This window comes from Variovorax sp. GW821-FHT09A10 (assembly GCF_059418385.1).
The window spans coordinates 288,671-344,974 of the sequence record NZ_JBWKPT010000005.1 but is presented as its reverse complement, the minus strand read 5'-3'; the positions used below and the strand labels follow the sequence as shown (position 1 = coordinate 344,974).

Annotated in this window: 50 protein-coding genes and 1 pseudogene (1 of these 51 running past the window's edge); 30 read left to right on the top strand and 21 right to left on the bottom strand. The window is 67.3% G+C overall.

Annotated elements, in window-relative coordinates:
• The 3 genes from AC07Q9_RS21245 to AC07Q9_RS21235 form a co-directional block, all read left to right on the top strand.
• On the top strand, window positions 1-1,109 hold the 3' portion of the coding sequence (locus AC07Q9_RS21245) for an amidase family protein (protein ID WP_495311722.1). The gene continues 301 nt to the left of window position 1, outside the view; only the last 1,109 of its 1,410 coding nucleotides appear in the window; the start codon falls outside the window, past its left edge; it ends in the stop codon at window positions 1,107-1,109.
• A 49-nt stretch (window positions 1,110-1,158) separates the two neighbouring features.
• Window positions 1,159-2,163: a tripartite tricarboxylate transporter substrate-binding protein gene (locus tag AC07Q9_RS21240; RefSeq protein ID WP_307589362.1), complete on the top strand. Its 1,005-nt coding sequence runs from the start codon at window positions 1,159-1,161 to the stop codon at window positions 2,161-2,163.
• Between the two features lie 139 nt (window positions 2,164-2,302).
• Entirely contained in the window at window positions 2,303-2,776 is a 474-nt protein-coding gene (locus tag AC07Q9_RS21235; protein WP_062479555.1) for a DoxX family protein, read from the top strand.
• 1 nt (window position 2,777) lies between these two features.
• Here the strand turns inward: AC07Q9_RS21235 and AC07Q9_RS21230 are convergent, their stop codons facing one another.
• Window positions 2,778-3,503, bottom strand: coding sequence for a Crp/Fnr family transcriptional regulator (locus AC07Q9_RS21230; protein WP_083259261.1), 726 nt, complete (start codon window positions 3,501-3,503; stop codon window positions 2,778-2,780).
• Window positions 3,504-3,546: 43 nt separating this feature from the next.
• On the opposite strand from AC07Q9_RS21230, the gene AC07Q9_RS21225 reads away from it, so the two are divergent.
• Window positions 3,547-5,205: an adenylate/guanylate cyclase domain-containing protein gene (locus tag AC07Q9_RS21225; protein WP_495311721.1), complete on the top strand. Its 1,659-nt coding sequence runs from the start codon at window positions 3,547-3,549 to the stop codon at window positions 5,203-5,205.
• A gap of 117 nt (window positions 5,206-5,322) precedes the next feature.
• Window positions 5,323-5,682: an alpha/beta hydrolase gene (locus AC07Q9_RS21220; protein ID WP_495311720.1), complete on the top strand. Its 360-nt coding sequence runs from the start codon at window positions 5,323-5,325 to the stop codon at window positions 5,680-5,682.
• Here the strand turns inward: AC07Q9_RS21220 and rtcA are convergent, their stop codons facing one another.
• From rtcA to AC07Q9_RS21195, 5 genes are all read right to left on the bottom strand, one after another.
• Window positions 5,683-6,783, bottom strand: coding sequence for an RNA 3'-terminal phosphate cyclase (rtcA, locus tag AC07Q9_RS21215; RefSeq protein ID WP_495311719.1), 1,101 nt, complete (start codon window positions 6,781-6,783; stop codon window positions 5,683-5,685).
• A gap of 22 nt (window positions 6,784-6,805) precedes the next feature.
• Window positions 6,806-7,159 (bottom strand): zinc-ribbon domain-containing protein, encoded by a 354-nt coding sequence (locus AC07Q9_RS21210; protein WP_159272966.1) that lies wholly within the window; start codon window positions 7,157-7,159, stop codon window positions 6,806-6,808.
• A gap of 48 nt (window positions 7,160-7,207) precedes the next feature.
• On the bottom strand, window positions 7,208-8,437 hold the full coding sequence (locus tag AC07Q9_RS21205; RefSeq protein WP_495311718.1) for an RtcB family protein: 1,230 nt from the start codon (window positions 8,435-8,437) through the stop codon (window positions 7,208-7,210).
• A 20-nt stretch (window positions 8,438-8,457) separates the two neighbouring features.
• Window positions 8,458-9,294: a hypothetical protein gene (locus tag AC07Q9_RS21200; protein ID WP_495311717.1), complete on the bottom strand. Its 837-nt coding sequence runs from the start codon at window positions 9,292-9,294 to the stop codon at window positions 8,458-8,460.
• Between the two features lie 248 nt (window positions 9,295-9,542).
• On the bottom strand, window positions 9,543-10,694 hold the full coding sequence (locus tag AC07Q9_RS21195; RefSeq protein ID WP_062479867.1) for a slipin family protein: 1,152 nt from the start codon (window positions 10,692-10,694) through the stop codon (window positions 9,543-9,545).
• Between the two features lie 691 nt (window positions 10,695-11,385).
• Here AC07Q9_RS21195 and rtcR point away from each other — a divergent pair.
• The 5 genes from rtcR to lhpI are packed head-to-tail and all read left to right on the top strand — an operon-like array spanning window position 11,386 to window position 15,724.
• Entirely contained in the window at window positions 11,386-13,005 is a 1,620-nt protein-coding gene (gene rtcR / locus AC07Q9_RS21190; protein WP_495311716.1) for an RNA repair transcriptional activator RtcR, read from the top strand.
• A gap of 23 nt (window positions 13,006-13,028) precedes the next feature.
• Window positions 13,029-13,556, top strand: a complete 528-nt coding sequence (locus AC07Q9_RS21185; RefSeq protein WP_495311715.1) for a 2'-5' RNA ligase family protein — start codon at window positions 13,029-13,031, stop codon at window positions 13,554-13,556.
• 49 nt (window positions 13,557-13,605) lie between these two features.
• The gene (locus tag AC07Q9_RS21180; RefSeq protein WP_495311714.1) at window positions 13,606-13,914 is read left to right on the top strand and encodes a hypothetical protein; all 309 of its coding nucleotides are present in this window, start codon (window positions 13,606-13,608) and stop codon (window positions 13,912-13,914) included.
• On the top strand, window positions 13,911-14,777 hold the full coding sequence (locus tag AC07Q9_RS21175; protein WP_495311713.1) for an alpha/beta hydrolase: 867 nt from the start codon (window positions 13,911-13,913) through the stop codon (window positions 14,775-14,777). The genes AC07Q9_RS21180 and AC07Q9_RS21175 overlap by 4 nt, the downstream gene beginning before the upstream one ends.
• Window positions 14,774-15,724 carry a bifunctional Delta(1)-pyrroline-2-carboxylate/Delta(1)-piperideine-2-carboxylate reductase gene (lhpI, locus tag AC07Q9_RS21170; RefSeq protein WP_495311712.1) on the top strand — a complete coding sequence of 317 codons (951 nt, stop codon included), beginning with the start codon at window positions 14,774-14,776 and terminating at the stop codon, window positions 15,722-15,724. The genes AC07Q9_RS21175 and lhpI overlap by 4 nt, the downstream gene beginning before the upstream one ends.
• 33 nt (window positions 15,725-15,757) lie before the next feature.
• Here lhpI and AC07Q9_RS21165 read toward each other — a convergent pair whose 3' ends face one another.
• Window positions 15,758-17,971 carry a TonB-dependent receptor domain-containing protein gene (locus tag AC07Q9_RS21165; protein ID WP_495311711.1) on the bottom strand — a complete coding sequence of 738 codons (2,214 nt, stop codon included), beginning with the start codon at window positions 17,969-17,971 and terminating at the stop codon, window positions 15,758-15,760.
• A 308-nt stretch (window positions 17,972-18,279) separates the two neighbouring features.
• On the opposite strand from AC07Q9_RS21165, the gene AC07Q9_RS21160 reads away from it, so the two are divergent.
• The 3 genes from AC07Q9_RS21160 (at window position 18,280) to AC07Q9_RS21150 (ending at window position 19,814) form a co-directional block, all read left to right on the top strand.
• Complete coding sequence (locus tag AC07Q9_RS21160) at window positions 18,280-18,549, top strand: hypothetical protein (protein ID WP_492680238.1); 270 nt, start codon at window positions 18,280-18,282, stop codon at window positions 18,547-18,549.
• A gap of 189 nt (window positions 18,550-18,738) precedes the next feature.
• Complete coding sequence (locus tag AC07Q9_RS21155) at window positions 18,739-19,317, top strand: DJ-1/PfpI family protein (RefSeq protein ID WP_099792797.1); 579 nt, start codon at window positions 18,739-18,741, stop codon at window positions 19,315-19,317.
• A 74-nt stretch (window positions 19,318-19,391) separates the two neighbouring features.
• The gene (locus tag AC07Q9_RS21150) at window positions 19,392-19,814 is read left to right on the top strand and encodes a ribbon-helix-helix domain-containing protein (RefSeq protein ID WP_495311710.1); all 423 of its coding nucleotides are present in this window, start codon (window positions 19,392-19,394) and stop codon (window positions 19,812-19,814) included.
• Between the two features lie 20 nt (window positions 19,815-19,834).
• Here the strand turns inward: AC07Q9_RS21150 and AC07Q9_RS21145 are convergent, their stop codons facing one another.
• From AC07Q9_RS21145 to AC07Q9_RS21120, 6 genes are all read right to left on the bottom strand, one after another.
• Window positions 19,835-22,948, bottom strand: a complete 3,114-nt coding sequence (locus tag AC07Q9_RS21145) for an autotransporter domain-containing protein (protein ID WP_495311709.1) — start codon at window positions 22,946-22,948, stop codon at window positions 19,835-19,837.
• Between the two features lie 300 nt (window positions 22,949-23,248).
• Window positions 23,249-24,262, bottom strand: coding sequence for a Bug family tripartite tricarboxylate transporter substrate binding protein (locus AC07Q9_RS21140; protein WP_495302261.1), 1,014 nt, complete (start codon window positions 24,260-24,262; stop codon window positions 23,249-23,251).
• 56 nt (window positions 24,263-24,318) lie between these two features.
• On the bottom strand, window positions 24,319-25,296 hold the full coding sequence (locus AC07Q9_RS21135) for a Bug family tripartite tricarboxylate transporter substrate binding protein (protein WP_495311708.1): 978 nt from the start codon (window positions 25,294-25,296) through the stop codon (window positions 24,319-24,321).
• Entirely contained in the window at window positions 25,296-26,501 is a 1,206-nt protein-coding gene (gene pcaF / locus AC07Q9_RS21130; RefSeq protein ID WP_070062661.1) for a 3-oxoadipyl-CoA thiolase, read from the bottom strand. Before pcaF ends, AC07Q9_RS21135 begins: the two co-directional genes overlap by 1 nt.
• Window positions 26,502-26,531: 30 nt before the next feature.
• Window positions 26,532-27,179 carry a 3-oxoacid CoA-transferase subunit B gene (locus AC07Q9_RS21125; RefSeq protein WP_495311707.1) on the bottom strand — a complete coding sequence of 216 codons (648 nt, stop codon included), beginning with the start codon at window positions 27,177-27,179 and terminating at the stop codon, window positions 26,532-26,534.
• On the bottom strand, window positions 27,176-27,877 hold the full coding sequence (locus tag AC07Q9_RS21120; RefSeq protein WP_354357795.1) for a 3-oxoacid CoA-transferase subunit A: 702 nt from the start codon (window positions 27,875-27,877) through the stop codon (window positions 27,176-27,178). The genes AC07Q9_RS21125 and AC07Q9_RS21120 overlap by 4 nt, the downstream gene beginning before the upstream one ends.
• 137 nt (window positions 27,878-28,014) lie before the next feature.
• Here AC07Q9_RS21120 and AC07Q9_RS21115 point away from each other — a divergent pair, with 137 nt between their 5' ends.
• Window positions 28,015-28,812 carry an IclR family transcriptional regulator domain-containing protein gene (locus AC07Q9_RS21115; RefSeq protein ID WP_095948085.1) on the top strand — a complete coding sequence of 266 codons (798 nt, stop codon included), beginning with the start codon at window positions 28,015-28,017 and terminating at the stop codon, window positions 28,810-28,812.
• A 125-nt stretch (window positions 28,813-28,937) separates the two neighbouring features.
• On the opposite strand, the gene AC07Q9_RS21110 is transcribed toward AC07Q9_RS21115, so the two are convergent.
• Window positions 28,938-29,942, bottom strand: a complete 1,005-nt coding sequence (locus tag AC07Q9_RS21110; RefSeq protein WP_495311706.1) for a Bug family tripartite tricarboxylate transporter substrate binding protein — start codon at window positions 29,940-29,942, stop codon at window positions 28,938-28,940.
• A gap of 205 nt (window positions 29,943-30,147) precedes the next feature.
• On the opposite strand from AC07Q9_RS21110, the gene AC07Q9_RS21105 reads away from it, so the two are divergent.
• The 16 genes from AC07Q9_RS21105 to AC07Q9_RS21030 all read left to right on the top strand — a co-directional run bounded on the left by AC07Q9_RS21105 (window position 30,148) and on the right by AC07Q9_RS21030 (window position 46,770).
• Window positions 30,148-31,320 (top strand): nuclear transport factor 2 family protein, encoded by a 1,173-nt coding sequence (locus tag AC07Q9_RS21105; RefSeq protein WP_495311705.1) that lies wholly within the window; start codon window positions 30,148-30,150, stop codon window positions 31,318-31,320.
• Window positions 31,287-32,795, top strand: coding sequence for a L,D-transpeptidase family protein (locus AC07Q9_RS21100; RefSeq protein WP_495311704.1), 1,509 nt, complete (start codon window positions 31,287-31,289; stop codon window positions 32,793-32,795). Before AC07Q9_RS21105 ends, AC07Q9_RS21100 begins: the two co-directional genes overlap by 34 nt.
• Window positions 32,796-33,207: 412 nt before the next feature.
• The gene (locus AC07Q9_RS21095; protein WP_495311749.1) at window positions 33,208-33,405 is read left to right on the top strand and encodes a Flp family type IVb pilin; all 198 of its coding nucleotides are present in this window, start codon (window positions 33,208-33,210) and stop codon (window positions 33,403-33,405) included.
• Window positions 33,402-33,899 (top strand): A24 family peptidase, encoded by a 498-nt coding sequence (locus tag AC07Q9_RS21090; RefSeq protein WP_495311703.1) that lies wholly within the window; start codon window positions 33,402-33,404, stop codon window positions 33,897-33,899. The genes AC07Q9_RS21095 and AC07Q9_RS21090 overlap by 4 nt, the downstream gene beginning before the upstream one ends.
• A 77-nt stretch (window positions 33,900-33,976) precedes the next feature.
• A complete protein-coding gene (cpaB, locus tag AC07Q9_RS21085; RefSeq protein WP_495311702.1) occupies window positions 33,977-34,972 on the top strand; it encodes a Flp pilus assembly protein CpaB in 996 nt (331 codons plus the stop codon).
• 41 nt (window positions 34,973-35,013) lie between these two features.
• Complete coding sequence (locus tag AC07Q9_RS21080) at window positions 35,014-36,378, top strand: type II and III secretion system protein family protein (protein WP_495311701.1); 1,365 nt, start codon at window positions 35,014-35,016, stop codon at window positions 36,376-36,378.
• 35 nt (window positions 36,379-36,413) lie between these two features.
• Complete coding sequence (locus AC07Q9_RS21075; RefSeq protein ID WP_495311700.1) at window positions 36,414-37,709, top strand: CpaE/TadZ family protein; 1,296 nt, start codon at window positions 36,414-36,416, stop codon at window positions 37,707-37,709.
• A gap of 7 nt (window positions 37,710-37,716) precedes the next feature.
• Window positions 37,717-39,033, top strand: coding sequence for a TadA family conjugal transfer-associated ATPase (locus AC07Q9_RS21070; RefSeq protein ID WP_495311699.1), 1,317 nt, complete (start codon window positions 37,717-37,719; stop codon window positions 39,031-39,033).
• Window positions 39,026-40,039: a type II secretion system F family protein gene (locus tag AC07Q9_RS21065; RefSeq protein ID WP_495311698.1), complete on the top strand. Its 1,014-nt coding sequence runs from the start codon at window positions 39,026-39,028 to the stop codon at window positions 40,037-40,039. The genes AC07Q9_RS21070 and AC07Q9_RS21065 overlap by 8 nt, the downstream gene beginning before the upstream one ends.
• Entirely contained in the window at window positions 40,036-40,992 is a 957-nt protein-coding gene (locus AC07Q9_RS21060; protein WP_495311697.1) for a type II secretion system F family protein, read from the top strand. The genes AC07Q9_RS21065 and AC07Q9_RS21060 overlap by 4 nt, the downstream gene beginning before the upstream one ends.
• On the top strand, window positions 40,992-41,951 hold the full coding sequence (locus tag AC07Q9_RS21055; protein ID WP_495311696.1) for a tetratricopeptide repeat protein: 960 nt from the start codon (window positions 40,992-40,994) through the stop codon (window positions 41,949-41,951). The genes AC07Q9_RS21060 and AC07Q9_RS21055 overlap by 1 nt, the downstream gene beginning before the upstream one ends.
• The gene (locus AC07Q9_RS21050; RefSeq protein WP_495311695.1) at window positions 41,948-42,382 is read left to right on the top strand and encodes a DUF3613 domain-containing protein; all 435 of its coding nucleotides are present in this window, start codon (window positions 41,948-41,950) and stop codon (window positions 42,380-42,382) included. Before AC07Q9_RS21055 ends, AC07Q9_RS21050 begins: the two co-directional genes overlap by 4 nt.
• A 40-nt stretch (window positions 42,383-42,422) precedes the next feature.
• Entirely contained in the window at window positions 42,423-42,893 is a 471-nt protein-coding gene (locus AC07Q9_RS21045; RefSeq protein ID WP_495311694.1) for a TadE/TadG family type IV pilus assembly protein, read from the top strand.
• Window positions 42,894-42,898: 5 nt separating this feature from the next.
• The gene (locus tag AC07Q9_RS21040) at window positions 42,899-43,390 is read left to right on the top strand and encodes a TadE/TadG family type IV pilus assembly protein (protein ID WP_495311693.1); all 492 of its coding nucleotides are present in this window, start codon (window positions 42,899-42,901) and stop codon (window positions 43,388-43,390) included.
• Between the two features lie 13 nt (window positions 43,391-43,403).
• On the top strand, window positions 43,404-45,296 hold the full coding sequence (locus AC07Q9_RS21035) for a pilus assembly protein TadG-related protein (RefSeq protein ID WP_495311692.1): 1,893 nt from the start codon (window positions 43,404-43,406) through the stop codon (window positions 45,294-45,296).
• 58 nt (window positions 45,297-45,354) lie between these two features.
• Complete coding sequence (locus AC07Q9_RS21030; protein ID WP_495311691.1) at window positions 45,355-46,770, top strand: sigma 54-interacting transcriptional regulator; 1,416 nt, start codon at window positions 45,355-45,357, stop codon at window positions 46,768-46,770.
• Between the two features lie 129 nt (window positions 46,771-46,899).
• Here AC07Q9_RS21030 and AC07Q9_RS21025 read toward each other — a convergent pair whose 3' ends face one another.
• From AC07Q9_RS21025 to AC07Q9_RS20995, 7 genes and pseudogenes are all read right to left on the bottom strand, one after another.
• Window positions 46,900-48,477, bottom strand: coding sequence for a TolC family protein (locus AC07Q9_RS21025; protein WP_495311690.1), 1,578 nt, complete (start codon window positions 48,475-48,477; stop codon window positions 46,900-46,902).
• Window positions 48,474-49,769, bottom strand: coding sequence for an HlyD family type I secretion periplasmic adaptor subunit (locus tag AC07Q9_RS21020; protein ID WP_489061759.1), 1,296 nt, complete (start codon window positions 49,767-49,769; stop codon window positions 48,474-48,476). The genes AC07Q9_RS21025 and AC07Q9_RS21020 overlap by 4 nt, the downstream gene beginning before the upstream one ends.
• An 83-nt stretch (window positions 49,770-49,852) precedes the next feature.
• A complete protein-coding gene (locus AC07Q9_RS21015; RefSeq protein ID WP_489061612.1) occupies window positions 49,853-51,688 on the bottom strand; it encodes a peptidase domain-containing ABC transporter in 1,836 nt (611 codons plus the stop codon).
• Between the two features lie 91 nt (window positions 51,689-51,779).
• Window positions 51,780-52,073, bottom strand: a complete 294-nt coding sequence (locus AC07Q9_RS21010; RefSeq protein ID WP_489061614.1) for a hypothetical protein — start codon at window positions 52,071-52,073, stop codon at window positions 51,780-51,782.
• Complete coding sequence (locus tag AC07Q9_RS21005; RefSeq protein ID WP_495311689.1) at window positions 52,070-55,162, bottom strand: glutamate ligase domain-containing protein; 3,093 nt, start codon at window positions 55,160-55,162, stop codon at window positions 52,070-52,072. Before AC07Q9_RS21005 ends, AC07Q9_RS21010 begins: the two co-directional genes overlap by 4 nt.
• A 111-nt stretch (window positions 55,163-55,273) precedes the next feature.
• The gene (locus tag AC07Q9_RS21000; RefSeq protein WP_489061617.1) at window positions 55,274-55,771 is read right to left on the bottom strand and encodes an OmpA family protein; all 498 of its coding nucleotides are present in this window, start codon (window positions 55,769-55,771) and stop codon (window positions 55,274-55,276) included.
• A gap of 90 nt (window positions 55,772-55,861) precedes the next feature.
• Window positions 55,862-56,304: pseudogene (locus tag AC07Q9_RS20995) on the bottom strand (hypothetical protein); the annotation flags it as partial.

Below are 56,304 nucleotides of genomic sequence, written 5' to 3'. Positions count from 1 at the left end.
AGGACCACATCGCCCGCGAAGACGCACCGGTGGTGGCGCACTGGCGCAGCGCGGGCGCCGTCATCGTGGGGCGCAGCAACACCGCGACCTACTCGTCGCGCTGGTTCACCGACAACGGCGTGCACGGCCGCACGCTGAACCCGTGGGACGCGGCCATCACCCCCGGCGGCTCCAGCGGCGGCGCGGCCTCGGCGGTGGCCGCCGGCATGGGCGCGCTGGCGCACGGCAACGACATCGGCGGCTCGATCCGCTACCCCGCCTACGCCTGCGGCGTGGCCGGCCTGCGCCCCACCGCCGGCCGCGTGCCGGCCTTCAACCCGAGCGCGACGAGCGAGCGCGGCATCACGCCGCAGCTCATGTCGGTGCAGGGGCCGCTGGCGCGCAGCATCGCCGACCTGCGGCTGGGCTACGAGGCCATGGCGCGTCCCGACGCGCGCGACCCGAACTGGGTGCCGGTGCCGCACGAGCTGCCGCGCCCCGCCGGCCCGCTGCGCGTGGCGTTGTTCAAGCGCGCGCCGGGCATCCCGGTCGACCCGGCCGTCACACAGGCGCTGGACGACGCCGCGCACGGGCTGCAGCAGGCGGGCTACGCGGTCGACGAAGCCGAGCTGCCCTTCTTCGGCGAGGCCGCCGCCCTGTGGCGCACGCTGATCGTGGACGACACCCGCCGCAACATCATCGCGGGCGTCGAGCAGCACGGCGACGACCTCATGCGGCGCAGCCAGCGCTACCTGCTCGAAGGCATGGCCGAGACCGACCGCGACGGCTTTCTGGATGCGCTCGCGCGGCGCCAGGCGCTGCTGCGCAGCTGGTCGGTGTTCATGCAGACCCATCCGCTGGTGCTGATGCCCGTGTCGTGGCAGCGCCCCTGCCCGCAGGACGAAGACGTCGCCAGCCTGGAGCGCGCCCGCGCCCTCATCGACGCCCAGAGCCCGCTGCTCGCAACCGCCGCGCTGGGCATGCCCGGCCTCGCAGTGCCCACCGGCATGGCCGGCAGCGCGCCCATGGGCGTGCAACTGCTCGCCTGGCGCTTTCGCGAAGACCTGCTGCTGGAGGCCGGCCAGGCGATCGAAGACGCGGCCCGCTTCACGCCGCTGGTCGCGCATTGACCTTTCTCTTCATGTTCTTCCAACGATTCCAACCACCCGGAGACTTTCGATGACCCCCTTCACCTTCCCCACCGGCGCTGCGCTCTCGCGGCGCGGCCTCATCCGCGCAGCGGCGGCCACGGGCCTGGGCGGCCTGCTGCCGTACGGCGCGAACGCGCAGCCGGCGGTCAACCGCCTGATCGTGCCCTTCCCGGCCGGCGGCCCCGCCGACTTCATGGGCCGGCTGCTGTCTGAAAAGCTCAAGGACGAGCTCGGCCGCCCGGTGATGGTCGACAACCGCCCCGGCGCCGGCACGCGGCTGGCGGCCGAGGTGCTGAAGAACAGCCCCGCCGACGGCACCACCATGCTGCTGGCGCCGGTCGACCCGATGTTCATCGGCCCCGCGATCTACGCCAACATGCGCTTCAACCCGGCCACCGACTTCAAGCCCGTGACCGACGTGAGCGGCATCCAGTTCGGCCTGGCCGTGAGCGCCGCCTCGCCGGTGAAGACGCTGGCCCAGTTCGTCCAGGCCGCCAAGGCCCACCCCGACCAGGGCTCGATCGGCATCACCACCGTGGGCTCGCTGCTGCACTTCCTGGCGATGGACTTCGTGGCCCTGTCGCGCAGCGGCGCCACCCTGGTGCCCTACCGCGGCGGCGCGGCCATGGTCACCGAGCTGATCGGCGGCCAGGTGGCCTCGGGCATGGACGCCACCACCACCCTCACCGAGTACCACCGCGCGGGCAAGCTGCGCGTGCTGGCCGTGGCCGGCGACAAGCGCGCCGACGGCCTGCCCGACGTGCCGACCTTCGCCGAGTCGGGCTACCCGACGCTGGTGGCCTCGTCGCGCTACGTGCTGTACGCCCACGCCAACACCGCGCCCGCCACGCTGGCGCAGTGGAACCGGGCCGTGCGCAAGGTGCTGGCCCTGCCCGATGTGCGCGAAAAGCTGGGCCGCGTGGGCTACGACCTGCTGCCCGGCGCGTCGACCGAAGAGGTGGTGCGCTACACCGACGCGCTGGCCGCACGCTGGCTGCCGGTGATCAAGGCCTCGGGCTACAAGGGCGACTGACGCCCGGCGGCAGCCACCCAACCGCCGAAAAGTGTGCGTAAACGCACCGACCGGCGGCGGCGGGGCTCTCACACTGGCATGGCAACCGCCGCAGTCCGCGGCGGCCTTCTTCCTTTTTTCTTCCACTCAAGGATTCGCCATGAACACCCAGGCTGCCCCGATCGCCTCCGCCGCTTCGGCGTCTTCCTCCTCGTCGTTCCTTGCCACGCCCGCTGCCCGCGACGACGCCGGCAAGCTGGTGCTGCGCGTGTCGGTCGGCGTGCTGATGCTGTTGCACGGCATCTTCAAGCTCTCGGCCGGCGTCGGCTTCATCAGCGGCATGCTGGCCAAGGCCGGCCTGCCCGGCGGGCTGGCCTACCTCGTGTTCGTGGGCGAGATCGTCGCGCCGCTGTTGATGATCGCGGGCCTGTGGACGCGCGCCGCCGCCGCCGTGGTGGTGATCAACATGCTCTTCGCCTTCGGCCTCGTGCACATGGCCGACCTGTTCGCGCTGACCAAGCAGGGCGGCTGGGCGCTGGAGCTGCAGGGCCTGTACCTGTTCGGCGCACTGAGCGTGGCGCTGATGGGCGCGGGCCGCTACAGCGTCGCCGGGCCGAACGGCCGCTGGAACTGATCTAGTCCCCGCGCACCTGCGACACCATCAGCGCCAGGCGCTCGGCATCGGCCACCACCAGCGCCTTGCCGTCCTTGCGCAGCACGCCGCTGCGCACCAGCGTGTTGAGTTCGCGGGTCACCTGCTCGCGGTTGGTGCTGATCTGGCTGGCCAGCGCCGCGTGCTTGGGCGCGGGCTCCAGCCGGGCCTCGTTGCCGTCGATGCCCGCCTCGCGCGCCAGGCGCAGCAGCTCGGCATGCAGGCGGTTCTGCACGCCCAGCGTGCTCAGGTCGATCACCCGCTCCGACAGCTGCCGCACCAGCGCGGCCAGCCGCTGCATCACGCGCTCGGCCACCAATGGCTCCTCGCGCAGCAGTGCCAGGAAGGCCGCGCGGTCCAGGCTGGCGACCACGCAGGGCTCGAGCGTGACCACGTCGGCCGAACGCGGCCCGCCGTCCAAAGCGGCGATGTCCCCGAAATGCGCGCCGGCCTCCGAATCGCGGAACGTCACCTGCCGGCCGTTGGCCGCGTAGGTCGTCACCCGCACGCGGCCCGACACCAGCAGGAACACCTCGCCCTGCAGGTCGGCGCGCAGCATCAGCGGCTTGCCGGCCGCCACGCTGTGCCACAGGCACTGGCGCGCCAGATGGTCGAAGCGGTCGTCGGACAGGCCTTCGAGCAGCGCGATACGGCGCAGCGCGAGGCTGGAGCGGGGGGTGGGTTCGGGTAGGGCCATGCCGGTGGTCATCGAGGCGCGCGCATTATGCTCGGGTGCCGCTTCGAACCCGTTCATGGACAGACGTTCCCCTCCTTCCCCTTTTTTGCTGAGAACGCCGACACGGCGCAACCTCCGCTGGGCGAGCGGGCTGGTGCTGATGGCCTACATCACGGCGCACCTGCTGAACCATTCGCTGGGCCTCGTCTCCTTCGCCGCGGCCGAGACCGTGCTGCGCGGCGTGCAGAAGTTCTGGCACAGCCTGCCCGGCACGCTGCTGCTGTACGGCGCCGCCCTCACCCACCTCGTGCTGGCCGTGGCCGCCCTGTGGGAACGCCGCACCCTGCGCATGCCGCCGCTCGAAGCCCTGCGCGTGCTGCTGGGCTTTGCGCTGCCGCTGCTGCTGGCCACCCACCTCACCGCCATGCGCGGCGCCTGGCTGGCCTACGGCATCGAGGGCTCGTACGTGCGCGTGGTCTGGGGCCTGTGGGACCTGGCCGGCGCGGGCGCGCAGCTGGGCATGATGCTCGCCGCCTGGGCCCACGGCTGCCTCGGCCTGCATTTCGCGCTGCGCGTGCGCCCGCTCTACCGGCGCCTGTTCGCGCCGCTGCTCGCGCTGGCCGTGCTGCTGCCGGTGACCGCCGCGATGGGTTTCGTCTCGATGGGGCGCGAGTTCCAGTGGACCGGCGTGCCGCCCGTCGTGCTGCCGACGCCCGACCAGGGCCGCGCGCTCAACGCCGCCGAGACCAACATCAAGCTCTATTACGCCTTGGCGTTGCTGGCCCTGCTCGCGGCCTACGCGGCGCGCAGCCGCCTGGCCCGGCGCGCGCGCGGTGCCACCGTCGCGCTGCGCTACCCCGACCGCACCGTGCACGTGCCGCCCGGCTGGAGCGTGCTCGAAGCCAGCCGCTCGCACGGCATCGCGCACGTGTCGATCTGCGGCGGACGCGCGCGCTGCTCCACCTGCCGTGTGCGCGTGGGCGGCGCGCCTGAACACATCGGCACGCCCGGCCGCGACGAGCAGCGCACGCTCGAACGCGTGCGCGCCCCGCACGACGTGCGGCTGGCCTGCCAGCTGCGCCCGCGCGGCAGCATCGAGGTGACGCCGCTGTTCGCACCGCTGCCGCGCGAAGGCCGGCCCGCGCCGGTCGGCCGCTTCGGGCACGAGCGCGACGTGGCGATTTTGTTCGTCGACCTGCGGCGCTGGTCGGGCCTCTCGGAGCGGCAGTGGCCCTTCGACCTGGCCTACGTGCTCGACCGCTACTTCGCCATCGTGGGCGCCGCCGTGCGCGAGAGCGGCGGCGTGCCCAACCAGTTCATCGGCGACAGCGTGATGGCCATCTTCGGCCTCGAAAGCGACCTGCCCACCGCCTGCCGGCAGGCCCTGCATGCCACCCAACTCATTGGCGAGCGCATGGACGCATGGAACATCGACTTCCAGGCCCAGTTCGGCCAGCACCTGGACTTCGGCATGGGCCTGCACGCCGGGCGCGCGGCCGTCGGCGAGGTCGGCTACCTCGAGACCACCACCTTCACCGCCATCGGCGAAGTGGTCAACACCGCGAGCCGCCTGCAGGACCATTCCAAGACCGCCTCGGCGCGGCTCGTGGTCTCGCAGTTCGCAGCGCAACAGGCCGGCGCCGAAGCAACGCTGGGCGAGGTCGACACGCTGAACGTGCGCGGGCGCTCCGAGCCGCTGGCCGTGATGTATTCACGCGCCGGGAAAGCGGCCTGAGCATCACCTGCCGGATTCGGTGCGCAAACGCACAGCGCCTTCCGTGATGCGGTTTCACACTGCAGCTTGTGGCAACGACGACTGTCCGCCGCCCACAGACTCAAGGGAAATCTCATCATGAACAGCAAGCAACTCCTCGCCATTTCTGCCGCCGCCTTCGCCCTGCTGGGCACCGTGGGCGCGGCCCACGCCGAAACGTATGAAGGCGTGCACGCCATCACCTCGGCCGTCAGCCGTGCCGACGTGCGCACCGAAGCCGTCGCCGCCGCGCGCAACGGCAACGAATACTCCGACGCTGCCGCCGAAGGCACCGTCGCCGTGACCTCCACGCTCGACCGCCAGGCCGTGCGCGACCAGGCCGTGGCCGCTGCCCACAACCCGCTGCAAAGCCTGGACCGCCGCGCCTTCTACCGCGACGAAGTGCCCTCTGCCTACAAGAAGCCGGCCGTGAGCTTCACGCGCCAGGCCGGCCTGTAATCACGACGTCACCTGCACCCGCGCCGCGCGCGGGCCTGCAGCTTCGGTGATCGTGAAGCGCACCGGCAGGAAGCGCTCGATCACCGCGCAGTTCGTGCGCGTGTGCGGCGTCACTTCGCTGCAGGTGAACGCGCCCGACTGCCCCGGTTGCCGGAACACCGCCAGCGCCAGCAGCAGCGCCAGTTGGTCGGCCAGGTGCGGCCCCACGGCCGCGTCCTCGTGCTTCTGGAAGGCACGCACCTCCTTCACGAGGCCGTGCGCCACCTGCTCCGCGCTCAGCGTCTTCTCGCCGAAGGCCGTGAACACCTCGGTGAGGTGCGCGTAGGCCAGCGTCACCAGCAGCGCATTGCCCGGTCCTTCGTTCTGGCGCGTCGGCACCGTGCGCAGCTGCTCGGCCTGCGCCGACCAGCCCATCGCCGCCCCCACCGTCTCGAGTTCGCGCGCCGCCACATGGCGCGGCAGGCCGGGCGCCAGGCACTCGGCATGGCCCGCCAGCAGGTTGCCGCGTGACAGCAGGTCGAAGGCCTGCAGCCGCGCGCCTTCCACCGCCGGCACGATCGTCGCGTCCACCTCGCCACCACCGGCCGGGTAAAAGCCGCAGCGGCGCAGCACCAGCTGCAGGTCGCCGCCGAGGCGACGCACCAGCGGCGCGAACGCGCGCTCCAGGAAGTGGAACGGCGGCGCCATCGGGTTGTGCGTGCCACCGCTCAGCCGCAGCCGACTCACCTGGCCCGCGGGTTGCAGCAGCAGCGGCGGCAGCACCGTCTGCAGCACCAGCATGCAGCTGCCCGCGCCGGCGATCGCGAAACGGTAGTCGCCCGCGCGCACCGGCCCCGGCACGAAGCGCAGCGACTGCGAGCCCAGCTCGGCACCCTCGACCTGCGCGCCGCTGATCTGCGCCGCCGCATGCACGCACGCCAGGTGCTGGCGCATGAGACCCGGCTTGGCCCGGCCCGCGCGGATTTTCGCGATGGCCAGCGGCCGGCCCGTGACCATCGACAGCGCGAGGCCGGTGCGCAGGATCTGGCCACCGCCTTCGCCTTGGGAGCCGTCGAGTTCGACGGCGTCGCGTGCTCGTTGTTCTTCTTGTGCTTCCGTCATCGGGAAAGTCTTTCTTTCTTGTTCAGTCGTTTGTCGTTGTTCTTGTTCGCGCGGTTCCGAGCCGGCAAGCGCGGCAGCGCACCGCCGTGCTGTGGATGCTGCCGAGCGCCACCTCGTACCACCACTTCTGCTGCTTGGCCGTCCACACCTCTTGCGCACCACAGTCGCGGCAGGTGAACGCCTTGTCGACGTAGAAGGTGGGCAGCGGGCCGTAGGTGTTGTTGTGCGCGGCAAGCAGGGCTGTATCGGCAGCGACCATGCCTTCGGCGCGCAGCAGCCGTGCATCGGCCTGGCGCTGCTGCAGTGCCACGGCACGCGCGGCGCGTTCGAGGCGGTGCGCCTTGATTTCGGCGCGGCGTTGCTTGTTGCTTTTCATGGCCTGTTTCTCCAACGATCGGCCGGGGCACACGCCAACGGCCTTTGTCTAACCCTTCACGCAAACCACCTGCTTGAGCGTGTAAACCACCTCCACCAGGTCCTTCTGCGCCTCCATCACCGCGTCGATGTCCTTGTAGGCCATCGGGATCTCGTCGATCACGTCGGCGTCCTTGCGGCATTCGACGCCTTCGGTCGCGGCGATCTGGTCGGCGACGGTGAAGAGCTTCTTGGCCTTCGTCCGGCTCATCTTCCGGCCCGCGCCGTGGCTGCAGCTCATGAAGCTCTCGGGGTTGCCCTTGCCGCGCACGATGTAGCTCTTGGCGCCCATGCTGCCCGGGATGATCCCCAGCTCACCGAGCTTCGCGCTCACCGCGCCCTTGCGGGTCACGAGCACGTCCTGCCCGAAGTGCGTCTCGCGGCTCACGTAGTTGTGGTGGCAGTTCACCGCTTCCACGTGCGCCTCGAAAGGCTTGGCGATGACCTTGCGCGCGGCCGCGACCACGCGCTGCATCATCACTTCGCGGTTCGCCCGTGCGAACTTCTGGGCCCAGCCCACCGCACGCACGTAGTCGCCGAAGTACTGGGCGCCTTCCTCGAAGTAGGCCAGGTCCTGGTCGGGCAGGTTGCGCTGGTGCAGCTGCGCGTCCTTCTTCGCGAGTTCGATGAAGTGCGTGCCGATGGCATTGCCCACGCCGCGCGAACCCGAGTGCAGCATGAACCACACGGCGCCCGCTTCATCGAGGCACACCTCGATGAAGTGGTTGCCCGTTCCCAGCGTTCCCAGGTGCTTGTGGTTGTTCGTGTTCTTGATGCGCGGGTGGTCCTCGCAGATCAGCTCGAACTCGTCCACCAGCTTCACCCAGGCGGCGTCGGTTTCGTCGGGCGGGGTTTCCCACGAACCCTTGTCGCGGCCCATGCGCTTGGGGTTGCTTCCGTGCGGCACGGCCTTCTCGATCGCAGCACGCAGCGGGCCCAGGTTGTCGGGCAGGTCGCGCGCGTTGAGCGTGGTCTTGCAGGCCATCATTCCGCAGCCGATGTCCACGCCGACGGCGGCGGGGATGATGGCCTTGAAGGTCGGGATCACCGAGCCCACGGTCGCGCCGATGCCGTAGTGCACGTCGGGCATGGCCGCGATGTGCTTGAACACGATGGGCAGGCGCGCGGCGTTCTCGAGCTGCTTCTGCGCCTCGTCTTCCACGGGCACGCCATTGGTCCACATCTTCACGGGGACGCCGTTGGCGACTTCGTGCAGCTTGTAGTTCGTCTTCGTTTCCATAATTTCTTTCGTTTTCTTCTTCAATCGGCAATCAAATCAAACACCGAATCGAGTATTTCCTTGGGGCCCATTCCTGCCCCGCAACCGCAAGCGGAGTGCTGTTCGATCGTCGACATATCCAAGGCCAACATCTTCTTGGCAAAGAGATCGCGGTGATGTGCATCCAAGAGCCATGACTTCATGGTTTCGCGAAACACGGGCCGGTCGTCGGCAAAGGCATTCTCAATTTCCCGAGCCTTCCAAAAGTCCCAGTAGCCGGCATTGGCGTAGTGCAACGTGGCACCAGGACTCTCTGCTTCTAGCCAATGCGCCAGCAAGGGTTCCAATCCGATGCCACCCAGATGGAACATCAGCAGGATGTCAAAGGCATTGCCTCCCATGAAGTGGTTGGATGCCTGTTCTTGCCAATGGTGCCGCCGAAGTCCTTCGGAAAAGAACACCAATGCGAATGCATCGATGACCGCACGCTCCTGCACTGAAAATGTTCCCGCCTCGCAGCGCCCCAGACGGTCCAGATAAAGCTCCGTCGAGTGGTGCAACTCAGCGCCTTGACTCAACAAGTCGAACATTCGTGGCAAGAAGTACTTGATTTCGTTGCCGGGCTGCACTTCGCTTTTGGCAGAAGTGTTGTACTCATAAAAGTGTCTGGCTGTGAGTTGCAACAACGGCAGGCAACGCATCTCTTTCTCCAGCGCGTCGTCCATGCAACAGGAGATGCAGACGTCCAGCATGTGACTTGGCGCCCGGTACTTCTTGAACACGGCGTAGGCCTGCTCTACCGCTTGGCTCATCGCGAATGAAGGCTTCAACAGTTTTTCGTTCATTTTTTCCTGCTCCAACTTCAAGTTGGTGGACACGGCGGGATTCGAACCCGCATCAATACGGCGACCGTGGTGTTTGAATCCAGCGGCCCAGTCGACGATTGGAAACGCGCGCCAGTGACAGACCCGTCATCGGAGCCAGCACCTGCATCCTCAACCTTGCTCGTCGACCGACTTGCCCGCCGTACCTGGTCTTACCCAGGCTGCCGGCAATTTCAAACATTTTTGGCAGTGGCGCTCCCTTCTGTGCCTGCGTGCCCGTGTCTCTCTCTTTTCTCTACCGCTCAGGACCCGTTCGGCCGCAGCGTCACGAGTCCGTTGAGCACCTGGTCCAGGCCGCCGACCACCGAGATCTTGTCGATGCGCTCGGCCACGCGTTCCAGCGTCTCGAGTTCCTTCATGCGCAAGGCGACGGGGTTGCCCTCCATCACCTTCGCGGTGTTCAGCAGCGAGCGCGTGGCCGCGGTTTCCTCGCGGCGGCGGATCACGTTGGCCTGGGCCGACTTCTCGGCCTCCACCACCTGCGCGAGGATGGTCTTCATCTCGCCCGGCAGGATGATGTCCTTCACGCCCACGCTCTCCAGCACCAGGCCCGAACCCTCCAGCCGCTCACGCACCTGCGCCAGCACCGTCTGGTCGATGGCGGACTTGTTCTCCAGCAGCGCGTCGAGCGTCTGCTCACCCACCGCCGCGCGCAGGCCGAACTGCAGCTCGCGGTACACATGCTCGGCCGGCTTGGGCATCTGCGCCAGGGCCTGGCGCACATCGGCGAAACGCCACACCGCCGACAGGTTCAGCCGCAGCCCCACCTTGTCACGGGTCAGGATTTCCTGGCCGCTCACTTCGGCGATCTGCGAGCGCAGGTCCACGCTGGTCACGGCCACCTGCCGGTTGAAGCGCCAGAAGCCGTGGTTGCCCGGCGGCAGCAGGGCCTGCATCTGGCCTTCGAGGGTCAGCACGCCGGCGTGGAACTCGGGCACCTGCACCAGCAGCACGCCTTCGAGCCCCTGCACCGCACGCGGACGCAGCGCCACGCTCTGCAGCTTGGCCAGCAGCTCGGCCGGCAGGCGTGCATCGGCGGCCACGTCGATCACGTCGACGCGCTGCTCGCGCAGGCCGCGCCAGTAGAGCTTGCGGGTGGCGGGCGGCAGCACCTGCACCAGCACGCCGTCTTCATGGCGCAGGCCGACCTCGGTCTCGCCCAGCGACACCTGCACGAACTCGCGCTGCACCAGCTGCGGCTCGCGCGCCAGGAAGTAGTCGGCCAGTTCGTGGTCGAAGGCCGGCTCGGCCAGCGAGAAGCGCTCGAGCTGCACGGTGTCGAAGCCCGTGAACACGCGGTGCTTGCCGGCGGCGTACAGGCCCTCGAAATCGCCGTTGCGCAGCAGCAGCACGCGTTCGTTCTTCTTCACGGTGAATTGGGTGAATCCCAGCATTTTTTCTTCCTCTCTCTTCTTCTTCGTTGCGGTTGTCGTTCGTCTACGTTTCGTGTCGGGGCCCACGAAGGGCAGGCGGCGGGCACCGTGGTTTGCGAGGTCAGCAACGCAGCGGTCGACGGGTCGGTGCGGTGGCGCGGCCACTCGGGCTACGCCATCGCCTCCTTCTGCGTCGATGGCTGCATGCGGTTCCTGGCAGAACGCGCGATGCGCAAGCCGCCTGCACTGGCACGGTGTCGCTCGGCCGGGCCCTGCCCTGCGCCTCGCTCCGGTGTGCCGGGGCGGTGGGGCTTTCGCCCCCATCAAAGCGGCGGTGCGAACACCGCCGAAGGTTGTTTGCGGGAATCGAACCCGCCACGCCGCGTGGTTAGCACGGTGCTCGACCATGAGCAGACTGGATCAAGTCCAGTGACCAGTGCAGTTCAACAGCGGCATACCGCGGACCCAAGAACAGGTCTGGCCTGCGGCACCGGGCCGCTTTCATGCGGCACCTGGGAGCGGATGAACTGCATCCGGACCCTTTCCCTATTGCAGCGAGCGTGCCAACTTGCGCGCACGGCGCCTGAAAACAGGGCGATGGCGATGCAAGTCATTGACCTGCAAGGAAAATTTCTTCTTCGCCCGGTGTGACACGCGCCCATCCCTTGCTAGCATTCGGATAATTTCTAGAATTTCAGCTAGTCTTTTATCCATGAAGCCCATCGTCGTCATCGGTTTCCTCGGCACCCAGCTCGATGCCGGCCAGGGCGCGGGCCGCTGGCACAAGTGGCGCCCCACGGTCTCGCTCGCGCAGCACGACGACATGGTGGTCGCGCGCATCGAGCTGCTGCACACGCGCAAGCACACGGCGCTGGCCGAGCTGGTGAAGGCCGACATCGCCGCCGTGTCGCCCGAGACACTCGTCCACCTCGTGCCCTTCGACCTCGAAGACCCGTGGGACTTCGGCGAGGTCTACACGCGCCTGTACGACTGGGCGCGCGCCTACCCCTTCCAGCCCGAGCGCGAGCAGTACTGGACGCACATCACCACCGGCACGCACGTGGCGCAGATCTGCATGTTCCTGCTGTCGGAATCGCGCGTGGTGCCGGGCGTGCTGGCCCAGACCTCGCCGCCGCGCAAGCAGCGCCAGGGCGACGCCGGCAAGGTCGCGCTCATCGACCTCGACCTGTCGCGCTACGACCCGATCGCGCGCCGCTTCGATGCCGACCAGCGCGACGCGGTCGCCTTTTTGAAGAGCGGCATCGCCACGCGCAACGCGCGTTTCAACGCGCTCATCGACGAGATCGAGCGCGTGGCCGTGCGCTCGCGCGCGCCCATCCTGCTGGTGGGGCCGACGGGCGCGGGCAAGTCGTTCCTGGCGCGCCGCATGTTCGAGCTGAAGCAGGCGCGCCACCAGGTGACGGGGCCGTTCGTCGAGGTGAACTGCGCCACGCTGCGCGGCGACGGCGCGGCCTCCACGCTGTTCGGGCACAAGAAGGGCTCGTTCACCGGCGCGGCGAGCGACCGCGCGGGGTTGCTGCGCACCGCGCACCAGGGCGCGCTGTTCCTCGACGAGATCGGCGAGCTGGGCCTGGACGAACAGGCGATGTTGCTCAAGGCCATCGAGGAAAAACGCTTCTTCCCCGTGGGCGCCGACAAGGAAGTGGAGAGCGACTTCCAGCTCATCGCCGGCACCCACCGCGACCTGCGCCGCGACGTGGCGCAGGGGCGCTTTCGCGAAGACCTGTTCGCGCGCATCAACCTCTGGACCTACGACCTGCCTGGCCTCGCGCAGCGGCCCGAGGACATCGAGCCCAACCTCGACCACCTGCTGGCCCTGCACGCGGCCGAGAACCACCGCGTGGTGCGCTTCAACGCCGAGGCGCGCGCGGCCTACCTGCGCTTTGCGCAGAGCAGCGAGGCGATCTGGCGCGGCAACTTCCGCGACCTGTCGGCCAGCGTGACGCGGCTTGCGACGCTGGCCGATGGCGGGCGCATCGCCGTCGCGCTCGTCGAGGCGGAGATCGCGCGGCTGCGCTGGCTGTGGAAGCACGAAGGCGCGGGCACATCAGTGGCAGCGGGCGACGACGTCGATCTGGAAGCCCTGCTCGGCGAAGAGAAGTTCGCGGCGCTCGACCTGTTCGACCGCCTGCAGCTCGAAGCGGTGGTGCGCGTGTGCCGGCCGGCGCGCAGCTTGTCGGAGGCGGGACGCCAACTGTTCCAGGCCTCGCGGACGCAGCGCAGCGTGGTGAACGATGCGGACCGGCTGCGCAAGTACCTGGCCAAGATGGGGCTGGACTGGGCGCGCGTTTCAGCCGATGCGCGACCCTGAGGGCGTGGGCTATCCTCCGCCCGATGCCCATCTCCGCATTCGCCGTGAAGGTTCCCGCGGCTGAAACCATCGCCGCAGACCTTCGCCGCCGCTTCGACCCCACCGTGGCGCTCGGCGTGCCCGCGCACATCACGCTGCTCGTGCCCTTCATGGACCCCGCGTTGATCACCGACGAGGTGCTCGCCCGCGCGCGGCGCGTGCTGCAACACACGGCGCCGTTCTCGTTCGTGCTCGGCAAGGTCGGGCGCTTTCCCGAGACGGCCTACCTGGCACCGGAGCCCGCTGCGCCGTTCATCGAGATGACGCGTGCGCTGGTGAAAGAGTTTCCCGACTTCCCGCCGTATGACGGCGCGCATGACGACATCGTTGCGCATCTGTCGGTGGCGCATGGCAACGCGCTGCATGCGGAAGAAGCGGCCATCGAACTGCAGGCGCGGCTGCTTGCGTCGGGGCCGGTGCAAGCGCGCTGCACGGAGGTCGTGCTCATCGAGAACGCATCGGGGCAGTGGTTGGACATGCATGTCTTTCAGTTGCCGAGCGCCGCGACCTGATCCAGGCCGGCAGCAGCCAGGACTCGATTCACCCGAACAAGGAACCTGCATGGGCCCCGAAGCACTGATCATTCCGGGCCTCTGGCTCGGTGCCGCCCTTACCGCGTACTACCTCTATCTTTGCTGTCGCTCGACCTCTCGTCCGTTCGCCCTTTCCACACTGATCACCGCGTTGTTTTTTGCTTCGCTGATTGCTGGTTCCGGCGGCAGGCCCGACTTTTTTTGGCGCGATTTCTTCATGATCTATGTGCCTGGCTTGCTTGCGTTCGGCCTGCACGCGCTTTGCATCAACCTCTTGCTGAAGTTCTCCAACCGACAGACTCCCCCACCGGAAACGCCGACATCGCGCCGCATATGACCAGAACCACCGCACCCGCTCGCCGCTGGTGGATGTCGCTCGCCGCGCTGCCGCTCTTGCTGCTCGGCGGCTGCGTGCAGTCGATGTTCTACTACCCCGACCGCGTGCGCTACGAAACGCCCGACGCGCTGGGCCTGCGCTACGAGAACGTGCGCTTCACCAGCGCCGACGGCACGCGCCTGAGCGGCTGGTTCATTCCCGCCGCGGGCCGGACGGACCCGAAGGCGGCCAAGGGCACCGTGGTGCACTTCCACGGCAACGCGCAGAACATGAGCAGCCACTGGCGCTTCGTGGCGTGGCTGCCCGCGCAGGACTACAACGTCTTCGTGTTCGACTACCGCGGCTATGGCGAATCGGACGGCGAACCCGAGCCCCGCGGCGTGTTCGAGGATTCGAATGCCGCGCTCGACCATGTGCGCACCCGCGCGGATGTCGATGCGTCGCGGCTGTTCGTCTTCGGGCAGAGCCTGGGCGGCACGAACGCGATCGCGGCCGTGGGCTCGGGCAACCGGGCCGGCGTGAAGGCGGTGGCGATCGAGTCGACCTTCTATTCGTACCGCTCGATCGCCAACGACAAGCTGCCGGGTGCCGGCCTGCTGGTGCGCGACGACTACGCGGCCTCGAAGTTCGTCGCGGCCATCGCGCCGATTCCGCTGCTGCTGATCCACGGCACGGCCGATGCGGTGATTCCGCACCACCACTCGCAGCGCCTGCTGGCCGACGCGAAAGAACCCAAGCAGCTGATCGAGGTGCCGGGCGCCGGCCACCTCGAGCCGATGGCGGCGCCGCGCTTTGGCACCACCTACCGGCAAGCCCTCACCACCTTCTTCGACAGCGCCCCGGCGCTGCCTGCCCGCCCATGAAACACTTCGACGAAGCGGCCACCGCCGCACCCCTGGGCTTCGAGCAGCTGGTGCCCGCGCTGCGCGCCGCCTTCGCGGCCGAGGCGCAGGTGCCGCCGCGCCACGTGCACAGCATCGAGACCGGCGGCGACGCGGCCACGCGCGGCACGGTGCTGATCATGCCGGCGTGGAGCGACGCGGGCTTCCTGGGCATCAAGACGATCAACATCTTTCCGGGCAACGGCGCACGCGGCCTGCCCGGGCTGCACGCGACCTACGTGCTGTACGACGCGCGCACCGGCGTGCCGCTGGCGATGATGGACGGCAACGAGATCACGGCGCGGCGCACGGCGGCCGCCTCGGCGCTGGGTGCTTCGTTCCTGGCCCGCACCGACGCGCGCAAGCTGCTGGTGCTGGGCACCGGCCGCATCGCGCGCATGCTGCCCGCCGCGCACGCGAGCGTGCGACCTATCGACGAGGTGTGGGTCTGGAACCACCGGCCCGAGGGCGCCGAGGCGCTGGCCGAGCAATGGCGCAGTGAGGGATGGAACGCGCAGGCGGCCGGCACCGACCTCGAAGCGGCCGTGCGCCATGCCGACATCGTGAGCTGCGCCACGCTGGCGACCACGCCGCTGGTGCGCGGCGAATGGCTCGCGCCGGGCGCGCACCTCGACCTGATCGGCAGCTTCACGCCCGCGATGCGCGAGGCCGATGTGCAGTGTTTCGACGGCACGCGCACCTTCATCGACACGCCCGAAGCCTTGCAGAAGGCCGGCGACCTGCTCGACGCGATCGCGGCCGGCACCTTGCGTGCCGACGCGGTGCAGGGCACGCTCGCCGAGCTGTGCCGTGGCGCGCGGCCCGGGCGCACGGGCGATGCCGAGCGCACGGTGTTCAAGGCCGTGGGCAGTGCGCTCGAAGACCTGAGCGCGGCCACGCTGGTGTGGCAGGCGCGCACGGACCCCTGAGGTCCGCGCGGCCCGCCGTGGCCATCGCCGGCGTCAGAACGTCACGTTCGCCGACAGCCAGATCGTGCGTCCCGCCGGCGTGGTGCCCGCCACCGACGCGCCGCCCTGGAAGTATTCGTTGACCCAGGCCGAGGTGCCCGCCAGATTGACCTGCTGGAACTTGCGGAAGTCCTTGTTGAACAGGTTGTTGATGTTGGCGTTCAGGCGCACGTTCTTCGACACCTGGTAGGAGCCGCCCAGGTGGAACAGGTGGTAGGCCTTGATGTCGCCCACCGCGCGGTAGATCGCCAGGTTGTTGCCCGTGAGCCGCGCCGGGTCGCCGGTGAAGCGCGGGCTCTTGCCGCGGTACTCGCCGCGCAGCCAGAAGCGCCACTTGGCGTCGGGGTTCCAGTCGAGCTGCGCATGCAGCAGGTGGCGCGCGGTGTCTGCCAGCTTGCCGTTCTTCACGCCGCCTTCGATCACTTCGCTGTCGGTCCAGGTGTAGCCCGCCTTCAGGCCCCAGGCCTTGGTGAGCTGCACACGGCTGCTCAGCTCCATGCCCCAGGTCTTGGCCTGGTCGACGTTGACCGAGTAGTTGGCGGTCGGGTCGACCACGCAGCTGGAGATGCGCGCCACGCTGCAGTCGCCGCCGCTGGCGATCTTGTCCTTCACCTTGTTGTGGAACAGGGTCGCCGACGCGGTCAGGCCCTTCTGGTTGTTGAACAGCGCCGACAGCTCGGTGCTGGTGCTGGTCTCGGGCTTGAGGTTCGGGTTGCCGATGTTGAGCGTGGCGCCCTGGCCGCTCACACCGCTGATGCCGTCGATCAGCTGGTTCAGGCGCGGCGCGCGAAAGCCCTTGCTGACGCCGCCCTTGAAGGTCCACTGCGGTGTGGCGTCCCAAACCAGGTAGCCGCGCGGGCTCACGTGGCCGCCGAAGGCGCTGTGGTGGTCGTAGCGTCCGCCCAGCGTGGCGGTGAGGCCGGGCGCGAGGCGCCATTCGTCTTCGGCGAACAGCGCCCACATGGTCTGGCTCTGCGAGCGCGGCAGCAGGCCGTCGACCAGCTTGGCGTCCCACCACTGGCCGCCGACGGTCAGCACGTGGGCATCGCCCACCGGCGCGACGAGCTTGCTGTCGAGCACGAGGTTGGTGGTCTTGAGTTCGCGCGCGCGGCCGCGGTCGGCTTCGTTCAGCCAGTACACGGTGCGGCGGGCCGCGGCATTGCGCGGGATGGCGCCGCCGGGAATCGTGCGGCCCACGGTCTCGGTCGTCGTGTGCATCAGGCTGCTTTCCACCGTGCCGAAGCCCAGACGCCCGGTGTGGCCGATGGCGACCTGGTCGCGGTTGAAGCGCAGCGCGTCCAGGTAGCCGGGCGGGTTGTTGCCGGTGCGGTTGGGCGCGGCGGCGTCGCGCGTGCCGAGCCGGCCGTCTTCGTTGTCGTACCAGCTGCGGCCCGATTCCACGTCGAGCCAGATGTCGTGCTGGCGGTTGGGCGTGAGCATCAGGCGCCCGCCCACGCTGTGCTGGCGGCTCTCGGCGGGCGCCGGGTTGCGCGCCGTCGCGGGCTGCGCCTGGCCGGGGGCCAGCACCCAGTCGGCGGCTTCGCGGCGGTAGATGTTGCCGCGCAGGGTCAGGCCCAGCAGGTCGGTGGCGACGGGGCCGCTCAGGTAGACGCTGGAGCGCGTCTGCGAACCCCACTCGCTGTCCTGCGGGATGCCGGTTTCCATCGTGACCTGGCCGCCCCATTCGCGCGCCACCTTGCGCGTGATGATGTTGACCACGCCGCCCATGGCGTCGGAGCCGTACAGCGTGGACATCGGGCCGCGGATGACCTCGATGCGCTCGATGGCCGCCAGCGGCGGCATGAAGCTGGTGTGCGCGGCGCCGAAGCCGTTGGGCGTCACGTCGCCGGCCACGTTCTGGCGGCGGCCGTCGATGAGGATCAGCGTGTAGTCGCTGGGCATGCCGCGGATCGAGATGTCCAGGCCCCCGGTCTTGCCGGTGGCGCCGCCCACGTCGATGCCTTCGACGTTCTGCAGCGCCTCGGCCAGGTCGCGGAACTGGCGCGTTTCCAGCTCCTGGCGCGTGATCACCGAAATGGAAGCGGGCGCGTCCTTGAGTTCCTGCTCGAAGCCGGTCGCGCTGACGACGACCTCGCGCAGTTGTTGTTCAGCGGGCGTCTGGGCGAACAGGGCGGGAGAAAAAAGGGATGCGGCGGCCAGCGCCAGCACCGACGGACGCGGCCGAAGGCCGCAACGCGAGAACAACATGCAAAAACTCCACGGAAAACGGCAGAAAAAACAGGGCCGCTCTCGGATGCGTTGTTGTTGTTGCGTACCAACTGATCAGCATCAATTGTATTGAGAATGCAAACAAATATTATTTGCATCCAGAACCACCGAAGGGACATTGCGAGAGGCCGATGGCGCTTCGTGTAGGCCCTGCTTTCGGCCGCCCCGGGCAAACCCCATGTAGCTGAAAGTTCACCTTGAATTAGGGGGGCGGATACGTCATCTGGCGAATAGCGACCCGCGAAGGGCGCCGTTAATCTGGAACAAGAAAAAAGAGAGGTCCGTCCATGCTCACCATCCTTCAGAAAGCCGTGATCCTCGGGAAGGCCGGCGTCGAGGTACCGGCCCGTCCGGTGGACGACCTGTCGACGCCGATGGCCACCGGCTCGCCGGTCAAGGCGGAAGGCGTGTCGCAGAAGGCGCACGAATGGGCACGGGCCGTCGAGACCCTGTACGTCAGCTACGTCGCGGCGCGCGCCGCGAAGAGCCTGCGCGATGCCGAAGAGGCACGGCAGTCGGTGATGCTGCGAAAGCTGTCGGCGGCGGTGCAGGCCTGAGCTTCTGCGGGCACGCGCGACACACGCCACCCGCATCGCAGACGTCGAGCACCACAGCGCGCCCGAATCTGCAGCATCACAACCGGCTGCTACCCACTGCAGCCTCCCCCTTCGAATAATGCGGCGACGGCCGGCGCGCCCCCTGCGCCAGCCGGTTTCGCTACACCTCATCCGAAGGAGACAAACCCGATGGCTCGCAAGATCCTGATGCTCTGCGGCGACTACGCCGAAGACTACGAAACCATGGTGCCGTTCCAGACCCTGCTGGCCGTCGGCCACACCGTGCACGCGGTGGCGCCCGACAAGAAGGCCGGCGACTGGGTGCACACCGCCATCCACGACTTCGAAGGCGCGCAGACCTACAGCGAGAAGCCAGGCCACCGCTTCACGCTGAACGCGACCTTCGACGAGGTGCGCCCCGAGGCCTACGACGCGCTCGTGATCCCCGGCGGCCGCGCGCCCGAGTACCTGCGCATGCACCCCCGCGTGGTCGAGATCGCGCGCCACTTCCTGGCCACCGACAAGCCCGTGGCCGCCGTCTGCCACGGCGCGCAGTTGCTCGCGGCCACGGGCCTCATCAAGGGCCGCAAGGTCTCGGCCTACCCGGCCTGCCAGGTCGAGGTGGAGCTGGCCGGCGCCGAGTACATGGGCATCCCGGTCGATCAGGCGGTGACCGACCGCAACCTCGTCACCGCACCGGCCTGGCCGGCGCATCCGGCGTGGTTGTCGCAGTTCCTGGTGGTGCTGGGCACCCGCATCGAACACTGATCGGACGAAAGTGCGTGGGCGGCGCTACAGTGCCGCGTCGCCCCGATTCACCCTGCCTCTCGAGGAGATGGCCCATGTGCGAAGTCTTCATCAGCGCCGATCCGCAAAGCTACGACGCGCGCACGCGCTCGGTGCGGCTGCACGGCGTGGTCACCAGCATCCGGCTCGAGAACCTGTTCTGGCAGGTGCTCGAAGAGATCGCGCAGCGCGACGGCATGGCCGTGGTGCAGCTCATCGAGCGGCTGTACGACGAGCTGGTGGCGGCGCGCGGCGAGGTCGGCAACTTCGCGTCGTTCCTGCGGGTGTGCGCGCTGCGCTACGAGGCGATGGTGGCGCAGGGGCGGATTCCGGCCGACACGTCGGTCGCGATCCGCTCGCTCGATGCGAACGCCGTGCTGCATGAACTGCCGCAGGGGTGGGGACGGCCGTTGCCCGCGCAGCCGTCAAGCGAGACGCGCGTGCGCACGCTCCACGCTGTCGTGCGGCGGCATGCGTAGACGCCGCCCGGCGCACGAGATCACCAGCGCATCTTCACGCCGACGCTCGCATTGACCCCGCTCTTGATGCGCGAGTCGCCGCCGGAGCCGGCCCACAGCTTGCCCAGCTCCACATACACGCTCGTGTTCTCGGCCACCTGCAGCGTGGCCCCTGCCGCCAGCTCGGTGCTGCGGCCGCCGGTGCGCGTCGCGATGTCCGTGACACCGGCCGGGCCGACAAAGCGGGTGACGTCGGTGCCGCTGCTGCTGCGGTAGAAGTTGACCCGCACATAGGGCTGCAGCAGCCCGGCGCTGGTGACGAACTCGCCCTTCACGCGCAGACCGGCGCGTGCCTGCCAGCCGTTGTGGCTCTTCTGCTGCACGAGCGCGCCGGAGATGCCCGTGTCGCCCAGGCTCACGCGCTGGTGCACCAGCTGCACCTGCGGCTCGAGGGTCCAGTTCTGCGCAATGGGAATCGACTTCCCCACCTCGATGGACGCCAGCAGGCTGTTGCCCTTGCCGCCCCGGGACAGGCCCAGCGCGGGCAAGGCGCTGTAGCGGTGACGCCCGGCCTGCAGCACGCCGTCGACGTACACGCCGCTGGGGCTGTGCGTCCAGGTGGCATAGGCGCCCAGGAACTCGCTCTTCTGGTTGTTGCTGCCCACCCCGAGGTTCGCCAGGCCGCTGGCAAAGCCGTTCACGCGCATGTCGCCGTCGAGCTGGCCGACGTACACGCCCGCGCGCCAGTCGGGGGTGGCCCACAGGTCGGTGCCGGCCTGGAAGCCCGTGAGGCGCCCCTTGCTCGTGGGGCTCACTGTGCCGCCCTGCCCGATGGTGCGGTCGGTGCTGATGATGCGGCCCCACGCCTCGCGGTAGCCCTGCGCGGGCTTGGCCGGGTTCGCGCCCGCGACGAGGTCCTCGCCCATGCGCAGGCGCCTGTTGCCGAGCATCGCGAAGCTGGCCTGGCGCAGCTGCTCGGGCAGCGCGGCGTAGAGCGGCACTTCGGCGCGGTAGGTGGGCACGACGAGCACGGGCACGCCGCCTGCGCCGCCGGTGCTGGTGCCGCCACCGCTGGCAGGCGGCGTGCCGGGCGTCACCGGCGTGACGGGGGTGACTGGCGTGGCGGTCGAGCGCAGGTACCAGTTCTCGCCCGCGCCGGTGGCGTCGGCCGCATGCAGCCGGTACTCGTAGGCGCCCGCATCGACGTGCGTGCCGGCCAGCACGAACGCGCTCTTGGTGGTCTGCGCGGTGGTGGTCGCGCCGTTCAGGGCGCTGATCACCTCGATGCCGTTGCCGGTGGTGAGCGCGCCCAGGCCGCCGAGGTTGGTGATCTGCACATTCGTCGTGCCGCTGGCGACGGCGGTGGCGCCGCTCAGGATGAGCCGGTCGCTCGCGCTGGCGCTGCCGCCCAGCGCGGTCCCCAGCCGCAGCGTGCCGCCGTTGCCCACCCAGGGGCCGGTGACGGTGAGCGTGGTGCCGGGCACCGCACCCACCAGCGACACCGTGCCGCTGTGGGCCATCGACGCGAGGGTCTGGCTGTTGCCGGCCAGGTCGAGCGTCGCGCCGGTGGCCACGGTGAAGGGGCTCACGCTGCTGAGCACGTTGGCGGCGCCGGCGCGCAGGGTGCCCGCTGCGACGTTGGTGGCGCCCGAGTGGGTGTCGGCACCGCTCAGCGTCAGCACGCCCGCGCCGGTCTTCACGAGGTCGCTGGCGCCGGAGATCGCACCCGTCCACGCCAGGTTGTTCCCGTTGGTGTCGATGGTGCCCGTGCCGCCCAGCAGCAGGGCGTTGCTGACGCTGAGGCCGCTGGCGCCCGCGATGACGCTCGCGGTCGCGCCCGCGCCGATCGAGATCGCACCCGTCATCGACGAACCCGTGTTCAGCCGGAGGCTGTTGGTGCCGCCCGTGAACGCGACCGCCGCGGCGCGCGTGATGCCGTCGCCGCCCAGGCCGCCCGTGATGGTTCCGCCGTTGGTCAGCGCAAGGTTGGCGCCCGTCACCCCGACGCCGCCCACCCCGTTGGCACCGCCCGGGCCGCCGTTGCTGTTGGCCCCGCCGACGCCGCCTGCACCGCCGGCGATGGTGCCGGTGTTGGTGACGGTTGCGCCCGCGCCGGTCGATGCGAGGCCCGCCCCGCCATCGCCGCCGCTGCCTGGTGAGCCGGTCCCGCCCGCTCCGCCGCCGGCCGCACCGCCCGCGCCCCCGGCGCCGCCCGTGATCGCGCCGGAGTTGCTGACGGTGACGGCAACACCCGTCAGCGTCGCGCCGATGCCCCCTGCACCGCCGCCGCCGCCCGAGGCGTTGGCACGGGAGCCCGGCAATTCGGCCCCCCCCGCGCCACCCACCCCGCCCGTGAGGGGGCCGCTGTTGGTGAAGCTGAGCCCCGGGTTGGTCGCGTTCAGGTAGAAGCCGCCGCCCCCGCTGCCGCCGCCGCCGCCCTGCGAGAAGGCGTCGCCGCCCTTGCCACCGGCGCCGCCCGTGGAAGACCCCGTGGCCGTGTAGCTGCCGAGCGGGCCGCTCAGGATCGAACCGTAGCCGCCCGCGCCGCCGCCGCCCGCGGCCCAGTACCCGTTGCCGCCCGCGCCACCGATGCCGCCGGTGTAGCTGTCGGGCGAGTTGGCCACGTTGTTGCCGATCGACATCCCCTGGAAGCCGCCGCCGCCCCCACCGCCATAGCCGTTGCCGTTGCCCGGGTCGCCGGTCTGCGCCTGGCCCGCGCCGCCGGCGTCGCCCTGGAACGCACCGGGGCCGGTGGGCGTGCTGGCGGCGCCGGCCGCACCGCCGGTGCCCGGCGTGGCACCGCCGAAGCTGCCGATGTTGGCGTTGGCCCCCGCCGTGACGCCGCCCGGCGTGGACGATCCGCCCGCGCCGCCGAAGGCATTGACCGTGGTGTCGTTGAGCCCGCCGCTGCCGCCCGTGCCGTCGCTGCCGCCCGTGCCCGCGTTCAGCGACGTGTCACCGACCGGCTGGCCGCCCGCGCCGCTGGCCGCGAGCACCGGCACGACGCAGACCCACAGCGCAGCCGTTGCCGCCGCTGCCGCCACCGCGCGCACGCCGCCCCCGCTGCACGATCGCGCGCGGCCGCGCGCGATTTCCGGCGCGGCCACCCAGGTGCCGACGGCGGGACTCCACAGGGTTCGGAAGATCTTGTTCATGACTTCAACTCCCTTTTCGCCACGGGGCGACGATTTCGGATTTGCAAGTCAAAAATGTAAGAACGGGTGCCAGTTACGTGTATCCCTGCAAGGGGGTACCGTGAAGCGAGAGCGATCTGCCGAAGGCGGGGCCGCGTCGCCTCTGTCAGGGCGTGCGGTAGACGGTCTACCCAGGCGCGTATCCGTACGTAACATGTGACTTTCGGACAGCACAAATCATTCAGCCGACGCCCCCCAAAAAAAGAAACGGCACCCTCGCGGGTGCCTTGTTCATTGCGGATGCGCCCTGGGCGCGCGCTGTCAGTCCAGCGACACGTTCGCCTTGCGGATCACGTCGGTGAAGCGCTTCGTTTCCGTCGCCACGAACTGGTCGAACTGCGGGCGCGTGGTCGGGAACGGCTCGTAGCCGAAGCTCTTGAACTTTTCCAGCACGTCGGGTTCGGCCAGGCCCTTCTCGATGTCGCGCTTGATCTTGTCGGTGACCGAAGCCGGCAGGCCCTTCGGCACGGCGATGGCGTTCCAGCCGATGACCTCGAAGCCCTTCGGGCCGCCCGATTCGCCCACGGTCGGCACGTCGGGGAAGGCGGCGTTGCGCTGGGGCGCGGCCACGGCCAGGAAGCGCAGCTTGTTGGCGCGCTGCAGCGGGCCGGCGGTGGCGCTGCTGCCCAGCGCAAAGGCCAGCTCGCCGGTGGCGACCGAGGTGTACAGCTGCGTGGTCTCCTTGTAGATCACGTGCTCCATCTGCGTGCCGGTGGCCGACTCGAACAGCTCCGAGCCCAGGTGCACCGGGTTGCCGACCGACCACGAGCCGTAGTCCAGCTTGCCGGGGTTGGCCTTGGCGTCGGCGATGAGGTCGCCCACGGTCTTGTACTTGCTGTTCGTGGCCACGGTGAAGAAGAAGTAGGTCTTGAACAGCGGCAGCAGCGCGTCGAAGTCCTTCGATGCGTCGTAGGGCAGCTTCTTGAACAGCGCGGGGTACGCGGCCAGGTGCACGTTGTCCAGCACGATGATGTCGTGGCCGTCCTTGGCGCCGCGCTTGAAGGCGTCGATCGCGATGAAGCCGTTGCCGCCCGGGCGGTTCTCGACCACCACCGGCTGGCCCCAGGCGCGCGAGAGCTTGTCGGCCACGAGGCGGGCCACGCCGTCCGGACCACCGCCGACCGGGAACGGCGTGATGATGCGCACGGGCTTGGTCGGGAAGGCTGCGGGCTGCTGCTGTGCCGAAGCGGTCAGCGGCAGCAGGCCGCCGGCAGTCAACGCCAGCACGGCTGCAGTGAGGGCGCGGCGCGAAAGCGACGAACGGAAGAAGGACATGAGGGAAGTCTCCGGTTTGATGAATCGTTGATGGGTGGGAAGCGGTGCGCCGCCGCTCAGTCGACCGACGCGCCCGAGGCCTTGACGATGCCGGCCCACAGCGCGCTTTCCTTCGCGATGAGCGCGGCGTAGTCGGCCGGCCCGCCGAGCAGCGGCACGGCGCCTTCCACGTCCAGGCGCGACTGGAACTCGGCGCCGCCCGCCACCTGCAGCATCTGCGCCGACAGCGTCTTCACGAACGCATCGGGCGTGCCGCGCGGCGCGAGGATGCCGTAGGTGAGCGTGCTCTCGAAGCCCGCGAGTTCGCGCAGGCCCGACTCGGCCACGGTGGGCACGTCCGGCAGCGACGGCAGGCGCTTGGCACCGGTGACGGCAATGGCGCGCAGCCGTCCGCCCTTGACCAGCGCGAGCGCGGGCGGGATGACGCTGAACATCATCTGCACCTGGCCGCCCGCGAGGTCGGTGAGCGCGGGGTTGGTGCCCTTGTAGGGGATGTGATTGACCTTGGTGCCGGTGCGCTGCGCGAAGAGTTCGCCCGTGAGGTGGCCACCCGTGCCGCTGCCGCTCGAGGCGTAGTCGAGCAGGCCCGGGCGCACCTTGGCCTCCTTGACGAGGTCAGCCACGCTGCGCACCTTCGAGGCCGCGGGCACCACGAGCACGAGCGCCGACGACGCGAACATGGCCACGGGCACAAGGTCCTTGCGCGCGTCGAACTTCAGGCCCTTGTACAGCGCCGGGTTGATCGACACGGTGCCCGTGTGGCCCAGCAGCAGCGTGCTGCCGTCGGGCGTGCTGCGCACCACCTGCTCGGTGCCGAGGTTGCCGCCCGCGCCGGGCTTGTTGTCGACGATGACGCCGGACTTTCGCAGCTCGCCCAGGCCCTTGGCCATCTGGCGTGCGAACACGTCGTTGCCGCCGCCGGCCGCGAAGGGCACGACGATGCGGATCGGCTTGCCATCGGCCTGCTGCGCGTGCGCAGGCAAACCTGCTGCCGCCAGCAAACCCAGCAGCAACTCGCGTCGGGCGAGACCCATCAGACGCGTTCCAGGATCACGGCAATGCCCTGCCCCACGCCGATGCACATCGTGCACAGCGCGTAGCGGCCGCCGCCCTTGTGCAGCTGGTTCACCGCGGTGGTGGCCAGACGTGCGCCGCTGGCGCCGAGCGGGTGGCCCAGTGCGATGGCGCCGCCGTTGATGTTCACGCGCGCGTCGTCGTCCTTCAGGCCCAGCAGGCGCAGCACGGCGAGGCCTTGTGCGGCGAAGGCTTCGTTGAGTTCGATGACGTCGATCTGGTCGAGCGTGAGGCCGGTGAGCGCCAGCACCTTCTGCGTGGCGGGCGCCGGGCCGATGCCCATGATGCGCGGCGCGACGCCGGCCGTGGCCATGCCGACCACGCGGGCGCGCGGCGTGAGGCCGTGCTTGGCGGCGCTGGCTTCGTCGGCCAGCAGCAGCGCGCAGGCGCCGTCGTTCACGCCGCTGGCATTGCCGGCGGTGACGGTGCCGTCGGGGCGCACGATGGGCTTGAGCTTGGCCAGCGCCTCCAGCGTGGTGTCACGCGGATGCTCGTCCTTGTTGACGATGAGGGCGTCGCCCTTTTTCTGCGGCACGCTCACGGGCACGATCTCGGCGTCGAAGAAGCCGGACTTCTGCGACGCGACGGCGCGCAGCTGCGAGTTGAGCGCCATCAGGTCTTGCGCCTCGCGCTCGATCTTGTAGTCGGTGGCCACGTTCTCGGCCGTCTCGGGCATGGAGTCGACGCCGTACTGCGCCTTCATGAGCTTGTTGACGAAGCGCCAGCCGATGGTGGTGTCGTACACCGCGTTGTTGCGGCTGAAGGCGCTCTCGGCCTTGGGCATGACGAAGGGCGCGCGGCTCATGCTCTCCACGCCGCCGGCGATCATCAGGCCCGCTTCACCGGCGCGGATGGCGCGCGCGGCGGTGCCCAGTGCATCGAGGCCCGAACCGCACAGGCGGTTGATGGTGCCGCCGCCCACTTCGATCGGCAGGCCCGCGAGCAGCGCCGACATGCGTGCCACGTTGCGGTTGTCTTCGCCGGCCTGGTTGGCGCAACCGTAGAGCACGTCGCTCACGGCCTGCCAGTCGACGTTCTTGTTGCGCTCGATCAGTGCACGCAGGGGCACGGCGCCGAGGTCGTCGGTGCGCACGCTGCTGAGCGAACCGCCGTAGCGGCCGAAGGGGGTGCGGACGGCGTCGCAGATGAAGGCTTGATTGGTCATGTGAGTTGTCTCTTGAATGGGTGGAACGGATCAGGCAGCGATCGGCAGGCCGACCAGCTTCTCGAGTTCTTCGCGGCTCAGGCCCTCGACGGTGTCGACGAGCTTCAGGCCCTGCGGCGTGCATTCGAGCGTGGCGAGGTCGGAGTACACGCGCTTGACGCAGCCGATGCCGGTGAGCGGATAGGTGCACGCTTGCACCAGCTTGCTCGCGCCCTGCTTGGTGAGCAAATCCATCATGACCCACGTCTGCTTGGCGCCGATGGCCAGGTCCATCGCACCACCGACCGCGGGAATGGCGTCTTTCTCGCCCGTGTGCCAGTTGGCGAGGTCGCCGGTGGCCGACACCTGGAACGCGCCGAGCACGCAGATGTCGAGGTGGCCGCCGCGCATCATCGCGAAGCTGTCCGAGTGGTGGAAGAACGAGCCGCCCGGCAGCAGCGTGACGGGTTGCTTGCCGGCGTTGATGAGGTCGTAGTCTTCTTCGCCGGCCTCGGGCGCGGGGCCCATGCCGAGGATGCCGTTCTCGCTCTGCAGGATGACCTCGCGGCCCTGCGGCAGGTGGTTGGCCACCAGCGTGGGCTGGCCGATGCCGAGGTTGACGACGGCGCCGTCGAAGATGTCTTGTGCCACTCGCGCGGCGAGCTGGTCCTTGGTGCGACGGGTATAGCTCATGGTCATGCTGCCTTCTTGAAGCCGCCGGCCTGCGTGGCCACGCGTTCGATGCGCACCACCTGGTGCACGAAGATGCCCGGAGTCACGATGGTCTCGGGGTCGAGGGTGCCGAGCTCGGCGATGTCGTGCACGGTGGCGATGGTCTTCTTCGACGCCATGGCCATCACGGGGCCGAAATTGCGCGCGGCCTTGCGGTAGACCAGGTTGCCCCAGCGGTCGCCGCGCTCGGCCTTGATGAGCGCCACGTCGCCGTGGATGGGGTACTCGAGCACGTACTGCTTGCCGTCGATCTCGCGCGTTTCGCGGTCGCCTGCGAGCTGCGTGCCGTAGCCAGTCGGACAGAAGAAGGCGCCGATGCCGGCACCCGCAGCGCGGATGCGCTCGGCAAGGTTGCCCTGGGGCACGAGTTCGAGCTCGAGCTTGCCGCTGCGGTACAGACCGTCGAACACCTGGCTGTCGGCCTGGCGCGGAAAGCTGCAGATGATCTTGCGCACGCGGCCGGCCTTGAGCAGCGCCGCGAGGCCCGTCTCTCCGTTGCCTGCGTTGTTGTTGACGACCGTGAGGTCCTTGGCGCCCTGCTCGACGAGGCCGTCGATGAGTTCGCCTGGAATGCCGGCGGTGCCGAAACCGCCGATGAGCACCGTGGCGCCGTCTTGGATGCCTGCCAGGGCATCGGCGACCGAGCGCGCGATCTTGTTGATCATGAAGCTTGTCTCCGGGAGTGAAGAAAGAAACCGAACGGTCCGAACACCCTGCCGAATTCACGAATCCTCGCGAACCGCAATTTGTTCGTCTAAAGAACTTTTGTTCGTATAATGAATTTTAGAGAGGATCGCTCGCCATGGCAACCCACCCCGTTTCTGCTACGTCCACCACCGACACGCCCGCCCCCGGCGACAGCTACGTGCAGTCTTTTGCGCGCGGCCTGCAGGTGATCCGCTCGTTCAGCGCGAGTGCACCGCACCAGACCCTGAGCGAGGTGGCCGCCGGCAGCGGCCTCACGCGTGCGGGGGCGCGGCGCATTCTTCTGACGCTGCAGACGCTGGGCTATGTGGTGACCGACGGCAAGCTCTTCACGCTCACGCCGCGCATCCTCGACCTGGGCTTTGCCTACCTGTCGTCGATGCCGATCTGGAACCGCGCCGAGCCCGTGATGGAGGCGCTGGTGCAGCAGGTGCAGGAGTCGTGCTCGGCCGCCGTGCTCGACGCGACCGACATCGTCTATGTGCTGCGCGTGCCGACGCAGAAGATCATGCGCATCAGCCTCGGCGTGGGCTCGCGGCTGCCGGCGTACTGCACCTCGCTGGGCCGCCTGCTGCTGGCCGACCTGAGCGACGACGAGGTGCGCGCGCGGCTGGAGGCCTCGAACCTCGAGGCGCTGACCAAGCACACCGTGACCGACATCGACGCGCTCATGGCCAAGGTGGCCCAGGCGCGCAAGCAGCAGTGGTGCCTGGTGAACCAGGAACTGGAAGAAGGCCTGATCTCCGTGGCCGCGCCCATCGTGAACCGGCAGGGCCGCATGGTGGCCGCACTGAACATCAGCGGGCAGGCGAACCGCACGAGCGCGAAGGTGATGCAGGAGACGATGCTGCCGGCGCTGATCGATGCGGCACGGCAGGTGTCGGCGCTGCTGTAGGCCATCCACGCACGGTCGCCGATCCCTTCAGGAACACCGCGGAACCGGCTTCGCCGGGCCGCTGGTGTTGCCCCCGGCAGGGGGTTGGAGAAGCGACACGAAGTGCGCGAAGCCTGGGGGCGAGCTCAGGTTTCGGAGTGGATGCCCTTCATGATGATCACGCCGCCCAGGCGCGTGGTGTCTGCGCGCATGCGCTTGGCCAGCGCGTCGGGCGAACCGGGCTGCGCCTGCCAGCCGGTCTTCAGCAGGGCCTCGCTCACTTCGGGCGAACTGATCACCTCGACCAGCGCGGCATTGAGCTTGGCCACCGCTGCCGGCTTCATGCTGGCGGGCGCGGCGAGCGCGGTCCAGATCTCGAGGTCGGCGCCGCGCACGTCGGCGTCGCGGATCGTCGGCAGCTCGTTGACCAGCGGGCTGCGCTCGGGCGAGGTCACGCCGATGGCCTTGAGCTTGCCCGACTTCACATGCGGCATCGCCAGGCCCGGCGGCAGCAGCGCCAGCTGGATCTCGCCGGCGAGGATGCCGGCGATCACCTGCGGGTTGCCCGTGTAGGGCTTGTGCTGCGCGGTGATGGCGGCGCGGCTCTTGAGCAGTTCCATGCCCAGGTGGCCCACCGTGCCCACGCCCGGCGTGCCGTACTTGCCGGCGCCGCCCAGGTTGCGCACCCACAGCAGCAGGTCGGCCGCGGTCTTGCCCGTGGCGTTGCCCGACACCACCAGCACCAGCGGCGCGGTGCCGATCAGGCCGATGGGCGCAAAGTCTTTCTCGGGGTCGAAAGCCAGCGACGGGTTCAGCAGCTTGGCGATCGTGAGGTTGCCGTTGATCAGCGCGCCGATCGTGTGGTCGTCCGTGGCCTTGGCCACTTCGCCGGCCACGAGGTTGCCGCTGGCGCCGGGCTTGTTCTCCACCGTCACCGGCTGGCGCAGGAGCTTCGAGAGCGGCTCGGCGATGGCGCGCGCCGCCAGGTCGGGCGAGGCACCGGCCGGAAAGCCCACGAGGATGCGCACGGGCTTGGTTGGCCAGACGGCATCGCCGCCTGCTGCGCGCTGGGCCCACGAGGCCGGCGTGAACAGCGAGGTGGCAATGGCTGCAGCGCCGCCTTCGAGCAGGCGGCGTTTGGTGATCTTCAAAACGGACTCCGGAGGGTTGGAAAAATCAGGGGCTGGACGCAAATTTTGCTTACGTGAAGCTACATGATGATGCTGCATTGCACAAGTTCGGCACAACTGTGAATAGGGCCGTTCGACGGCTCCGTCAGCTTGGTATCCAGAGGTGACGGGCGCATTTACAATGCCTGCCGCATTCCCCTTCCCCACCAACGAGGTCTTGTCCGCAATGCCCAAGAGCCCCCGGCCTCGCGCCCGCTTCAGCTTCTCCCCCACCGTGCGCGCCCTGCTCCTGGCCGCCGCGGCCTGCGGCACTGCGCTTCCCGCGCTGGCCGCAACCGAGCACGAGGACGTCGACCGCCTGATGCAGGCCGGCAAGCTCGACGAGGCCATGACCAAGGCCGAGGCCTTCCTCAAGGACAAGCCGCGCGATCCGCAGATGCGTTTCCTGAAGGGCGTGATCCAGCTCGACACCGGCAAGCGCGCCGAGGCCATCGCCGCCTTCACCCAGCTCACGCAAGACGCGCCCGAGCTGCCCGAGCCGTTCAACAACCTCGCCGTCATCTACGCGAGCCAGAACCAGTTCGACAAGGCCCGCAACGCCCTCGAAAGCGCCATTCGCACCAACCCCAGCTACGCCACCGCCCAGGAAAACCTCGGCGACGTGTACGCGCGGCTGGCCAGCCAGGCCTACAGCAAGGCGCTGCAGCTCGACCAGAACAACACCGCGGTGCAGCCCAAGCTGGCCGTGATCCGCACGCTCTTCACCGCCCCGCCGACGGCCGGCTCGAAGGGCTCGACCCTCGTGGCCTCGGCCACGACGACGCCTGCACCGGCGCCGGCTGCAAAGCCCGCCCCGGCGCCTGCGCCTGCTCCGGTCGCCAAGGCACCCGCTCCGGCTCCCGTGCCCGCACCTGCACCCGTCGCCAAGGCACCTCCTGCGCCCGCGCCTGCACCTGCCGCCGCGCCTGTCGCACCGCCCGTCAAGGTGGCCGCAGCGCCCGCACCGGTTGCCAAGACGCCTGAACCGGCCCCGGCACCGGCACCCGCCGCTGCGTCGGCGTCCACCGCCGAGATCGAATCCGTCGTGCGCGGCTGGGCCTCGGCCTGGGCCAGCCAGGACATGGACCGCTACCTCGCCGCCTACGGCAGCGACTTCGTGCCCGCCGGCGGACAGAACCGCAAGGCCTGGGAAGAAGACCGCCGCGCCCGCATCGTCGGCAAGTCCAGCATCAGCGTGAACCTCGAGAACCTCGCGATCAAGGTCGACGGACAGACCGCCACCGCCAAGTTCCGCCAGGTCTACCGCGCCGACAACCTCAACATCGCGAGCCGCAAGACGCTCGAACTGCAACGCTCTGGCAACCAGTGGCACATTCGCAAGGAAAGCGTCGGCGGCTAGTGGCAGACATCGTCCGGCGCGGCCGGCTTCAGACCCTCCCGTTCCCGCTGAGGAGCGGGAAATTGCTCGCGGCCTTGATGGCCGCCTCCGCGCTCGCGCTGGCCACGCCCGGCGCCGCGTTCGCAGCCAACAACCACAGCAGCGCCAGCAAGACGGCCAACGCCAAGAACGGCGGCACGAAGGCCGCCAAGGCGAGTGGCAGCCGTGCCGCTGCCAAGGAAGCCAAGGGCAGCAGCAGCAAAGCCGGCAGCGGCGCCAGCAAGACGCAGCTGCAAGCCAAGAGCAAGCGCGCCGCCGTCGCGGACAACGCGGGCGCCACGCGCCCGGCCCGCAAGACCGCAAGAACAGCCGCGCCGATCCAGGAAGCCAGCGGCGCCGAGGCCCGCCTGATCGGCGTCTACGAACTGTTCGGCCGCGGCAAGACCCGCGAGGCGCTGGCCAAGGCCCAGACCCTCGTGCGCGACCACCCGAACTTCCAGCTCGCGCAGCTCGTGTACGGCGACCTGCTCGCGGCGCAGGTGCCGCCCTCGAACGCCATGCCCGACACCGCCGGCATCGCGCGCCTGCGCGGCAACCCGGCCATGGTCGAGCTGCACGAGGAATCGCGCCGCCGCCTGCAGGCCCTGCGCGAACGCCCGCCCGCCGGCACCGTGCCCTCGCAGTTCCTCACCCTCTCGACCCGCAGCCGCTTCGCCATTGCCGTCGATGCCTCGCGCTCGCGGCTGTACCTGTTCGAGAACGCCGACAAGGGCATGAAGCTCGTCGCCGACTACTACATCTCGGTCGGCAAGTCGGGCACCGACAAGGCTGTCGAGGGCGACGCGCGCACCCCGCTGGGCGTGTACTACATCACCAGCAGCCTCGACCCGCGCTCGCTCAAAGACTTCTACGGCGCCGGCGCCCTGCCCATCAACTACCCCAACCCGTACGACGTGCGGCGCGGCAAGACCGGCAGCGGCATCTGGCTGCACGGCACCCCGCCCCAGCAGTTTGCGCGGGCACCGCTGGCCAGCGACGGCTGCGTCGTCATGGCCAACCCCGACCTCAAGCAGCTGCTGCGCAAGGTGCAGATCGGCGCCACGCCGGTCGTCACCGCACGCAGCCTGCAATGGATTTCGCAGCCGCAGGCCGAAAAAGAAGAAAAGAAATTCGCCGATTCAATTACCGCCTGGAAAGACGCACGAGCCAGCGGCAATGAAGCGCAATTGAAAAAGTTCTATTTGCCGGATTTCCAGCGCGCCAGCCGGAAGCCCGTCGACGCCAATTCGGTGCTCCGCGACGAATTGACCTACGCACAAGGTAAACGAGTGCAAATCAAGGACGTGTCGTACCTCCACTGGCGCGACACCGAGGACACCATGGTCGCCACCTTCGGCGAGGTGTTCGAGGGCGAGAAAAACGGCCGCACCCGCCGCCAGTACTGGCTGCGCCAGGCGGGCGAGTGGAAGCTCTTCCACGAAGAAATCCTGGGCTGAGCCCACGTCACCGAAGGGGTCTCCACCCCAAAAGTGTGACTTATTGCCCAAACGAAGCCGCCTTGTCGGGTGTTACAAATTGCACCCCTAGGTACCGCGCTACGTAACACGTAACGGGCATGTTCCCGTAACGCTCAACTTCCGGACGTTCCCACGCCCGTAACGCGTTCCCCTCGTCCATGCCAGTGTGCATGCGGTTTACAGAGGGAAACGAACATCTCCAGACTGTGAATAAGTGACCTTTTCTGCCCCGTTGTGGGGGCCGAACGGGGCTGGCCGCCTTCCTGCTTTACCCCTCCGAGTAGCACATCCGGGACTCGATCCCATGTGTTTCTTCCCTTGATACACGGAGTTACGCTGTATAACATCCACCGTGCCAGCCTTTGTTAACACTTCCTTTCAGGAGATCACCATGCTTAGTTCTATTACTCGTTTTCTGCGCGATGAAGAGGGTGCTACTGCAATTGAATATGGAATTATTGCGGGGCTGATGGCCGTTATTTTGGTGGCCGCATTCAGTTCAGGCTCTGGTCTTGGCAAAGCGCTGACGGACATATTTGCCAAGATTGGAACCAAGCTCTCTACCGCCAATACCGCTCTCGGAACTTGAACGTCGCTTTTCTCCTGTGGCTGATTCTTGTTGCCGTCTGTGACTTTCGAATGCGCCGTGTTCCCAACTGGCTCGTGCTCGCAGGCGCCGCCCTTGCACTCACGGCCTTGGTGTTGGGAGTGGGGCCCCTTGGACACGATTGGCGCGCGGCACTTCTCGGCGCAGGGGCAGGGTTTGGTTTTCTCTTGCTGTTCTATGCCACCCGTCTCATGGGAGCTGGCGACGTGAAGTTCGCCGGCGCCCTGGGACTGTGGGTCGGCCTGTCGGCTCTGGTGCCGATCTGGGTCTGCGCCAGCCTGATGGCCGGCGTCCACAGCATCCTCTGGCTCGCTCTTAAGCGCTGGCCTTTTTTCCCGTGGCTTGCCGTTTTTCTTGCCGGCCCGTCGCGCACACCCGAGTTCGGCGCCTCGACACGTCGGCCTCGCATCATTCCCTATGCGGCCTATCTCGCGTTGGCCACTGCGGCGTGGATGGTTTGGGGGCGACAGAGTTAGCAGCCAACTCTGCTTCGTCTCGCAGGCCCTTCAGTTCTCTCCCTTGATCGCTTGCCCCTCCTTTCAGATCGCCGCCCATGATCAACCTCCCCAAAATCATCGCCGCCATCCTTGTGCTTCTGGCCTTCGCGCTCGGAGGCTATGCATGGGTTCTCAGCCGCAAGGCACCGCCGCCTCCACCGCCAGCAGCCGCAAGCTCCGGCGCAGCGACTACCAAGATTTCACAGGCGCAGACCTTCCCCGTGGTCGTCGCTACCAAGCCGCTACCGGCCGGCCAGGTGATCCCCGCCGACGCCCTGCGCGTGGAACAACTGACGATCAATCCGACGGGGGCTTTCAAAGAAACCGCACCTCTCGCCGGCCGCGTCCCGGTGATTGACCTCGGCGAAGGCTCGCCTCTTCTTGAAGGCCAGTTGGTTTCCGGTCTGGCCTTGCGCGTCGCTGAAGGCGAGCGCGCAGTGGCGATCAAGGCCGACGAGGTCATGGGCGTGGGCAACAAAGTTCAGCCTGGCGACTTCGTCGACGTGTTTCTGATGCTGAAGTCCGACAGCAAGGACATCGACCGCAGCCAGGCACGCCTGCTGCTGTCGCGCAAGCGTGTGCTGGCTTTCGGCAGTGCGTCCATCGACGGGCTCCCCTCCCAAACCGACAAGAACGGCAACCCTCAGGCGCAGCAACAACGCGCAGAAGCCGCGCGCACGGCCGTGCTCGCGGTGCCGGTGGACGACATCAATCGCCTGACACTCGCGGAAAACAGTGGCCGCCTGCTGCTGGCGCTGCGGAACCCAACCGACATGTCGGAGCCCGATCCAAAGCTGTTTGCCGAATTGCCCACGGCCTTGCAACCAGCACCACCAAAGCGCGGCGAAGCGCCGCGCGCGCCGCTCGAAGGCCTGGACCGTGCGAAGGCCGGCCTGACGGCCGCCGATTTCGTGACCGGAGGCAAACCCGGTGCCCTTCGCCCCCCCACAGCCGCGGTGCGCTCCCCTTCAGCAACCGACACCAGCACCAGCCGCGGCGGGCTCCAGGTCGAAGTTATCCGCGGCGATCGCAGCGAAACCATCCGCTATTGATCAGCGTCACGCCCATGCATGCCCCGCACGAAAAATACACCATGACGCACCCTCCTCGCGCGAAACCCAACGCCCCGGTTCATGCCCTGCATCCGACCCTCGCGGCGCTGTGCTTGCTGACATCAAGCATCTGGCCCGCTGCATCCTCGGTAGCCAATGCGCAAGCCGTCGCTCCGGGCGCACCAATCCAATTCCGCCTCGATGCCGGCACGCAAAAGGAACTCCTGATCCCGAAAGGCATCGAGCGCATGGCCATTGCCGACGAAACAGTGGCTGGGGTGGCACTCACCCGCCAAACGCCGAACTCACCAGCCGCACGCCTGCTCGTGACCGGCAAGGCCGCGGGCCGGACCACGCTGATGCTCTGGGAAAAAGGCCAATCGACCGCCACGGTGTACGCGCTCGAAGTGCGTCGCCGCGCCTCGATGCTCACCGGTTCGCTCGACAGCATGACCGCGCACCAGGAGGCACGAGACACTGCACTGGCCGCTGGCGGTGAGAAATCCCCGCTGGTTGATCGTTCCGTCGTCAACGTGCGCAGCAACACCGTGCAGGTCGAAGTCAAGGTGGTCGAGTTCAATCGCAGCGTGCTCAAGCAGGCGGGCCTCAACATCTTCAGCACGCGCGCCAATTCCAACGGGTTCAGCTTTGGCTCGTTCACGCCGGCATCACTGAAGTCCGCGACGTTCGCGTCGGATGGAAGCATCAGCGGCGAATACGGCAATCCCCTTGCACAAGCCTTCAGCCTGCTGTTCAACTTCGGCAAGGCCGGCATTGGACTGAACGTCGGCTTCCTCGAGGGCAACGGCATGGCGCGCGTGCTCGCCGAACCCACGCTGGTGGCGCTGTCGGGCCAGAGCGCGAGCTTCCTGGCCGGGGGCGAACTGCCGGTGCCCGCCCCGCAGGGCCTAGGCACGACAAGCATCGAATACAAGCCCTTCGGCATCGGCCTCACGGTCACGCCCACGGTGCTGTCGAACGAGCGCATCGTGCTCAAGGTGGCCCCCGAGGCCAGCGACCTCGACTACACCAACTCCCTCAGCATCGGCGGCGTTGCAGTGCCCGCCATTTCCACGCGTCGCGCCGACACCACTGTCGAACTCGGCGACGGCGAGAGCTTCATCATCGGTGGTCTCGTGAGCCGCACGACCACCTCGAACGCGGACAAGGTGCCGCTGCTCGGCGACATCCCGGTGCTCGGTACCTTCTTCAAACAGAACAGGTACCAGATGAGCGAGAAGGAACTGGTCATTCTCGTCACACCACACTTGGTGAAGCCGATCGCGCGCAACACGGATCTCACCCCGTACCTGCCCGGCGGGGCCGAGCAGCGCGATGGCCCGGTGTGGCGCGCTCACCTCTTGGGACCGGCCTCTGGCACCACGGTTCCGGGCTTCTCCCGTTGATGGAAACCAGCCATTCGCGACCTGTGGCCGACGTCATGAACGCCCCCCGCGATAATCTTCCCGACACCGGAGCGGAGACCTATCTCTTCGCCTCGCCCAACGGCGGCCACATCACGTGGCTGACCGACGCCCTTGCCAGGCTGGGCGCGGTGGTGATGCTGTCACCCGATGTCAAGTCGCTCGATGAGCGCATCGCTCTGCTCAGCCCGGCGGCCATCTTTCTCGACTTCTCCGGTGACCACGCCGAGGCCGCAAGCGAACTGCACCAACGCCTCAAGCGCGACTGGCCAGCGTTGCCTGTGCTGGCAACGGGCGTCTCGGCCGAGCCGTCGTCGATGCTGGCCGCACTGCGTGCCGGTGTGGACGACTTCATCGACATGGCGGCACCGCAGACCGACGCGGCCAACACACTGCGCAAGCTGCTCGACCGCCGGAGCAGCCTGTCGATCGGCACGCGCGGAAACACCATCGCGCTGCTGGGCGCTCGACCGGGCATCGGCGTGACCACGCTCGCGGCCAGCTTGTCGATCGTGCTCCAAGACCAACTGGCACAGCCGGCGCAAGCAGCAGCAAAGGCACCGGGTCGCAGCACACGACACGGCGTGGCCCTGCTCGACCTGGGCCTGCCTGCGCGCGATGGCCTGCTCTACCTCGACACTCAAAGCGGCTTCAGCTTCGTCGATGGCGTGCGCAACCTGCGCCGCCTCGACCAGACACTGCTGCAGACCGCTCTCGCGCATCACGCCAGCGGCATCGCCGTGTTGCCTCTTCCGGCAAGCCTCGCGCAGGTGCGCGAAATCTCACACGCCGACTCGGTCGCCCTGATCAAGCGGCTGGGTGACTTCTTCGATTTCCAGATTGCCGACCTCGGTGGCTTCTCGACCATCGACTTCGTGGCGCAGACCGTGAAGGAGGCGCAGCGCGCCTGGGTCGTGTGTGACCAAAGCATCGGCGCGATCGTGTCGACCGCAACCATGCTCAAGGAATTGCGCACGCGCGGCATCGAGACCGATCAGCTGTCGCTTGTCGTCAGCAAGTTCGACAACAACGTGGGGCTCTCGGCCAAGGACATCGCCGAACGACTCGAACTGCCGCTTCGCCACGTGTTGCCGGCGCGCAGTACCCAATTGCTCGGCGCCGCAAGTCGCGGCGAGATGTTGGTTCGCATTGCGCGCAACGACCCCTATTCGCAGGCTGTGACTGGCCTCGCACGCAGCCTGCACCAAGAATGCACGACAGGCTCAGCACCGACACCGGCCGAGGCCACGCGCTGGACTTCGACGCTGATGTCGAAGATCACCGGCTTCCGGAAGAGCTCTACCCAAGGTTGAACAGCCCATGTCCACCGATATCGAATTCGCCGACGACGACCAGGCGTTCATCAACTCCCAGCAGTTCCAGGACATCAAGAGCTGGACGCACGACCACCTGCTGAGCCGCATCGAAGAGCTGGGCGCGGAGTTCGGCCGCTGGTCGCGCGCCTCGATCCAGCAGTTCGTCGAGCTGGAGGTCGACAGCTTCGTGCGCCTGCGCCGCGTGCCCATCAACGACCGCGAGATGCAGCTCATCGCCGATGCGCTGACCAAGGAGCTGGCTGGCTTCGGCCCACTCGAAGACCTGCTCAATGATCCAGCCGTCGAAGACATCCTGATCAACGGCTACCAGAACGTGTATGTGTCGCGGCACGGCATGCTGGAGCGCGAGACGCTGCGTTTTGCCGATTCCGAGCATGTGATGCGGATCGTGCGCCGCATCCTTGCGCCACTGGGCCGTCGGCTCGACGAGGCCAACCCGATGGTCGATGCACGGTTGCCCGATGGCGGCCGCATCAACGTGATCATCGAACCGCTGGCGATTGACGGACTCTCCGTTTCGATCCGCAAGTTCCGCAAGGAGCCACTCACGCCAGCCGATCTGGTGAAGCTTGGCACTTTCGATGCCGGCATGGCCCAGTTGCTCGAGATCGCGGTACGCGCACGCTGCAACGTGCTCGTGAGCGGCGGCACCAGCTCGGGCAAGACATCTCTGCTCAACGCGCTGGCGAGCTTCATCCCCTCGCGCGAGCGCGTGATCACTATCGAAGACACGGCCGAACTCTCGCTCAGCACCAGCCACGTGGTGCGACTCGAAAGCCGCCCCGGCGGCTTCGACGGCACTGGTGTGGTGTCAATTCGCGACCTGCTGCGCAACAGCCTACGCATGCGACCTGACCGGATCATCGTGGGCGAAGTGCGCGGCGCCGAAGTCATCGAGATGCTGCAGGCCATGAACACCGGGCACGAAGGTTCGATGGGAACCATCCACGCCAGCTCGCCACGCGAATGCCTCTATCGCCTGGAGATGCTGGCCGGCTTCGCAGGCTACCAAGGCAGCGAAGTGAGCCTGCGGCGCCAGATCGCCAGCGCGATTGACTTCATCGTGCAGATCGGACGGATGTCGAACGGCCAGCGCCGCATCATTTCGCTGAGCGAAGTGACGGGCGTGAACGACAACGTGGTGGCGATGCAGGAGCTGTATCGCTACGAGCCGGTGGTCGGGCCCGACGGCGAGGAGAAGGATCGCTGGGTATCACTGGGCATCGCGCCGCACTCCCCGAAGATCACGCGGTTCCGCCAGTCGCTCTCGCGCGCGCTTCAGGGAGAGCCCCGTGCGTGAGGTCGTCCTGCTCGGCGTTGCAGTGATCGCACTGCTGCTGGCGGCGTGCGGGCTGTTCCTGTGGCAATGGGCAAAAAAGCGACAGACGCAACACGCCGTGGGGCGGCATCTAGACCAACAGATCCGGGCAGGCACTGGCGCGTCAGCAGCAACGGCCTTCTCCGCGATGCCACCCGCGCGGGCGGCCGAGCCGATGGGCGGAGGCGTCTCCGGACTGACCAACGACCCGTGGCTCGAAACCGAGGCCGCGGCCGCGGCGGCCGCTCGGCCTAAACGCTGGCTTGACCGCACGATGCCCGGATGGCTGGTGGGCGTGATCGAAGCTCGGGTGCTCGTTCTCGGCTTGGTCGCCGTTGTCGCGCTGTCGCTGGTCGCCGGCTTGTTCGGTGGCTGGCTCGCCGGGTTCGCCGCGCTTCTGCTGCTCGCGCTGGCCGGCGCTTTCGGCGTCTGGCTTCGACTGCAAGGGATGCGTCGGAAGCTGGTGAGCCAATTGCCTGGATACATCGACGCCATGGTTCGCCTGATCACCATCGGCAATTCGACGCAGGCGGCCTTCCAGCTTGCCATCGGCAGCACGCAGGAGCCGCTGCGGGGCCATCTGGAACGCTCGGCCGCCTTGGTGCGTGCAGGCGTGGACCTGGACAAGGCGCTGCACCAGACCGCTACCAACGTGCGCGTCGAGGAGATGTTTCTTCTGGCCTCGATCCTCGGGCTGGGCGTGCGCTACGGCGGGCGCGCCGACCTGTTGCTCGAACGGGTGAGCAACTTCATGCGCGACCGCGAACAGGCTGAGCATGAGCTGGTGGCGATGTCGTCGGAAACACGGCTATCGGCCTGGGTTCTGGGCCTGCTGCCTGTGGGCGTAGGCGCCTTCATGATCATGAACAACCCAAGCTACTTTCTCGGGATGTGGAACGACGGGTCCGGCCGGATGCTCGTCCTCACGGGCGTTGGGCTTCAAGCGCTGGGTGGCCTGCTGCTATACCGGCTTGCGAGGATCGCATGATGCTGACACCCAGTGTATTGACAGCCATCAGCCTGGGGCTGCTGGCGCTCGGGCTGCTTGTGGCGGCCGGTACGTTGATTGCGTCGGAGCTGCGTCGTGCGCGCAGCGGACACGCGATCGGCAAGGCGATTCACCAAGGCACGGTGTCATCGGCCATAGGCACCACCGAAGTCGACGCGGAGTTCGGGGGGCAGTACAAGCCCGACGTCGAACTGCCATTCCATTGGCTGGATTCACGCCTCGGACGTGCGTTCGTTGCTGACGAGGACCGCAACCTGATCGACCAATGCGGACTGCCCTCTCAACGTGCCCAGTTGATCTTTCTCGTCACGCGCGTGCTGCTGGCGATCTTGCTGCCCTTGTTGGCCCTTACCCTCTGGAGCGGAGGGAGCAAACCAAGCACCTTCATCATCGTGCTTGCCGCCCTCTTCGTGATCGGCTTCATGGGGCCGAAATGGGTGCTGGGCCGAATTGCCGCCCGTCGGCGAACACAGGTCGCCAGAGAACTGCCGCTTTTCGTGGATCTTTTGAAGTTGCTGCAAGGCGTAGGCATGAGCCTGGACCAGGGTTTGCAGGTTATGGCGAGCGATTTCTCGCACGTGCTACGCGTCCTGGGGTACGAGTTGACGTTGGCCAATCGGCAATACGCCCAAGGCCGGACCCGCGAACACTCGCTGCATCGCCTTGCCACGCTACACAAGAACGAAAACCTGAGCAGCCTGGTTGCACTGCTGGTGCAGGTCGACCGCCACGGCGGTGCAGTCCAGGAGCCGCTGCGCGCTTTCAGCGATCGCCTTCGCGAACATCGTCGCTCTGAATTGAAAGAGCGTATCGGCAAGATCACCGTGAAGATGACCGGCGTCATGGTCATCACACTGCTGCCTGCGTTGCTGATCGTGACAGCGGGCCCCGGCTTCATTGCCATCTTCCGTGCCTTGGGGAGCGTCGGCTAATGAGCGCATTCTTCAACCCATCTGTACGCATCATCTGGGCATCCATGGCCACGGGGTTGGTTCTGGTCGTCTCCGGATGCGCCACAAGCAAAGACCACTACGCTGCGGGCGAAGACGCACAACAGCGGCAGGCCTTCGAGGCCGCCAGCGAAACAAAAACCGGCGCTAGCATCGACACCCAGGCGACCTACCTCAAGGTTGTTGGCCAGATGCAGCAGCAGGGCCTGTGGTTCGCGTCGTTGGCACACATCGACGCGTTGGAGCAGCGCTGGGGCATCACACCCGACTCCACCCGCGTGCGCGCCGACGCGCTGCGCCAGACCGATCAGGCCGAACCCGCTGAAGCCGCTTACAAGCGCTTGCTGACCACGCCGCAGGAGGCCGCAGGCTACAGGGGTCTGGGCCTGCTGGCTGGCGCACGCGGCCACTATGCAGAGGCGGTGCAACTGTTCAAGCAGGCGCAGCGCCGCACACCGACCGATGCCTTGCTGCTCAGCGATCTGGGTTATGCGAGCCTGCGCGCCGGCCAGCTTGAGGAAGCAAGACTGCCCCTGATGCAAGCCCTGCAGCTGCAGCCCGACAGCAAGCAGGCGCAAGCCAATGTGGCGCTTTATCTTGAGGCGACGCATCAGAAGGAGCAAGCCACAGCCCTGATGGATGCGAACCGCATGCCTGAAGCCACGCGCGCAGCCGTGCGCACAGCTGCGTTGCAGATGCGGGCTGCAGGGAGTTCGGCAGCACAGCCTGCATCGACGACCACCACGACACCTGCGTCTGCCATCGCATCGACTGAGGCGTCCACGACGTTGCGCAGCGATGCCGCATCCGTTCCGCTCGCACTCAAGCCCACTCGCTGGGCTGGAATGGGCGGCGTGCGCACCGCCAGCCAGTTGAACCCGCCGGTCTCGACCGCAGACTCACCTCTTTTGCCCAACCCGACTTCACGAGGTACACCATGAATAACAACGAGTCTGCCAATCGAACGTCCACGCTGTCCGCCTGCGCGCTGGCAGTGGCATTTCTCTTCATGACGGCGGCGGCCTCTGCGCAGACCGCCAACGCAGGCGTTGGTCAAAGCGGCGCCATTCCCAGCCACGCATCCACGGTGACCGGAGTCGCTTCCGCTGGGCCGATCTCCCCCCCACAGCCGGCGCTGGACGCGGCGGCCGAGGAGGGACAAGAGGCCCTCAATCTCCCACACGAGGTCGGCGATGCGACATTGAGCCTGCTCGCCTGGCAGCGCAGCGGCGACATTGCATCCAAAACGACTCGCCCTATCGCAGGCGACGTTGCACAGCGAAGCTATGAGCGCTACCTGAAGAGCTTCGAGTACCCGATTCCGGAACACATGAGCTCAACGGTTAAGACGACCACTGGCGGCGGGAAGTAAGAGGCCGTTTCTCGCGCGCCACTGACACTCCACAGGCACCATGACCGCGACCCGCACTTTCGCATCGCCGCGCTTCCAGCGCGGCGTGTACGCGATCGAGTTCGCGTTTGTCTTCTTGATCTTCTTCACCATCCTTTACGCCATCATCTGCTACGGCATGTTGTTCGCGTTTCGCCTTGGTTTGCAGAACGCTGCTGAGGATGGTGCACGAGCGGCACTTCGATATCAAAGCAGCATAGAAGGTCGAAAGAACCGTGCGGCGGGCGTCGCAACCGCTCAAAGTGACTGGATGCCACAGACGGTCAAGCCTGTCGTGTCTGCGCGAATCTGCCGCGTCGAAGGAGTTAACCAATGCACCCCGATTGCGTGTGGCCCTGCGTGGAGTGACCGATGCCAAGTCGAAGTTCTCGTTGAAGCGAACAACCTCGGCTCACTGCTGCCCCCTCTACCGAGCTTCGCGGTGCCATCCCAGATCGCTGGCAGGGCGAGCATGCTTCTTGATCTGAGGTGAACGCCATGACCCTCAGTTCTCACCCGCCCCCCAGATCTACCGGTCGTGATCGTCAACGCGGTGTTGCTGCGATCGAATTCGCCTTCGTCTTCGTGGTGCTCTTTCTTGTGATCTATGCGCTGGTGACCTTTGGCGCCGCGTTCTACGTACAGCAGGTCGTCTCGCGCGCTGCGGAAGATGGTGCGCGCGCCGCGACGTTGCTTCCACAACCACCAGATCCAGCCAGCGTGAAGCAAGTCGTGGTCGAATCATTGGCGCGATCACCCATCGTCCCCGCCTCGGCAAGTGCAGACCTGACGAGTCGAAAGAACTGGATCTCCAATCACGCCACCATCACTCCCTGTTCCGCCACACCAGGTGCGACCAGTTGCGTGGTGACCATCATCTATCCCTACACGGGCGACGCTCGCATCCTTCCGTGGTTGCCGCTGGTTGATGCCAGCAATTGGATCAAGCAATTGCGGAGCAGTGCAACCGCTGCACTCAGGACATCATGAGAAAGCCCTCGGAATGAATGCCGCATCAACCCGCGAAGCCGTCGCCTCGTCGAGCCGACGACGTGCCCGAGGCTCAATCCTCATCAACACAGCCATCGCGTTGAGCCTGATCGTGATCACCCTGGTGGGCGTCGAGTTGGGCTATCTGTTCTACATGAAGCGCGAGTTTCAGAAAACGGCGGATCTCGCCGCTTTGGCCGGCGCGCAAAAAATAATGCCTTCGGGAAGCACTGACGTATGCGCGGCTGCTCGGGGAGCCGCTGTTGCCAATGCGGCTCAGAATATGCCAGGTCTCGTGCTCACGCAACCAGAATGCGGCCACTGGGCATCTTCGAACGCGACACCGCCCAACACCGCGGCCAGTTGCTTCAACAGCGTAGACGACCACTTCCTTCCCAGTTCCTCGACGAAGAATGCGATCCGAGTCCGAATAGAAAAAGCACCACCGACGCTGCTTCCCTTTTCTCAGGCCAATCGAACGATCTGTGTCCAGGCAGTCGCCGCACTCAACGAGCCAATAGGCTCCCTCTCTGTTGGAAGCGGAGTGGCACGGCTGAATGATGGTCTGCTGAATCAACTGTTGAGCATGCTGCTGGGGACTTCCGTCTCGCTGAGCCTCGCTGACTACACGGGACTGCTCAACACCAAGCTCAATCTGCTCGGGATCACGGACGCCTTGGGCCTTAATGTCGGCACATATGCCGAGTTGGCAAACGCTAATGTCAATTTGGCGAGCCTGCTGACCGCAGCAATTCAAGCGCTACCGCAAAGCAATGACAGCGATACAGTTGCCCTCGCAACCCGGGTCTTGAATGGCCTTCTGGCATTGAGTGGCGGCCTTCGCCTTGATCAGGTCAGCATAAATCTGTTGAAGACGGCCCAACAGGCTGGCTTACTTAGCGTAGACCTCAACACCACAGATCCCCGCACTGCCTTGAATGGAAATATCAATGCATTGAATCTCCTGCTGGTGTCGCTGCAGGTTGCAGACAGCCAGTCAGCCATTGCCACAAAAATCGAAGTTCCACTGGGCGCACTTGCGAATGTAAAGCTGCAGGCCAAGGTCATCGAGCCTCCAAGTATTGCCGTCGGCCCCCCGGGCTATTACCCGGACGGGACAGCCAAAACAAAGGCGCATACGGGCCAAATTCGGATACTTCTAGACACTCAAGTCTTGAAACCGATTGAGGGAGAGAACCTGTTGAACATCCCACTGGTGCTTCGAGTGTCGCTGCCGGCCGGCCAACTTGTTAACCTTCCTATCTATGTCGAAGTTGCCTCAGGAGATGCTGAGCTCGATACAGTTCGATGCAATGCCCCCGACGGAAAGTACGACGTCAAGATCGCAGCCGCACCGGGTCTTGCACATGTTTTTCTTGGCAAAGTTCCAACAGCATTTACAAATCGCAGCAGTGCCTGGAAAAATCTACCCAAAGAGCAATTCGATCTGCTAAACATCGAAATTGATCTTTTAGGGGGTCTGATTCCATTAAAAGTAAAATTGTTGGCAAAATTAGATGTATCAATACCAGGCGATGAAATTGTTACAAGGGAATTTTTAAACTATCGGTTTGACCCCAGCCTTCCTGCGTCACAACAAAATCTCACGCAGACTGTTGGCATGGAAAAAAACCTTGGCGCGTCGATAATAAGCGCCATTGGCTCCAATAAATTGGAAATCGAGCTTGACACTTCCATCGCAATTTTGGACCTTCTTGGAAACGCTTTATTTACACTCTTGAATAAAGTTCTTGGAATTGTCAATCTTCTATTGACGCCAGTTCTCACACTGCTCGACACGGCTCTGCTCGCCCCACTGCTCAAAACGCTTGGCATTCAGCTCGGATACGCAGACGTGCAACTCCTCTCCGCCAGTTGCGATGGCAACGCACGGTTGGTCTATTGAGACTGCGCAAGAATCCGCCCCTTCCAGCTACCCGTGAAACTTTGAAAACAGCGTCTCGATGAGTTCCCCCTCCAACTTCGACGAACTCGACCTCTTTGTCTGGGAAGGCAAAGCCGACATCCTCGACCGCATTGCGCGGTGCATGGCGAGCTTCGACGTGGAAGTCATCCGGGCCGATGGCCTGCCGCCGCCTCAGCAGGACCGCGGCGTCGCGCTGCGTCCTTCCGTTGCGATCATCAGCGTCACCGTCATCGATGGCGGCGGGCTGCCGCATGCGACCGAGCTGCTGCAGGGCATGCCGGTGATCTGGGTCGCTGCGGCTTCCCGTGAGCGCGACTCGCGCACGTACCCGCCCGAGTACCTGCACGTTCTGCCCTACGACTTCACCTGCGCCGAGCTGCGCACGATGGTGGCCAAGCTGGTGCGCCAACTGCGCGCGCGCGATGTCGCGCCGCAGGCGCCCGACATGCTGGTGGCGCATTCCGATGCAATGAAGGGGCTGCTCGCTGAAGTCGGCGCCTTTGCCGATTGCAACCACCCGGTGCTGGTGCGCGGCGAGACCGGTGTCGGCAAGGAGCGCATCGCACAACAACTTCACATCGGGCACCAGCAGTACGGCAAGGGCGCGTTCGTGGCGGTGAACTGCGGCGCGATTCCCGATGGGCTGTTCGAGTCGCTGTTCTTCGGCCACACGAAGGGCTCGTTCACGGGTGCGGTGCATGCGCACCGCGGGTACTTCGAGCAGGCTACCGGGGGCACGTTATTCCTCGACGAGATCGGTGACTTGCCGCGCTATCAGCAGGTGAAGTTGCTGCGCGTGCTCGAAGACAGCGCGGTCACGCGGTTGGGGGCCACCTCGCCGATCCGCGTCGACTTCCGGCTCGTGGCGGCGACGAACCGCAACCTGCGCGAGATGGTGGCGAGTGGCGAGTTTCGTGCCGATCTGTTCTACCGGCTCGCAGTCATCGAGCTGCATGTGCCCAGCCTCGAGGAGCGCGGCGAGATCGACAAGATCGCGATCTTCAAGGCGCTGCTGACGAACGTGCTCGGCGACGAGCTCGAAGCCTTGGGCGAAACGCCGCACTGGCTCAGCGATGCGGTGGCCGAGACTTACTTTCCGGGCAACGTGCGGCAGCTGCGCAATCTCGCGGAGCGCGTGGGTGTGATCGCGCGGCAGTTGCACAGCTGGGACCAGAACCTCATTCAGCGCGCGATCGCGCTCACGCGTGGCACGCCGGCACCGGCGACGCTCGCTACCGATCGCAACGGCACAGGGGTCGCGCTCGACGCGAACGGCGACCGCAAGGGCTGGAACAGCAGCGAGCGCAATCGCATCATCGCGGCGCTCGAAATCAACGACTGGAAGCGTCAGGACACGGCGCAGCACCTGGGCATCAGCCGCAAGGTGCTGTGGGAAAAGATGCGCAAGTACCAGATCCTCGACGGCGAACCTGGCATCCCAGAGGAAACTTAGCTCGCCCCCAGGCTGCGCGGCACTTCGTGTCCGCTTCTCCTTCCCCCTACCGGGGGCAACACCTGAGGCCCGGCAAAGCCGGTTCCTCGGTGTTTCACGAACGGGCTTCGCTGGCGCTTGCCTCGTGGGTCAGTTGATTCCGAGGCGCGTCGTTCTGCGCAGCGGCGGATTCGCGAACGATGCACCCGGCGAGCGGTCGACCACGGGTTCGGTGGCACACGTTGTGTTGCTCGAGATGCACAGCGCGCCCAGCAGGCCGTCTTCGGTCAAGACGTTGCGGCTCGGGGGGCCGAAGATGCGGTCGATCCAGTTGTTGGCGCCGATGGGGTCGATGCGCAGTTCGCCGGTGGTGCGCGCCAGGCGCAACTCCGAAATGCGCAGGTCGAACACGCCATCGATGTAGTCGAACAGCAGCGTGTAGTAGTCCAGCTGGGCATCGAGCACCTTGGGCAGGGTCTCGCGGCCGAACTCCATGAGGCGGCGGCGGCCGCGGAAGGCCTGGCCGGAGGTGCTGACGGCTTCCATCAACTGGCGCTCGCGTTCGCGGCCGGCCACGGTGCGGGACCACGACGACGCGGTGAGCTCCATCAGGTTGAGCTTCACGCCCTCCATCTTGGCTTCCTGGTTCGCGACTTCGGCCAGGGCGCCCTTGAGCTTGAGCTGGCGGTCGAAGCCGTTGCCGAAGTTCCAGTTCAGCTCGAACGCGGCGCGTGTCGGGTCTTGCGGCGACACGCCGCGCGGGTCCTTGCTCTTCACGACGACGGCGTCGAGTGTGGGGTACAGGCTGGCTTCGGTCTGGTCGACCAGCGCGCGCGCACGCGCCACGCGGCCCTGGGCTTCGGCCAGTTCGGTGCTGCGCGCTTCGGCGCGGCGCAGCGCTTCCTCCTGCGAGCCGATGCGCCAGTGCGACGGCGCGGCGAGCACGGGCAGCGATTCGGGGTTGGGCGAGAACTTGAAGTAGTTGCGGAACTTGGCCAGCGCCTCGTCGCGCTGGGCTTCGAAGTCGGACTCGCGCGCGGCCACGAGGGCGCGGCGCGAGGCGGCCATGTTGAGGTCGTTGTCGCCGCTCACGCCGAGTGCGACGCGACGCGCTTCGGCCTTCGACAGTTCGGCCACGACTTCGGTGGCGCGGTGCGCGATCTGCTTTTTCAGATCGAAGCGCTGCACCTGCAGGTAGGCGGTGAGCGCGTCCAGCACGACCTTCTGCGAGGTGGTGACGACGGCTTCGTCGTCGGCCTGGTTGGCCAGTTCGGCGGCGCGCTGTGCGGCGCTCATGGCGCCGCCGTCGATGAGGCTCACGCGCGCCTCGGCGGTGAGCACGGTGTAGCTCTGGCTCTGCGCATCCTTGGCGCCGCTGTTGTAGGTGCCCGACGACGTGCCGACCTTGAAGCGCGGGTAGCGCGCCATGCGGGCCGCGTCCACGCCGAAGCTGCTGGTGCTGGCGGTGGCCTGTGCGGTCAGCACCTCGGGGTATTCCTGCGACAGCGCGATGAGCGCCTGCTTCACGCGCTGCGCAGAACTCGCGGCGCCCAGAGAAGGCGAAGACAGGCGGCGCGAGAACGCGAGCGCGGCAGGTGGCTCGTCCTGTTCAGCGGATGTCTGTTGGGCATGCGCGGTGGGCGGCAGCGCCATGCTGACGCACAAGGTCGCGCAGATCACGCCCGGGGCGATGCGCACGCGCCGGCCCGGCAACACGGGCTTGCTCATGGTTCGCGGAAGGCTTCGCGCCGCAGTTTGAGCACAGGCCGCAGGATGTACCAGATGAACGGATCGGTCCCCACGCGCAGGTCGACTTCAGACTCCATGCCGGCGGTGATGCGGTTTTCCTTTCGCCCCACATGCGACTGCGACATGCTGATGAGCAGCCGGTAGTACGGCGTGCCATTGGCAATGGCGGCATCGCGGTCGGCGTCGGCCGCCACGAGCTTGACCTTGCCGTCGACGGCGCCGTAGCGCAGGTAGTCGTAGGCGGTGATCTTCACGCGCGCCTCCTGCCCCACTTCGACAAAGCCGCGGTCGTTCGGGTTGAGGCGTGCCTCGACCATGATCTCGTCCTCGTCGGGCACCACTTCCAGGATGGATTCGCCGGGCTTCACGACCCAGCCGGGGCTGCCGCTGCGCAGGCCCTTCACGATGCCGTCGGCCGGCGCCTTCACCACCGTGCGCGAGCGTTGGGTGCGGGCGCGTGCAAGGTCTTCGCTCAGGCTGGCGAACTGGCGCTCGACCGTGGCGAGTTCGTCCGAGGCGCGGCGGCGAAAGCGGCCCTCGGCCTCGGCCATCTTGGCCTGCGCTTCGGTGATGGCGGCCTGCGCCGAGATCACGCCCTGGCGCGCCACGGCGAGTTCGCTGCGCACGCCTTCGGCCTGGCGGCGCTTCTCGAGCACCTCGACCTGGCCGACGAGTTTTTCGCTGAGCAGTTGTTCGGAGATCTCCTGCTCTTTCTGCATCAGCTCCAGCCGATCGCCCAGGCCCTTGACCTTGGCCTGCTGTTCGAGCTGCTTGCTGCGTGCCTGCTCCAGGTTCGACACGGCGCCGGCCATGACGCCGCGCTGTTCGAGCGCGCGCGCCTGGTAGGCACCGACCTCGCCTTCGAGCACGGCCTCGTCGATGTCGGCATCGAACGAATCGCGCTTGAGCGGCTGGCCGCGGCTCTCGGCAATGAGCCGCACGCGGGTGGCCTGCGTGGCGGCGTTGCGCGCGGTGAGCTCTTCGAAGTTCAGGCCGCTGCCGCCCAGGTCGATCTCGACGAGCGACTGGCCCTGCTTGACCTTGTCGCCTTCTTTGACGAGCACGTTGCTGACGATGCCGCCTTCCAAGTGCTGGATCGACTTCACACGGTCGGAGGGGATCACGCGGCCCGGTGCGACGACGACGGTTTCCATCGGAAAGCCGAGCCCGACCACCGCCAGCACCGCGACCGCGCCGCCGATGATCCACTGGCGCCGCCGGCCTTGCGGCGTGGTCTGCGCCGCCTGTTTCTCGCTCTCGCCCTGAAGCACCTGCGGCAAGTCTGGTTTCAAAATCCCGTACCCCTGTCTCTGTCTGTCAGTCGGTCAATCAATCGATCAAGCAAGCAAGTCGCTCAGGCCATCGAGCGCGAAGCGGTGGAGACGCCGGCATTGCTGTTGCTGCTGCCGTCCTCGCTGTCGCCCAGCGCCACCAGCGGCTTCTTCACGCCGAAGAGCTTGGGCACCATCACGGCCGCGGAGCCGATCTCCACGTTGCCCTGGCCGGTGACGTGATAGACGGTGGTGGCCGCCGACACGATGCGCAGCGAGTGCGTGACCACGACCACGGTGCGCACCTTGGCCACCGCGAGCATGGTCGCGAGCAGGTTGCGCTCGCTTTGAAAGTCGAGGTCGTTGCTGGGCTCGTCGAGCACCAGCACCGAGGGCTTGCGCAGGAAGCTCATGGCCAGCGCGAGCTTGCGCCGCTCGCCCACCGAGAAGCCGGTGCCGCCCTCGCCCACCACGGTGCGATAACCGTCGGGCAGGCGCGAAATGAAGTCGTGCGCGCCCGAGAGCTTGCAGGCCGCGACGATCTGCTCGTCGCTCTGGCCCGGTGCGCCGCGGCGCATGGTGTCGACGAGCGGGCCGCCGAACCAGTAGACCTCTTGCGAGAGATAGCTGATCCAGCGCGACAGCTCTTCGCGGCCGAACTGCGACAGGTCGTACTCGCCGATGCTCACCACGCCGTGCGTGGGCGTGTACAGGCCCGACAGCAGCTTCACGAGCGTCGACTTGCCTGCGCCGTTGCGCCCGACGATCACATGCAGGCCGCCGGGGCCGATGTCGAGGTCGACGTTTTCCAGCACGGGCTGCGGTGCGTCTTCGGTGAAGCTGAAGCTCACGTCCTTGAGCGTAACGCGGCCCAGCGGCTGCGGCAGCGCCATGCCGGTGGGCGCCTTCTCGACCGGCTCGCCGAGCACGGTCTCCAGGCGCTTGGCGGCTTCCTTGGCGGTGGCGAGCGAGCGCCAGTTCGACACCAGCCCGGCCACCGGCTGCAGCGCCTTCAGCGCGAGCATGTTGGAGGCGACGAGGCCGCCCACCGTCATCCACTGCTGCATGACGGAGATGGCGCCGACGGTGACGACGATCACCGAGAACACGGTGAGCAGCACGGTGGTGCCGTCGCGCGCGGTTTCGATCTGGCCGTTCTTGCCGAAGCTCTCGCTGAGCCAGGCGTTGTAGGTCTGCTGCCAGACCTCGATGGTCGGGCCGTCGTTCGACTGCGCCTTGAGCGTCTCGCGCGCATGGCAGATCTCGGAGGTGATGCGGTCCAGGCCGCGACCGCGCAGCACTTCTTCCACGCGGCCGGCGCGCACTTCGTCGGCCCACCACCAGGCCAGGAACGACATGATGGCCAGGAAGGCCACCACCACGGGCAGCACCGGCAGCGCGACGATGCCGATCACCACGAGCGCGAAGATCGCCATCGGCAGATCGAAGATCGACTGCGCGAGCCCGCCGGTGACGGTGCCGCGCACGGCCCCCACGTCGCGAAAGTACAGCTGCCAGGACGAGGCCGGCCGCGCCTCGAGCGCGCGCAGCGGGCGACCGAGCATGGAGTGCAGCAGCGCGCTCGACACGCCGTGGTCGACGGTCGCGCCCGCGTTGCGCAGCAGGCGCGAACGCCGCGTGCGCAGCCAGAACTCGATGCACAGGAAAAAGAGGATGCCGCACACCAGCGCCGCGAGCGTGGAGACGCCGCTGCGCGAGAGCACGCGGTCATACACCTGGAGCAGGAAGATGGAAGGCAGCAGGCCGAACAGGCTGACGGGCAGCGACAGCCACGCCGCGCTCTTGACGAGGGGGTAGGCCGCACGAAACGCATCGCTCAGCGCACCGGCATACGGACTGGCGCCGGGCGTTTCCGGCCTGTCGGCAACCAGCTGGCTGGGCAAGAGGAACTTGATCATGAAGAAAGACCGATCCGTCGGGCAACGACGCCAGCGCCATTATCAACTGTTACCCGTCTGTTACAAGGCAAAAATTCGCCTCTGATGCCTCTCAGCATCGGTGTGCGCGAACCTGCGCCGGACCGGTCGATTCCACGCCGCGCGTTCCTTGTGGCGCGGCGTTTTCCCTGAGCGTGCAATTCATCGTTTTATGCGTGTAACTGTGGGTCGCGGTGCGGCCGGATGTGCCCGGCAGGCCTTCGGCAAAGACGAGCGCGATGTTGGCGCACAGCAGCATGAGCAGCACCCAGGCGCACAGCAGCTGCAACCAGCCCAGCCACCAGCGCCGTGGCGGTGCCTCGCGTTCGGATTCATAGGGAATGTGGACCAGTGCGTTCCATCTCATGGCAGTGCTTTCAGAACCCGGGCGAGCCGGGAAAGACCGACACCGGCGGAGCTTTTGGCCAGCACCCAGTCGCCTGGTTGCAGCAGCCCGCCGAGCGCGGTGGAGAGGTCGGACACATCGACAAACCAATGGGAGCGGACCTTGGTACGGATGCGCGTGTGAAGCGCCCGCATCAAGGGTCCGCACAGGAGCACGCGGTCAGGTTGCGACGCCAGCAACTCGGCCTCCAGATCGAGGTGATGGCGTTGCGCCGCGGGCCCCAGCTCCTGCATGTCGCCCAGGATGGCCACCCGGCGCGCAGGCTCGCAGGGGGCTTGTGACAGCAACTCCAGCGCCGCCCGCATCGAACTCGGGTTGGCGTCGTAGGTTTCATCGATCAGCTTGAAGCTCCCGCCGCCGATGTGAATGGTGTGCAACGCACCGCGTCCGCCCGGCGGCTCGAAGTGCGCAAAGGGTTCGACGGCCGCGGCCAGCGGCAGGCGCAGCGCCTGCAGTGCGGCCAGCGCGGCGACGGCGCTGGCGCCCATGTGGCGGCCCGGCGCATTCAGGCGCAGCTGGAAGGGCTCGCCCGCCACCTCGGCCTGCACCTCGCCGTGGTCGAAGGCGAGCAGGCGCACGTCGGCGTCCTTGTGCTCGCCGTAGGTCACGATCTGCAGCTGGTGCGCCATGGCCGCTTCGGCGAAGGTGGCGAACTCGGGCATGTCGCGGTTGAGCACCACGCGGTCGCCCGCAGCCATGGCCTGGAACATGCGGCAGTCGAGCCGCGCGGCGGCCTCCGACGGGCCGCGGTGCTTCTGCGATGCGGCCGAAATGCCGGTCACCACGATGAGCGACGGCCGCATGAGCTGCGCCGATGCGGGCATGTGCGAGGTGCCCATCTCGAGCACCCAGTAGGCGGCATGGCGCGGCATGCAGGTGAGGTTCCACGCAATGCCCGACGGCAGGCTGATGCTGCCTTCGGGCTGCGCCACCTCGCCCCACACGGTGAGCGCGCCGGCCAGCATGGCGGCCACGGTGCTGCTGCCCGCGCCGCTGCCGAGCACGCCGCACACGCGGCCGGTGAACTCGGTGCGCGCATGGTCGCCCAGCTCGAGCACGGCCTGCAGCACGTTGGCCACCTTCAGCACGGGCACGCGCTTGTCCAGGTGCGGCTTGGGGTCGGTGCACAGCACGGCCGCGGCCGGCTGCAGCACGCCCTTGAGCGTGACGGCCGCCAGCGGCGTCTTCGAGGGCCGGGCCTGGTGTTCGAACACGACGCGGCCCTTGCGCATGAAGGTGCGCTGGGTCACGCCGGTGGCGCGCCAGCCGTCTTCGGGCTTGACCACCCACTCGCCGCCGGTGACGCGCGCCATCTCGCTGGCGGTCCACACGGCGCCGTCGTCGCGCAACCCGCCACCGCCCCCACCGCCTCCGGGACCGCCGGGCTGGCTGCGCCGGTCCAGCAGGTAGCGGTGGTAGGCCGCGAAGCCCGTCACGTACTGCTCGACGTCGTCGATGCGCACGCGGAACGAGTGGTGCCGCACGAAGAAGGCGCCGACGACCGTGGACGGCCGGCGGAAGTACATCGCCATCTCGGGCCAGAAGAAACCATTGAGCAGGTAGTGCGCGCGGTAGTCGAGCGCGCGGTAGAACTTCTCGGTGTCCAGCTCGTCGAGCAGGTGCCGCATGGCGGGCATGCTTTCGAGCCGCTGCAGCATCTGCTGCGCCGCCAGCATGAGGCTGAGCAGCGTGGGAAAGGTGGTCTTGCGGTCGAGCACGAAGTCCAGGTAGCCCGCCACGTTCTGCAGCCCGAAGCGGAAGTAGCGCTCCTGCGGGCTCCACTGCGTGAGCTCGTTCACGCAACCGCTGAGCCAGTGGTCGTGCGACTGCCAGTGCTGGCTTGCAATGAAATGGTCGAAGGCTTTCTCGACCGCGGCCAGCCAACGCGGATCGCGCGTGAGGCCGTACAGGCGCATGAGGCCGAAGGCCGCCTCGCCGTCGTAGAAGATGACGCGCGAGGCCTGCTTGAGCGTCAGGTCGGCCGCGTGCAGCACGTGGTCGAAGCGCCCGCTGGCAGGGTCCTGCAGCGCCACGATGCCCAGCGCGAGCTTCTCGAGCAGCGGCAGCCAGTGGCGCGTTTCCATCAGCTCGCAGTAGCGCACGAACATGCGCACGCACGCCGCGTTGCCGCCCAGCTTGATCTCGCCGCCGGTGTCGACCAGGTACGCGACCTCGCGGCCGTCGGGCAGCGTGTAGTCGCGGATCAGCGCATCGCTGAGGTGGTCGATGGCGCGGTCGATGGCCGCGCGCAAGGTGTCATCGCGCGTGAGCTCCCAGGCCTCGAGCATGGCGTGCACGGTGCCCGCGTGGCGCATCGCGTCGTAGGTCGGAATGCGGCGATCGAAGCACGGGAAGTAGCCGTACACGAACAGGCCGTCGCTCTGCATCTGGCGCGCCAGGTACGAGGAGCCGCTGCGCACCAGCTCGAGCACCGACTGCGGGTTGAGCGCCGGCAGCTGCCGGCGGCCCGCGTCGAGCCCCGTGCCCACGAGCTTGTGCACCACGCCGTCGGGCTGGCAGAACACGCCCACCGTGGCCAGCAGGTAGACGGTGCGCTCCGACGACTCTTCCAGCGGCAGCGTGCGCTCGAAGCGGGCCTGCGCATAGACGTCGAAGTTGCGCGCGTTCACCACCGAATGCGCGATGGTCGAATCGCCGCACAGCATGGCGTTGGCGTTGAGTTCCTGCTCGGTGAAGGCAAAGCCGAAGTCCTGGTCGAAGGCCAGGCCGAGCCGGAAGTAGTTGCGCTTGACCGCGGTGAGCTGGGTCTTGAACTGTGTCCAGTCCATCGGGCTGGCGCCCTCGACCCAGTCGATGCGCAGCCAGGGCGAGACGATGCCGCGCTCGCGCACCCATCGCTCGACCAGGTCGGCGCCTTCGCGCCAGGCGGTCTCGAAGTCGTCGGCCCGCGCATGCACCACGTGTGCACGCTGCGCGCCGTCGCTCACCGAGAAGAAGAGCGTGAAGGCCGGGTACGGGGCAGGCAACGCCGCGCACACGGACACCAGGCGCTCGTGGCAGGCGTGGAGCTGGTCTGAGAAGGACATCATTCGGCCCCGGTCGAATGCGGGCGAAGGCCGGTCGCGTCCGTCATCTGCTCTCGCTTGAATGACGTGATCGCGGACCGGAAGCCGCCCGTGAAATCATCGCGTGCTCCCGATTCAGCGGTAGCTGAACTCGGCGCGACGATTGAGCTGATGGCCCTCCTCGGTGGTGGCAAGCGATGCGGGCTTTTCAAGGCCCCAGCTGATGGCTTCGATGCGTTCGCCCGGCACGCCCATTTGCGTGAGCATGCGTTGCACGGCCTCGGCGCGGCGCTGGCCGAGCGCGAGGTTGTACTCGCGGCCGCCGCGCAGGTCGGTGTGGCCTTCGATCACGACCCGGCTCGCCGGCCGGTTGCGCATGTAGCCCGCGTGCGCCTCGACGATGCTGCGGTCGCCGGCCCTGACGTCGTATTTGTCGAAGTCGAAGTAGACGATCTTGGCCGGCGTGTTCGGCGGCGGCGGTGGCGGTGCCGGCTCCACCTTGGGCACTTCGCGCACGCTCTTGTTGGAGTAGTAGTAGGTCGCGTCGTCGCGACCGCCCTTGGGAGGCACACCGCAGGCCACGAGGCTTGCGCCCATGGCCACGAGGGCCAGTATCCGGAAATTCTTGTTCATGACGGTCCTTTCGCGGGACAGGCCGGTGCCGGCCTGTCCCTTTCTGCTTGCTATCGAGGTTTCCCTTCCTCCTTCTTCGTGTCCCTTGGATCAGCCCAGCAGGCCGTGCAGGATGTTGGTCACGGGTGCCAGGGCACCACCGGCCGGGCTGCTGTGATCGACCAGGCTGGTGATCGGGGTGAGCACGTTGTCGAGCACCGGGGCCACCGTGTGTTCGACCGTGTCCAGCACACCGGTCACGACCGCGGCCACCGGGGCTGCCGGCGTGCCGGCGAGGATGTCGGTCACCGGGGCTGCGGCATGGGTCACGGTGTCGACCACCGTCGAGACCAGCGAGCCGGCAGAACCTGCCGAGCCCGTTGCACCCGTCACGCCGTCGAGGATGCTGGTGACCGGCTCCAGGATGCCGGCGACCGGTTCGGCGCCGCCCGTCAGGCCGCCGAGCAGGCCGCCCACGAGGCCGTCCGCACCGAGCAGGCTGCCGACCAGGCCGTCGTCACCGAGGACGCCGCCGAGCAGGCCACCTTCGCTGC

Excerpts from the sequence above, each read along its gene's own strand:
- AC07Q9_RS21125 (WP_495311707.1), bottom strand. The coding sequence starts at position 27,179 with ATGACCATGAGCTATACCCGTCGCACCAAGGACCAGCTCGCCGCGCGA.
- AC07Q9_RS21160 (WP_492680238.1), top strand. The coding sequence starts at position 18,280 with ATGCTCACCATCCTTCAGAAAGCCGTGATCCTCGGGAAGGCCGGCGTC.
- pcaF (WP_070062661.1), bottom strand. The coding sequence starts at position 26,501 with ATGACCAATCAAGCCTTCATCTGCGACGCCGTCCGCACCCCCTTCGGC.
- AC07Q9_RS21030 (WP_495311691.1), top strand. The coding sequence starts at position 45,355 with ATGAGTTCCCCCTCCAACTTCGACGAACTCGACCTCTTTGTCTGGGAA.
- AC07Q9_RS21180 (WP_495311714.1), top strand. The coding sequence starts at position 13,606 with ATGGGCCCCGAAGCACTGATCATTCCGGGCCTCTGGCTCGGTGCCGCC.
- AC07Q9_RS21185 (WP_495311715.1), top strand. The coding sequence starts at position 13,029 with ATGCCCATCTCCGCATTCGCCGTGAAGGTTCCCGCGGCTGAAACCATC.
- AC07Q9_RS21205 (WP_495311718.1), bottom strand. The coding sequence starts at position 8,437 with ATGGAAACGAAGACGAACTACAAGCTGCACGAAGTCGCCAACGGCGTC.
- AC07Q9_RS21210 (WP_159272966.1), bottom strand. The coding sequence starts at position 7,159 with ATGAAAAGCAACAAGCAACGCCGCGCCGAAATCAAGGCGCACCGCCTC.
- AC07Q9_RS21075 (WP_495311700.1), top strand. The coding sequence starts at position 36,414 with ATGAACGCCCCCCGCGATAATCTTCCCGACACCGGAGCGGAGACCTAT.
- rtcR (WP_495311716.1), top strand. The coding sequence starts at position 11,386 with ATGAAGCCCATCGTCGTCATCGGTTTCCTCGGCACCCAGCTCGATGCC.
- cpaB (WP_495311702.1), top strand. The coding sequence starts at position 33,977 with ATGATCAACCTCCCCAAAATCATCGCCGCCATCCTTGTGCTTCTGGCC.
- AC07Q9_RS21140 (WP_495302261.1), bottom strand. The coding sequence starts at position 24,262 with ATGTCCTTCTTCCGTTCGTCGCTTTCGCGCCGCGCCCTCACTGCAGCC.
- AC07Q9_RS21045 (WP_495311694.1), top strand. The coding sequence starts at position 42,423 with ATGACCGCGACCCGCACTTTCGCATCGCCGCGCTTCCAGCGCGGCGTG.
- AC07Q9_RS21055 (WP_495311696.1), top strand. The coding sequence starts at position 40,992 with ATGAGCGCATTCTTCAACCCATCTGTACGCATCATCTGGGCATCCATG.
- AC07Q9_RS21240 (WP_307589362.1), top strand. The coding sequence starts at position 1,159 with ATGACCCCCTTCACCTTCCCCACCGGCGCTGCGCTCTCGCGGCGCGGC.
- AC07Q9_RS21195 (WP_062479867.1), bottom strand. The coding sequence starts at position 10,694 with ATGCTGGGATTCACCCAATTCACCGTGAAGAAGAACGAACGCGTGCTG.
- AC07Q9_RS21115 (WP_095948085.1), top strand. The coding sequence starts at position 28,015 with ATGGCAACCCACCCCGTTTCTGCTACGTCCACCACCGACACGCCCGCC.
- AC07Q9_RS21040 (WP_495311693.1), top strand. The coding sequence starts at position 42,899 with ATGACCCTCAGTTCTCACCCGCCCCCCAGATCTACCGGTCGTGATCGT.
- AC07Q9_RS21005 (WP_495311689.1), bottom strand. The coding sequence starts at position 55,162 with ATGATGTCCTTCTCAGACCAGCTCCACGCCTGCCACGAGCGCCTGGTG.
- rtcA (WP_495311719.1), bottom strand. The coding sequence starts at position 6,783 with ATGACGGAAGCACAAGAAGAACAACGAGCACGCGACGCCGTCGAACTC.
- AC07Q9_RS21175 (WP_495311713.1), top strand. The coding sequence starts at position 13,911 with ATGACCAGAACCACCGCACCCGCTCGCCGCTGGTGGATGTCGCTCGCC.
- AC07Q9_RS21220 (WP_495311720.1), top strand. The coding sequence starts at position 5,323 with ATGAACAGCAAGCAACTCCTCGCCATTTCTGCCGCCGCCTTCGCCCTG.
- AC07Q9_RS21150 (WP_495311710.1), top strand. The coding sequence starts at position 19,392 with ATGTGCGAAGTCTTCATCAGCGCCGATCCGCAAAGCTACGACGCGCGC.
- AC07Q9_RS21000 (WP_489061617.1), bottom strand. The coding sequence starts at position 55,771 with ATGAACAAGAATTTCCGGATACTGGCCCTCGTGGCCATGGGCGCAAGC.
- AC07Q9_RS21165 (WP_495311711.1), bottom strand. The coding sequence starts at position 17,971 with ATGTTGTTCTCGCGTTGCGGCCTTCGGCCGCGTCCGTCGGTGCTGGCG.
- AC07Q9_RS21230 (WP_083259261.1), bottom strand. The coding sequence starts at position 3,503 with ATGACCACCGGCATGGCCCTACCCGAACCCACCCCCCGCTCCAGCCTC.
- AC07Q9_RS21105 (WP_495311705.1), top strand. The coding sequence starts at position 30,148 with ATGCCCAAGAGCCCCCGGCCTCGCGCCCGCTTCAGCTTCTCCCCCACC.
- AC07Q9_RS21155 (WP_099792797.1), top strand. The coding sequence starts at position 18,739 with ATGGCTCGCAAGATCCTGATGCTCTGCGGCGACTACGCCGAAGACTAC.
- lhpI (WP_495311712.1), top strand. The coding sequence starts at position 14,774 with ATGAAACACTTCGACGAAGCGGCCACCGCCGCACCCCTGGGCTTCGAG.
- AC07Q9_RS21080 (WP_495311701.1), top strand. The coding sequence starts at position 35,014 with ATGACGCACCCTCCTCGCGCGAAACCCAACGCCCCGGTTCATGCCCTG.
- AC07Q9_RS21235 (WP_062479555.1), top strand. The coding sequence starts at position 2,303 with ATGAACACCCAGGCTGCCCCGATCGCCTCCGCCGCTTCGGCGTCTTCC.
- AC07Q9_RS21070 (WP_495311699.1), top strand. The coding sequence starts at position 37,717 with ATGTCCACCGATATCGAATTCGCCGACGACGACCAGGCGTTCATCAAC.
- AC07Q9_RS21120 (WP_354357795.1), bottom strand. The coding sequence starts at position 27,877 with ATGATCAACAAGATCGCGCGCTCGGTCGCCGATGCCCTGGCAGGCATC.
- AC07Q9_RS21135 (WP_495311708.1), bottom strand. The coding sequence starts at position 25,296 with ATGGGTCTCGCCCGACGCGAGTTGCTGCTGGGTTTGCTGGCGGCAGCA.
- AC07Q9_RS21050 (WP_495311695.1), top strand. The coding sequence starts at position 41,948 with ATGAATAACAACGAGTCTGCCAATCGAACGTCCACGCTGTCCGCCTGC.
- AC07Q9_RS21095 (WP_495311749.1), top strand. The coding sequence starts at position 33,208 with ATGCTTAGTTCTATTACTCGTTTTCTGCGCGATGAAGAGGGTGCTACT.
- AC07Q9_RS21025 (WP_495311690.1), bottom strand. The coding sequence starts at position 48,477 with ATGAGCAAGCCCGTGTTGCCGGGCCGGCGCGTGCGCATCGCCCCGGGC.
- AC07Q9_RS21225 (WP_495311721.1), top strand. The coding sequence starts at position 3,547 with ATGGACAGACGTTCCCCTCCTTCCCCTTTTTTGCTGAGAACGCCGACA.
- AC07Q9_RS21010 (WP_489061614.1), bottom strand. The coding sequence starts at position 52,073 with ATGAGATGGAACGCACTGGTCCACATTCCCTATGAATCCGAACGCGAG.
- AC07Q9_RS21015 (WP_489061612.1), bottom strand. The coding sequence starts at position 51,688 with ATGATCAAGTTCCTCTTGCCCAGCCAGCTGGTTGCCGACAGGCCGGAA.
- AC07Q9_RS21145 (WP_495311709.1), bottom strand. The coding sequence starts at position 22,948 with ATGAACAAGATCTTCCGAACCCTGTGGAGTCCCGCCGTCGGCACCTGG.
- AC07Q9_RS21060 (WP_495311697.1), top strand. The coding sequence starts at position 40,036 with ATGATGCTGACACCCAGTGTATTGACAGCCATCAGCCTGGGGCTGCTG.
- AC07Q9_RS21035 (WP_495311692.1), top strand. The coding sequence starts at position 43,404 with ATGAATGCCGCATCAACCCGCGAAGCCGTCGCCTCGTCGAGCCGACGA.